Origin of the sequence: Arthrobacter pascens (assembly GCF_017052465.1) — a bacterium.
In the GTDB taxonomy this organism is placed as follows: Bacteria; Actinomycetota; Actinomycetes; order Actinomycetales; family Micrococcaceae; genus Arthrobacter; species Arthrobacter pascens.
In genome coordinates this window covers 1-56,024 of the sequence record NZ_JAFHKT010000114.1, presented here as the reverse complement: position 1 = coordinate 56,024, position 56,024 = coordinate 1, and the positions used below count along the sequence as shown (strand labels likewise).

Genomic DNA, 56,024 nt, shown 5'->3' with positions numbered 1-56,024 from the left:
GCGGGTTCACAGCGGCTCAGTCTTCCGCGGGCACAGTCACAGCGGCGGACGAGCTTCGGCCGTCCGGCAGGCCGTGGAAGTTGGTGCCCACCAGGTTCCAGTGCGCTTGTTTTCCCTGCTGATGGAGTTCGATCAGATCGTTGAGAACCATTTGAAGATTGCCGGCCAGGGCCTGGGACGCTTTCATTACTTCCTCCGCTGCTGTTGACAGGCTCCGGCCGCGTACGGCCGGTCACGCTGATTCCCAGCATACTTATCTTCTGCGGTGCACGCCGTGATGTCTGCGTTCAGTCCGCTATCCCCCGGATGGCCATGCCACGGTGGCCTGCATCTGATCCAGCGGAACACTGCCATAGGCCCGGGAGTCGATGGAGCCGGACCGGTTGTCGCCGAGCACAAAGACGTGGCCGGCAGGGACCATGACGGGACCGAAGTAACTGCCGTCGATGCGGCTGTGGTCGATGCCGGGCTCACTCTGCGGTTTGCCATCCACAATGAGGACTGAGTCTTCGATGGCAACCGACTGGCCCTGGAACGCGATGGCGCGCTTAAGCGTCGGGCGCCCGTCCTCGGGGCTGCTGAATACCACCAGGTCCCCGGCCCTGAGGCCTCCCAGGAGCGGGCCGGGCTTGTACAGCAGGACCATGCTTCCCCGGGGCAACGCTGGTTCCATACTTTCGGAGCTGACCGTCATGGGCTCAAGAACCCACAGGCGGGTGGCGAGAAGGACTGCCGCCAGCACTGCCGCCGTCGCGGTTTTCCTGCTCCGAACGTGCCGGAGGAACGTCCCGGCGGACCTTTCCGGCCGGGCCGCTGCGTGGCGTGCTAGCCGGCCCATGGGGGAAGTTCCGCCTGTGGTGCCGTCTGTGGCGCTGACAGGAGGTGTCGTCGGGAAACGGACATGACTGTGTCTCCTTTCGAGGGGACTGGCACGAGCATGATCGGCCGTTCTTGGAAAAAGCTGGGGTTGTGCGGCACAAGCACGGGCAGCCCCGGCGCCACCCCCAATTGGGCCCCCTCAAATCGATGGCTAAATTCGCGGGCGAGGGCTGGCCGCCCCTTACCGCGGAGGGCCAACCCGGGAATTGCCAGCACTTGGACAGAGACGAGGACCGCCGGGCGCCGTGCCGTATTCCGGCCGCTTCGGGCCCGGCGACCCGCTGATTGGCGCAGATTTCCGGACATTCAGGCATGAAACGGCAGTTCAAGCCCGGAAAACAGGGATACCGGCGTCTCCCGTCCGAGATTAATCCAAGGTCTGTTCGCCACTGTGGCGGTGGCAGGGAATCCGCTTCCTGGCCTGGCCTTGAAGGTACTGGGGGCCACTAATCGAGTGTCCATTTGAGGAGTCACCATGTTTTCCAAGTCTGTAGACCGGCCCAAGATGCCAGACGGAGCGCGCAGCGCACGTCGGGCACACCGCCAGCCGATGACGACAACCGCCCGCCGTCTCGCCGCCGTCGTCTCCGGTGCCCTGCTGGCCGCCTCGCTCGCACCGCTCGCCGCCGTCCCGGGCAGCGCCGCAACTGCCGGCATGGGTCCCGTGGACCAGACCAACGGCTTTCCCACCTGGTATTCGGACGGCACCGTCAAGCTGCAGCTCTGCTACGAAGTAGGGAAGGGCTGCCTTTCCGAGCCGCCCAACCCGGAGGCGCCCGTTTCCTACCCCGACAACTTCCCTGATGAAGCGTTCTGGTTTGCTGCCGCGGCCGATGTCGGCAGCATCGGTTCCTACGAAGCCGCTCTCGAAGCAGCACACGCCAACGAAGAAGTGATCGACGGCGATCAGATGGGCTTCGGCCGGCTTCGGTTCCGTTTTGACAGCCTGCAGGCCGGAGCGTCGTACACCATCACCCACCCGTACGGCGTCCACACCTTCGAAGCAGATTCCGTCGGGGTGATCAACGTGACCCTGGACGAGGGCTGCGCACCGACCGCCACAACTGCCTGCGATTGGGCAGGAGTCGGTGCCGCCTTCCTGGGGGCGTACACCACCGGTTCCACAGCTGCCTTCCTCCAGCAGGTCGGCGCAGAGGCCGGCACCATCGGCAGTATCGACACCGCCCGGCCGGTTACGGGAGCCCCGTCCGGCAACAACTTCGTCCAGGTGGACGGACCGGACGCCGGCGGTCCCGGCATCGACACGGTGACGGCGAACCTGTTCACGGTCCAGGGGCTGATCGCCGAGGGCACTGAGGCTGGTCCCTCCACACCGGACCTGGCCGCAGCCAGCGACAGCGGCCGTTCCTCGGCCGACAACGTCACCAACGTGACCACGCCGACGCTGACCGGCACGCTGCCGGCAGGCACGACCGGACCGGTGGAGGTAAGCGTCAACGGCGGCCCCGCGCAGGCCGCCACAGTGACTGGTACCACATACTCAATTACACTGGCACCGCTGGCCCAGGGCTCCCACAGCGTACAGGCCCGTGCCGGCGCCGAGAGCTCCGGGACGCTCAGGTTCACGGTGGACACCACGGCGCCGGCGGTCTCCGTGACGGCACCGTTCCCGTCCACGCCCAGCCTGGACAACACGCCCAGCCTGACCTTCAGCAGCCCTGATGCGCAGGCACGGTACGAATGCCGGCTGCTGCCCACCAACGGCGATTGGGATCCGACCTGCTCGTCGCCCAAGACCTGGGACGCCCAGACCAACGGCTTCTACACCTTCAGCGTCCGCGCCACTGATGCGGCCGGAAACATCGGCGTCGTTGCCAACCGGAACGTCCGCATCGGTACCGGCACCGGCGTCACGAGCGTCTCGCAGGACTTCAACGGAGACGGACGTGCCGACATGGTGGCCCGCGATTCCAGCGGCGTGCTGTGGACGTACATGGGCAACGGCTCCGGCAGCTTCCCCACCCGGGTCAGGGTCGGTACCGGCTGGAACACGATGAATTCCATCAGCGCCACCGGTGACCTCACCGGGGACGGCCGGGCTGACATCGTGGCCCGCGACTCCAGCGGCGTCCTCTGGACCTACCGCGGCAACGGCTCCGGTACCTTCCCGACGCGGATTCGCGTCGGCGCAGGCTGGAACACCATGAAGACCATCAGCGCGGCCAGCGACATCACCGGCGACGGACGGAATGACCTGCTCGCCATCGACTCCAGCGGCGTCCTGTGGAGCTACAGCGGCAACAACTCCGGCACCTTCCCGTCCCGGATCAGGGCCGGCGCAGGCTGGGGCACCATGGCCATCAGTGCCGCCGGTGACCTCAACCGCGACGGCAACGCCGACCTGGTGGCACGGGATTCCAGCGGAGTTCTGTGGTCCTACATGGGCAACGCCGCCGGCGCCTTCCCCACCCGGGTCAGGGCCGGCGCAGGCTGGAACATCATGAACGCCATCAGCGGCGCCGCAGACCTCAACAGCGACGGACGCGATGACCTCGTGGCCCGCGACACCAGCGGAGTCCTCTGGTCCTACATGGGCGACGGTGCCGGCACCTTCCCCAACCGGGTCCGGGTGGGTGGCGGCTGGAACGTCATGAACGTCCTCGGCTAACCTCCCAACAAAAGCACCGCCCGCGTACCAAGTACGCGGGCGGTGCTTTTGTCTGTTCGCTTATGAGCGGCGTCCGCAGCAACCTGCCGGGACAGGGCAGCTAGCGGACCACGGCCAGCGCGAAGCCGTCCCAGCCCTTGGACCCTACGGTTTGGATGACGGTGGCATCCAAACGGCTGTCCTCCCCCATCAGCTTCAGCGCGTCGATGATCCCCGGCGCATTGACCTCGTCCATGGAGGGATCCAGCACCGCGCCCTCCCACACCACGTTGTCCATCACAATGGTGGTGCCCGGCCGGCCCAGCCGGACCGCCCAGTCCAGGTACCGGGGGTTGTTTTCCTTGTCAGCGTCAATGAAGACGAAATCGAAGGCCTCGACGCCCTCCGTCTCGAGCGCGGCCAGCGTGTCGAGCGCGGCGCCGATCCGGATCTCCACCTTGTGGCCGAGACCGGCAGCGTCCACGTTCGCCCGCGCCACCTCCGCGTGCTTGGCGAGGTATTCACACGTCACCAGCCGCCCGTCCTCGGGAAGCCCCTGGGCCATCCAAATGGTGCTGAATCCCGCGAGCGTGCCGATCTCCAGGACGCGCCGGGCCCCCGAGGCCCCGACGAGCAGCTTGAGCAGCTTTCCGGCGTTCGCCGTGACCTCGATCGGCGGCATCCCGGCGTCGACGGCGGATTGCACCGCGCGCTGCAGCGCGCGGTCGGGATGTACGACGACGTCGGACAGGAACTCTTCTACGGCCACCCACTCGGGCCGCGCCTTGTGCTCAAACATGGCCCCAGTCTCCCAGCCTCGGAACTGGCATGCTAGACCTGCCCTACCCCTCGATGGCGCTTTCCAGCCGTTCCACCTTTGCCGTCAGTTCGCCGGAGTAGCCGGGACGGATATCGGCCTTGATCACGAGTGAAACCCGGCTGCCGTATTTTCCTACTTCCTCGGTGGCGCGTTTGACCACGGCGAAAACCTCGTCCCATTCGCCCTCGATGGTGGTGAACATCGAGTCGGTCTTGTTGGGCAGCCCGGAGTCCCGGACCACCTTGACGGCGGCGGCAACCGCGTCATGCACCGAGCCGTCAGCGTCCCCTTTGGCATAGGCTTCATCGGCAGGAATTCCGGACGGGGCAACTGAAAATGCAAGCAACATAGGATTAGTCTGGCATGCCGGAAAACGGCAGCGGGACGTGCGCTGCGTCATATTTGGAACTACCAATCGGTAACGAAGTAGCCGGGACACCGCGTTGCTAACCTTTAGTTATGAACCTCGCAGTCGAGCGCAAGCCCCTTCGTGCCGATGCTGCCCGCAATGTGGACAAGATCATTAATGCGGCCCGGGAATGCTTCCGGGACCATGGACCGGATGTTCCCCTGCAGACCATCGCCACCACAGCCGGAGTGGGTCCAGCGACGCTCTTCCGCAACTTTTCCGACAAGGAAGAGTTGGTTCTGGCGGCACTGAACCGCCAGCTCCGTCTCACCGTTGATCCCGTCATCGACGTCGCACTGGCGGGCCAGGATGCCGCCGACGGGCTGTTCCGTGTCATCGATGCCGTCATGGCTGCGGCAAGCGAGAACGCCAACCTGCTCGGTGCCGTTGCCGGCCGCCGTGATCTCCTGACCGGCATCACCGGCAGCCTGATTGAATCCGTGGGAATCCTCCTGGGCCGCGGCCAGGGGCAGGGCACGCTCCGCACAGACATCTCGCTGACGGACATGGTCCGTCTCCTCGCCATGCTGATCGGCGTGGTTGACACCATGGAACCGGGCTCCGATGCCTGGCGCCGGCCGGCAGCGCTTGTCGAAGATGCCATTCGCTGGGAACGCCCGGTCCGCCAACTGCCTCCCCAGGTGCCGCTGCCGGGAACCCAGTTCGACTAACTTCGACTAACAAGGGCCTCAACTGTCCGTTCGCGCTAACCCGGCACGCAGGTTGAGCGCGAACGTACACTTGGCCCCCGCCCGGCACCGCCGCCGCCCACTCGCGGCCGATCCGCAGCACGCTTCATCCGGCCAGGGTTATTCCCTTGTCGTGGCAGGCACAGTAAGCTGGGCAGACCAGTGGTTAGGCAGCCAGCCTCGGGTAGAAATACTTTGCACGGAGCACACAATGGCACTCTTCACGTGTAATCGGGTCCGGCCGGTTGGGTCAGCATGAACCGCTCACAGCTCGCCCATTTCATGAACCATTCCGGCGATCCGGAAGAAACCCTGACAGCAGCCTCCACCGAGGAACTGGGCATCATCGTGGACGCGCTGTACCGCAATCTGGACACCCCCAAACCGGTGTTGGGAGCCCAGGACTGGTACGACCTCGCTGTCGAGGAACTGGGCCGGCGGTCGACGCCGGAATCGCCGGGCGCCTACGGGGCTGCCTGACAGGCCTCAACCATCCGGCTTCAAGCGCGGCACGCCGTTGCGTGCCCCGCTATGAATCCTGGCCCTTGGTGTCCGCGGCGTCCCGCGCCTTCTTCGCATGGGAGCTCTTGTCGTGGACAGCAGACTCGTGGCCCGCCCCCTCCGCCGGGTCGGGCTTCTTGTGAGCCGCATGCTCCGCCTCGTGGGCGTGCTCTTTGGCTTCCATCAGATGCTGCTGCAGCTTTTCCTCGGCTTCGCGGCGCCGGCGTGACGTGTCGCGGAGTTCCCTCGTGGCCTGGGATCCGCTCACCTCAATGTACGGGGCTCCCGACTTTTCGTGGACATCCCTGTGGGCCCCTGATTCCTCCGGGGTTGATTTGTCATTCACCATGAGTCCGTCCTCTCTGAATTCAACAACACCGGGCTCCATCTCACGATCTACTCATTCACACCCAGCGTCACACGTCAATGCCGGGCGTCAGCTCCAGCCGGCAAGCCGCAGCAGGGCTGCCGCTCCCGCCCCCGCAATGACAACCACCAGAAAGGGAGCCCGGAACAGCAGTGCGACGGCGGCTGCCGCCAGCGCGCCGATGCGGGCATCCAGGAGCAGGGACTGTCCCTCCGCCACCGCGTTGACGATCGTCAATGAGGCCAGCAGCCCGATCGTCATTGTTCCGGCGATCCGCGACGTCCGCGGGTTTTTCAGCAGGGTGGCCGGTACGAGGTACCCCACGAGCTTCCATGCATAGGCGAACAGGCACGACAGCAGCAACCACATCCAGAGGTTCATCGGGCATCACCCGTCGCGGTCCCCGGTTCTTGGTTGTGCGTCTGTTTGTGCCCGTGGCCGGGCCCGTGGCCGGGCCCGTGGCTGTGGCCGTGGTGGCCCACCGTGTACGGATCGATGTCCGGCTCCAACCCCTCATCCTTGGGCCCGTGGCTGAACCACCCGATGAGGGCGGCCACTGCCGCGGCGGCGAGGATCGGCACACCGGCCGGGACAAACGGCACTGCCAGCACGGTGGCGAGTGCGCACACGATGGCGATGGCCACCGGTTCCCTGCCCTTCAGGCGGGGCCACAGCAGGGCCAGGAAGGCCGCCACTGCAGCGCCGTCGAGCCCCCACTGCTTGGGGTCTCCCAGGGCGCCGCCGGCCAGGGCCCCGACGGCTGTGAAGACGTTCCACAGCACGAAGATGCCGATGCCCGCGGTCCAGAATCCGCGGTGCTGTTCTGCCGGGTCCGTCTGCCCCGTGCTCGTTGCGGTGGATTCGTCAATGGTCAGCTGGGCGGCTGCGTACTTCCGCCATCCCGTAGGACGCAGCAGGACGTTGAGCTGCATGCCATAGATTCCGTTGCGCATTCCCAGCAGGGTGGCGGCTCCCATCGCGGCGAGTCCGGATCCGCCGCCGGCGACCACGCCGATGAACGCGAACTGTGAGCCTCCGCTGAACAGCAGCAGGCTCAGGGCCATGGTCTGCCAGAAGTCGAGGCCGGAGGTCACCGAAAGGGCGCCGAACGAAACGCCGTACAGTCCCGTGGCGACGCTGATGGACAGGCCCACGCGAACCGCCGGGGACCCCAGTAGCCGGGCAGGCCAAGTGATGGGCATGGCACCACTCAATCACAGCGGCGCGCAGGAACTAAGCCGGCTGTAGCTGGGCCAGAACCTGGGCTGGCCTGTTCGTGGTGATCTCGTGGATCCCGAGCCCAATGCACAACGCCACATCCTTCTCGGCATCCACAGTCCACACCCGGAATCTGCGGCCCGAATCCAGCCAGCGCCGGACAGTGCCGGTGTGCTCGCGGACATACCCGATGCCGGGCCCGGCGATGCCGACTTCGCAGTCGTTGATGATCCGTTCGCCTTCCAGCTGGGCGGCCTTCATGACGTTCGCAACGGCGCCGCCCGTCAGCGGACCCAGACCCAGCTCTTCCCGGATTCCAGCGACATTGACGTCGTCCACGAGTTGGCAGATGAATTCAGGGGGCACCGCCTTCCGCAGGTGGCGCACGGCATCCGGGCTGAAACTCATGAAGGTGATGCTGATGTTGTCCAGCCGGGACGTCCGCGAATCCCACCCCTCTGCCCGAAGGACTTCCAGCACCCGATCCTCTAGTTTCAGCTGGTAAGGGCTGGGGTGCTTCAGTTCGATGGCCAGTCCGATGTCCCGCCCGGAATCCCGAAGGAGGTCCAGCAGGTCGGGGAGGGTGAGGAACTGGTCCGAGCGGGGCCCGTATTCCTCCGGGATGCGGACGCCCTTCCACGACGAGAAGTCCAGCAACCGCAGTTGGTTGATGGTCCTTTCGGCCACAGGCCCGGTTCCGTCCGAGGTGCGGTCCAGATTCGCGTCGTGCAGCAAGACGACGTGCTGGTCCCGGCTCAGCTGCACATCGCACTCCACGCCGTCAGCACCTTCGGCAAGGGCCCGAAGATAGGCCGCCCGGGTGTGCTCCGCGAAATCCGCGCTGGCGCCCCGGTGCGCGTAGACCAAGGGACGGGGTCGAAGTGACTCGTCGGTTGTCATGCTGACACGTTAGCCGACTGCTGCCGGTGAAGCGGGGCTAGGCTGGGCACATGCAGGTGAATTCTGAGCCAACCACGCAGACAGCCGCCCCGCCCTCCGGCCCTCCCCGCCAAGCGGGTCCTGCCGTCGGGCCGCACCAGCTCAGCCCCGGAGACGCCGAAAAGGCCGCCGCACTGCGGAAGATGAAGCTCGTGGCGCTCTCCCTGCTGATCGCCCTGGCCGTCGTGTTCGTCATCGCGTTTGCACTGCAGAAGCAGTACCCCTGGCTGGAATATGTCAGGGCCGCGGCAGAGGGCGGCATGGTGGGCGCTCTCGCGGACTGGTTCGCTGTGACGGCCCTGTTCAAGTACCCGATGGGCGTGAAGATCCCGCATACCGCCATCATTCCCCGGCGCAAGGACCAGATCGGGGCATCGCTGGGAGAGTTCGTGGAAACCAACTTCCTCTCCGAACAGGTGGTGCAGGACAAACTCGCCAGCATCAACGTTTCCGGCAGAGTGGGCCAGTGGCTGTCCGGGCCGGGCGGTGCCGAGCGCGTGGCCAAGGAGGGCGCTGCCGTCATCCGTGGCACCTTCAAGGTCCTGAACGACGACGACGTCCAGGCAGTCATCGAGAGCATGGTCCGCAAGCATCTGCTTACCCCGCCATGGGGGCCTCCGGTGGGACGGATGGCCGAACGGATTTTCGCCGACGGCCATCATCACCAACTCGTTGACCTGCTGGTGGACCGGGCGGCGGACTGGGTGGCGGACAACCATGAGACCGTCAGCCGCCTTGTCACCGACCGCTCTCCCCAATGGGTACCCAGCTTCGTGGATGGCCTCGTGGGCGACAAGGTCTACGTGGAGATCCTGAAGTTCACCCGCGCAGTCCAATCGGATCCGCAGCACCAGGTGCGCAAGTCGATCGACAAATACCTGACGGACCTGGCCCAGGACCTGCAGTACGATCCCGCCATGATTGCCCGCGCCGAAAGCATCAAGGCGCAGGTCCTCGGAGATCCGGAAGTCCGCGAACTCGCCTCCCGGACCTGGGCGACCATCAAGGGCGCGCTCCTCGCCGCCGTCGACGATCCCGACAGCGAGCTGACCGTGAAATTCAAGGCCGCCGTGCGCGACTTCGGGGCACGGCTCGTCGGCGACGACGAGCTGGCCGGCAAGGTCAACGCCTGGATCGGCGACGCCGCCGGATACCTCGTCCGGACATACCGCTCCGACATTGCCGGCGTGATCACCGATACCGTGGCCCGCTGGGATGCGGACGAGACGTCCTCGAAGATCGAACTGCAAGTGGGCAAGGATCTGCAGTTCATCAGGATCAACGGCACGGTGGTGGGTTCGCTGGCCGGCCTGGCGATCTTCACGGTGGCACACCTGGCGTTCGGCTAAGGCCCTCCGGGCTGACACCTCAGCGCCGTCCCGGACGGGAGCCGGGACACGACCAATTCCCGCTCGACCAATTCACCCTTGACAGGGCCAGCTGTCAGGCGCATTTTTGTGGCTACAGTACGCCCCGGCCGTTGTGCCGGCGATCGTTCCCCGGCACCGAGCCAGCTCGGCGCCGGCGCCGTGTTCCCACCGTGGAGTTTTGAATGAGGAGCGATGAAGTCCCTACCCTTCACCTCGGCGGCGGGCCGGCACGCCCGCTGTGGCCGGCCCTCCAAAAGGGCTGGCCTCTTGCTATCCTGCCTGCTTTTGGCCACGGCACTGACGGCGCCTGCGACGGCCGCCGAGGACAATTTCCAGCCCGGGGATCCGGGCCTTGGCGATCCGTACTACCCTTCCGACGGCAACGGCGGCTACGACGTCACCCGCTACGTGCTTGACCTCAGCTATGACCCGGCAACCGGCGGGTTAGACGGTTCGGCCACCATCCGTGCCCACGCCACGCAAGACCTCTCGTCGTTCAACCTGGATCTGGACGGGCTGGATGTGCACTCCGTCAAAGTCGACGGCCAGAGCGCGCCATACACACGCAGCGGAAGCGAGCTCACGGTGGCACCCGGGACCGGCATCCGGAACGGGGCGAAATTCGAGGCCGAAATAGCCTACTCCGGGGTGCCGAGGCTTTTGATAGACCAGTTCGGCCCCTCCGGGTTCTTCCATACCGACGACGGCTCACTGGTGATCGGACAACCGCACGTGGCCGCCACCTGGTTCCCGGCCAATGACCACCCGCTGGACAAGGCAGCTTTTACCTTCCGGATCACTGTCCCCGAGGGGCGCGAAGTGGTGGCCAACGGGGTGCTCCGCGACCATGTAACGGCGAACGGCAAGGCCACCTGGACCTGGCAGGCGGACGAACCCATGGCCACGTACCTCGCGACCGCCAGCGTGGGCCAGTTCGAGCTCAATAAGTACACCAAAGACCGCATCAGCTACGTGGATGCCATCGATCCCGACCTGTTCAGCCCTGTCGTGAAGGCAAAAACAGGGAAGAACTTCGCCTGGTCCCACAGCAGCCTGAACTCCTACGCACGCCTCACGAGGACCATCAGCGTCCCGAAGGCCGGGGCAGCCGTCTCCTTCTGGCTCCAACGGGACATCGAAAACGCATACGACTTCACCTTCGTGGAAGCACGCCCGGCCGGCACCGACAACTGGACCACGCTGAAAGACGACACCGGCCACACCAGCAGCGACCCAGGGATCGCCTGCCCCGGCAGGCTGGCATTGCACCCGTTCCTGAAGCACTACCTGACCGACCAGGGCAACGGGACGTGCAAATCGACCGGCACCAGCGGACACTGGTGGGCTGCCACGGGGCCGAGCTCCGGCTGGGAATCATGGGGGGTCAACCTCAGCCGCTTCGCCGGAAAGGACGTGGAGGTTTCCATCACCTACGTGAGCGACGACGTCCTCCCCTTCGACGGCGTATTCGTTGACGACATCGGCGTCTCCACCGGGGAAGGCACCACATCGTTCGAGGATGACGGCAACACCATGGACGGCTGGGCCGCATCAGGGCCGCCCGAAGGGAGCCCGCCGAACGAGGACGGGTGGACCGCAGGCAGGGAAGGGCCTCCATCGCGGGGTGACCGCGCGCAGGCATCGTTCGACAGGCAGCCGGAAATCATCAGCTTCCTGTCCGGCTACTTTGGCCGTTATCCCTTCACGGCGGCCGGCGGCATTGTGGACGACCTGGACCAGCTCGGCTTCGCCCTGGAGAACCAGACCAGGCCGATCTACTCGAAGTACTTCTTTGCCGACCAGCTCAGCGGCGACTCGGTAGTGGTCCATGAACTGGCCCACCAGTGGGTGGGCGACGACCTCGCAGTCGAGACGTGGCGCGACATCTGGCTGAACGAAGGCTTCGCCACGTATGCCGAATGGCTCTGGAGCGGGCACGAGGGCAGGGAAACCCCGCAGCAGATCTTCGACTTCTACGCGGGTGCACTCCCGGCTGAGGCCCCGTTCTGGACGGTCACCATCGGCGACCCCGGGGCGGCCGCCCTGTTTGACTTCGCGGTGTACGCGCGCGGTGCCATGACCCTGCACGCCCTGCGCGCGCTGGTGGGTGACGGGGTCTTCTTCGACATTCTGGAGGAGTGGACTGAGACGAACTCCGGAGGCAACGTTTCCACCGCCGACTTCATCAAGCTTGCCGAGCGGCTCGCCGGCCGGGATCTGGCCGAGTTCTTCACAATTTGGCTTTACACCCCGTCCAAGCCAAGCGGGCTGAGCCCCGTGGACCGCCAGGCCCTCGGGCAGCAGAGCGGTGCACCCGGCACGGCACGCCTGCTGGAGCAGCGGCTGGAATCCGGGATCAAGCCCCGGTAGGCCGCGCTTCAGGGGCGGCCTGTCAGGCGAAGGGCTGAAGCTCCACTCCGGCATCCTGGAGACCCGCGCGCACCGCGGCGGCCATGCCCACGGCTCCGGGGGTGTCGCCGTGGATGCACAGCGAATCCGGGTCAACCCGCACCACCGTGCCGTCCACTGCGACCACCTCGCCTTTCAGTGCCAGGCGGACGGCGCGCTCAACAATGGGGCCGACGTCGTGCAGCACGGCACCGTCCTGCGACCGCGGCAACAGGGTGCCATCCGGGAGGTAGGCGCGGTCAACAAACGCCTCGCGGAAGACGGGGTGGCCCGCGTCGCCGGCGTGCTTCAGCAGTTCCGATCCGGGCAGTCCGAGAACCGGCAGTCCCTCGTCATAGGCATGGATGGCGGCCACGACGGCGGCTGCCTGCTCCGCATCATGGAACGTCCGGTTGTACAGGGCACCGTGGGGTTTGACGTAGTCGACAGACGCGCCCACGGCGTGCGCCACTCCGTCCAGCGCTCCCAGCTGGTAGAGGACATCCCCGAACAGCTCGTCGAAGGACATGTCCAGGGATCGCCGCCCGAAGCCGGCAAGGTCCCGGTATCCAACATGGGCACCCACCGTGACATCGAGTTCGAAGGCTGCCCGGCAACTGTCCAGCATGGTGACAGGATCCCCGGCGTGAAAGCCGCAGGCCACATTCGCGCTGGTGACGAACTGGAACATGGCGGCGTCATCGCCCATGCGCCAGGAGCCGAAGGACTCGCCCAGGTCAGCGTTCAGATCCACCGTTGCCACCTTCATTCGTCGGAGCCGAGAGGCCCTTTCCTTCGGTTGCCGGCGCAGTGGCCCGCAACTCACCCGGAAGGGTGTCCGGCATCGGGCCGAACGCTTCCTTGGCGTTGGCCACGACGGCCCGGCCCATCATGAGGTTGCCTGCTCCGCCCACCACCGCGCCGATTCCGAACGGCAGTGCCCGGCCGAAGAGCGCTGTTCCCTGGCGCTTCAGCAGGCTCCGCAGGAAGACTTTCTGGACGTGCTCGCGAATGGAGCCGAAACCCGATGAGGGCATTTTGCGGGCCAGGACGTTTCCCCAGGCCTGGGTGGCGCCCTTCCCCTTGCCGAGTGCCTGGCCGCTGAGTGACCCGAGCAGCGCAGTCCCTTCCTCACCCAGCATCACGGCCATGACCAGGGTGCTGGCTTTGTCGGGGTCAGTCATCCTGATGCCGTGGAGTTCGGCCAGGGATGTAGCGTAGAGCGCCGTCGCCTCGAGGAAGGCAACCGTGGCTGCCGCCGAAAGGCCGAGCGAGGCGATGGTTCCCACTCCGGGGACCACGGCCGTGGCACCCACCAGGGCGCCGCCGCCTGTGACAGCAGCCAGATAGTCGCGTTCCAGCCTGTCGGCAAGCTTTGCGGCTGAGGCATGCGGATCGCGCCGCTGGAGCCTGCGGATGTTGGCCACCACCAAGGGCCTCTGGATGTCCACAGCCCGCAGCAGCAGATTGTGCACGCCGGGCTTGGGATTGCCGTGGGCATCGAACACGGCATTGTGTGCCGTTTCCTGTGCGATTCTCATCGCCGGGTTGCGTCGCTTGGCCATCTTCACCTCTACCTCGGAGCAGCCGACAGCAGGTTGCTGCCGTCCTGCCTTAACACTAGGCCACGCCCTGGCCCTGCGGACCGAACGCGCGGACTGGCCGCGCGGACCGGCCGCGGCGGGGGGGCACCGGACGCTGTGGGGTCACCGGCTAGACCATCCAGGATTCCGCCACCGCAAGATAGGCGGAGGAGGAGGGGCCGCGCGGTCCCGGATAGACCGTGGGCGCGCCCGGCCATTCAACGCCAAACTCGGACAGGCGGCCTGTGCTGCACGGCAGGTAGACGTTGGTCAGGGAGGCGCTGGCAGGCCCGAGCTGGAAGTCCGGTGCGGCGAACTGCCTCCGGTCCAGTACGCCGGTGACCTCCAGCGCGGCGCGGCGCCCGGTTGCTTTGAATCCCCGCTCAAGGTTTACCTTGACCTCGAAATCGTCCTGCGTGTGGCTGATGCCGTTGAGCGGGAAGCGTGCGGCCTCCGGGAAGTAGCGGGTCAGTTCGTTGGCCAGGGTGGCGGCGAAGAACTCGTTGGAGCCGTAGCTGCGCCAGCCTTGGAGCGTGGCCACCAGCAAGACGGTCCCGGTTCCCCACTTGGACCAGTCGGCGACCCAGAAGGATGCAAAACAGCTGGCCGGTTCGCCGGGAACATGAACCCCGTGGCGGTCCACGGGGTGCAGTGCGAGGCCATAGTTGGCCCCAATCAGCGCCACGCTGCGCCGCCCCGGCGCGGCCGGTGTGTTCCCCATGCTCCGAGCCTATCCCGGCGCACCGGTTACCCCGCGGAGATGTCCGGCCTAAGATTGCAGCGTGCCCCTGCCTCGCGCCCTTCGCCCCTTTGCCCACCGTGAGTACCGCGTGCTGATCGCGGCCCTGGCTGTGTCCATCTTCGGTTCAGGAATGTGGGCCGTGGCCATGGTGTACCAGGTCATCCATCTCGGCGGCGGACCGCTGGAGCTATCGCTGGTGGCCACCGCGGGAAGCGTCGGACTGGTGGCCTTCGTCCTTGCAGGCGGGATCGCCGCGGACCGGTTTCCGCAGCGGCTGTTGATCATCGGCGTGGAGGGCGCCAACCTGGCGGTGATCGCCAGCATCAGCGGGCTTGCCCTGGCGGGATGGCTGCAGCTGTGGCACCTGATGGCCGGAGCATTCGTCCTGGGAGTGGGGGCCGCATTCTTCTTCCCGGCCTACTCCGCCATCCTGCCCCGCATCCTGCCGCCCGGAGACCTGCTGGCGGCAAACGGCATGGAAGGGACGATGCGCCCGATGCTGCAGCAGGCCGCGGGTCCTGCCGTTGCCGGCATCATCGTTGCCGCGCTCTCCCCGTCGCATGCCGTGACGGGCGTGGCCGCCTGCCACCTGCTGGCCTTCATCATCCTGAACTTCCTCGGCCAGCACGCCCTCGAGGCTCCGGGCAACGGCGCCGCCCGGGAGTTCCATGGACACCCTCCTGACGGCCAGGCTGAAAGCCTGTCTGGCCGTGACAACGACGCGGCGCCTGCCGGCGGTGAGCCTGTGCCCGCGGGTGCGGAACCGCACAAGGCGTCCTTCTTCCGGGAACTCCGGGAGGGCATCAGCTACACGCTGCAGACCCCCTGGCTGCTCTGGACACTCCTCTGGGCCTGCATCTCGGTCCTCTTTTTGATCGGTCCCATCGAAGTACTGCTGCCGTTCGTCGTCCGCGACCAGCTGGACGGGGACTCCAGGATGTTCGGTTTCCTGCTGGCCGTCATGGGCGTGGGCAGTGCCGTGGCGTCGCTGGTCACAGCCTCGTTCAGGCTACCGCGGCGCTACCTGACGGTGATGATGATTTCATGGGGTGCGGGCACCCTCCCACTGGCTGCCGTGGGAATCATGGACAGCTTCTCGTTGCTGGCCCTGGCACTCTTCATCTTCGGCGCCACCGGCAGCGTGGGCATGGTGATCTGGGGAACCTTGCTTCAGCGTCGCGTTCCCCCGCATTTGCTGGGCCGCGTCTCGAGCCTCGATTTCTTTGTCTCCCTCGCGTTAATGCCGGTGTCCATGGCACTGGCGGGGCCTGCCGCGGAAGTGTTCCCTATCTGGGCGATCTTCCTCTTCGCGGGGGGCGTCTGCCCGGTGATGGCCATCGTTGCCCTGATTGCCGCCCGGATGCCGGCCGACGAGACAGCCCATCCGCTGGACCGGCACCACGATTTCTCCGCGGACGCCGACGCCAGACGCTGAGGATCTCCGTCCGCAGTCATCCGCGGTATCAGGCGCGGGCCCGCACCACCGGGATGCTTGCCGTGGGAGGGCCGCTCGGGAACACCGACGGCTCGGGCACCTCGACAGGATCGAGTGCCACACGGACGGAATCGCCGCCGACAGCATGCACTCTTCCCCGCACATCGATGTCCAGCGGCTCCCCTTCCAGGACACGCAGGGTGATGCCGGCGGGGTCGAGGTCCACTGAGAGCAGCCGTCCCTGCAGCTTCAGGTGGAAGGAGAGGCTGTCCCATTCCCCGGGAAGCCGCGGGTCGAAGTACGGGACAGGGCCCTGGTCGCGCAGGCCGGCGAAGCCGCAGACCAGGGAGCTCCACACGCCGCCCGTGGAGGCAATGTGCACGCCGTCGATCGTGTTGCCGTGGGAGTCATCGAGGTCGATGAACGCCGCATTGGTGAAGTGCTCGAGGGCTGCCTTCGGGTAGCCGACCTCGGCCGCCATGATGCCCTGCACGCACGCGGAGAGCGTCGAGTCGCCGGTCGTAATGGGGTCGTAGAAATCGAAGGCGCGGCGCTTCTCCTCGGGAGTGAACTCCTGCCACTGCAGGAACATGGCGAGCACCGTGTCCGCCTGCTTCAGGACCTGGTGCCGGTAGATCACCAGCGGGTGGAAGTGCAGGAGCAGCGGGTACTTGGAGCGGGGCGTCGTCCAGTCCCATGCCTCCAGCGTCATGAAGTCGTTGTCCTGCGAGTAGATCTGGAAATGCTCGTCGAAGGGCAACTGGATCCGGGCGGCGGCCGCTTCCCACAGCTGCCGCTCGGCGTCGTCAATCTCTGGGTGGTCCAGCGCGGCCGCGGCCCGCAGGTTAAACCGCGCCATGACGTTGGTGTAGAGGTTGTCGTTCACCACGGCCGTGTACTCGTCCGGGCCGGTCACTCCGTGGATGTGGAACATGCCGTCCTTGCCGAAGAAGCCCAGCGACGCCCACATGCGCGCGGTCTCGATCAGCAAGTCCGCGCCCATGCCGCTGCGGAACTCGGCGTCGCCGCTCGCCCACACGTACCTGTTGGCGGCAAAGGCGATGGCCGCGGCAATGTGGAACTGTGCGGTGCCGGCGGCGTAGTACGCGCTGGCCTCCAGCCCGTTGATGGTGCGCCACGGGAACAGTGCCCCGTCCACGCTGAGCTCCTTGGCCCGGATCTTTGCCTCCGGCAGCATTTCGTGACGGAACTCCAGGACCTGGCGGGCGCCGTCGGGGTTTGAGTACGTCAGGTACGGCAGGAGGTAAACCTCCTGGTCCCAGAAGTAGTGCCCTTCGTAGCCGGAGCCGCTGACGCCCTTGGCGGGGATGCCGGCAACGCCGGCGCGGGCCGTCGCCTGGGCAAGCTGGAAGAGGTTCCAGCGGATGGCCTGCTGTAGCTCGGACTGGCCGCCCACCTTGATGTCCGTGGTTGCCCAGTAGTCGCGGTAGTGGGCCTCACTTTCGGCGAAGACCTCTGCCACCGTCTTCAGGCCGGCTTCGGCGGCGTCGGCCGGTTCTTCCCCGGCTTCGGCATCCGCCGTGCCCGGCAGTCCCTCGCTTGTACCGCCGGCCACTGCGTAACTGACGCTCTTTTCAAGCCGGAAAGGCTCGTCGGCTCCGACAGCGAGCACGTACCGGACGCTGCTTTCGTCCTGGTCCACTTGGGTGTCGAACGGCTGGTGGCCTGCGGAGGTCCAGTGGTCGACGGCGATTCCCACACGCTGCTTCGACTCTGCGGCTTCCCAGGAGAGACGAAGCGAGCCGTCGCCGCCGTCGAGTTTTCCTGGCAGCAGGACGCGGCCGGCGTGGCGGCCGGCCCGGCGCGGATCGTGCGCCGAGTGGTCGTCCACCGGCTGGTCCTGCCGGTTGATCACGGAGGAGGTGACGTCGGCGGAGACGGGGCGGTCCGCCGAGAGCTCCAGGGAGATGCCCAGGCAGCCGCGCGACTCAAAGCCCACGGCACGGCGCTCTACGGTGGTGACGGTGGCGCCGGAACGGCACTGCCACACGACGCGGCATTCGTAGGCTCCCGTGGAGAAATCGATGGACCGGCGGTAATCCAGCACCACGGATTCGGCGAGGCTCAGCGTTTCGCCGTCGACGGTCACCGCGAAGTTGTTCGCATCGGGGATGTAGAGGATCCGCTGGCCAGTGCGGGCGAAACCGAAGGCATTCTCGGCGTGCTTGATGTCCCAGATCTCGTGGAAGCCGTTGATGAAGCTGCCCGGAAGCTCCGCGTCCGCCGCTGCCCAGTGGGCGCCCCGGATGCCCAGGTGTCCGTTGCCAAGGGCAAAGAGCGTTTCCAGTGCGCCGGCATTGCCGGGAGCATGGCTGGTCTCCACGAGCTTCCAGGGATCGTTGGGGAAGCGGTCGCGGTCAGCAGTGATGAGTGCCATGAGTGGCGTTCCTTCGGCGGTTGGAGGTGCGGCCAGGGTTGGGGACCTGGCGGGTTTTGCTGTACAGCGGGGCTGGGGAAGCCGGGCTAGAGGAGTTCGTCGAGGTCATTGACCACGAGTGTGGCGCCGGCAGCCAGCAGTGTCTGGCGGCCTGCGCCGCGGTCCACTCCGATCACTGAGTGGAAGTTTCCCGCGCTGCCTGCCTGCACGCCCGAAACGGCGTCCTCGACGACGACGCACGCCTCGCTGGGCAGTTCCAGCAGACGGGCTGCGTAGTCGTAGGTTGCCGGGCTGGGCTTGCCGGGCAGGCCTTCCGCCGCTGCAACGACGCCGTCCACTACCACCGGGAAGTGGATGTCCAGCCCGGCGGCGCGCAGCACTGAAGGAGCGTTGCGGGATGAGGAGACGACGGCGACCTTGAGTCCCCGGGCAAGAGCCGCTTCGAGGAAGCGCACCGACCCTGCATAGGGGTCGACGCCGGAGCTGACGATGTCGTTGAAGATTTTGTTCTTCCGGTTGCCCAGCCCCTGGACCGTCTCGTTGTCCGGGTTGTCGTCGGTGGGGCCTTCGGGGAGTTCGATGCCGCGTGAGGTCAGGAAGTCCCGGACGCCGTCGAACCTGGGCTTGCCGTCAATGTGGTCGAAGTAGTCGCTCTCCCGGTAGCCGGCCTTCCCGGGCACAGAGGCCAAGTAGCCGTCGAAGAGCTCCTGCCACGCGCGCTCGTGGACAATCGCCGTGGGCGTGAGCACGCCGTCCAGGTCAAAGAGGATGGCAGACGCGCCAGTCCAGCTCTGGGGGCTGTTGCGGTGGCTGGTTTTCAGAAGTTCAGTCATGCCTGGTGCAGTGTCCTTTCGGGGAGCGGACAGCAGTGGTTGGGGACCATGCAGGGAAGGGGGCGCCATCATTGGCGGCAGATCAGGGGTGTGCTTCGGTCAGCACGGGTGAGGTGCGCGGCGCGCGTATGGCACACGTTGAGTGGCTTACGGGCGCAGGCGCTTTAAGAAACGTCTTCTTCCATGATGAGGGCGATGGCGCGTCAGGGCAAACCTGCCATCTCTTCCTGCAGCATGCATGGCGCAGTCCAGCCCTTTCAACGCTTCAGTGGACCGGTGGTCGCGGCCGAAGTCGAGTGTAAGCGCTTGCAGTTTTACCCCGCAACTGTTTTTAACAACCCACAAAAGTTTGAAGGCGATCCGCAGGCTACAGAACGTAGTGGCGAAGGAACGCACTGACGTCGACCATCTCGGCCTTGGACATCGCGTGGCCCATTCCCGGGTAGGTGCGCGCGGTCAGCAGGGTGTGCGCGTCCAGCCAGTCCGCGGTGTACTCGGTGGCTTCCTCGTTGATCACGAGGTCCTCTTTGTCCCTGCCCCAAAAGAAAGGCGGCGGGACCTCGATGGATTCGCTCAGGGCCAGGAGATCGTTGTTCAGGACGAAGCCGGAAAGCCCGACGACGGCCGGAAACTCCCGGGGACGCAGCCGCAGCAGGGTGCTGGCCATGGCCATTCCCTGCGAGTATCCCAGCAGGCTGACACTGCTGTGCCCGCTCTTGACGGAGTCAATCCAGGCAAGGACCGAGTTGGCCGCCGCGATGACATCGGCAAAGTCGTTCGTGAGGAAGTAATCGAGCAGGAACCAGCCGTAGCCGTCCGCGATGGGCATCGGAGCCCGCAGCGCAGCACAGGTGAATTCAGCCGGGAGGTGGTCGAACAGGTTAACCATCCGCGACTCGTCAGTGCCGTAGCCGTGCATCATCACCAGCAAAGGCGTCCCGGCACGCTCACTCGCCGGCTTCGACCACACCACCGTCTCCATCGGACAAGCCTATCCAGTCCCGCACGTCCTTCTCGGGGCCTGACCTGCGCGTTTGATTGAAAGTGCGTGTACTCGGATGTAGCCTGACGATTAACAGCATGCTTAGTAAGTGGCGCAGGGCAGGCCGTACTTACCAAGTTGCGAGAAGCCCGCCAATGCAAGGAGCACGTCATGAGAATCGGTTCCGCTATTTTCCTCATTGCCCTGGGCGCCATCCTGGCCTGGGCCGTCACCCCGGGACTCATTCCCAATGTTGACCAGACTCTGGTCGGCTACATCCTGATGGCTGTCGGCGTCATCGGCCTGATCGCATCCCTCGTAATGGCGAACCCGGGAAGGAGCCGCCGCGTCAGCGAGTCCCGTTCGGTGGTGGACCCCAATACCGGCGAACGGATCACCCGCAACGAAAGCCGCGACGGCGGCCTCTAGCGCCGATCGCACTTCCATCGGGATGGGGCCCGCAGTGAATCTCCAGCTCAAGTACCGGACCGCCGGGCCAGACCTTCGGGTCCGGCCCGGCGTTTTGGTTTCATGTTGGTTTTTCATTGACAAAGCAACATGAACGAAGATAAAGTCAAGTAATTGCAGATCATGTGATGACAGTCACTGAATGACTGTCACTGGCAGACAACCGCTGGATGAGAGTCCCTGGTTGGCAGTCCCTGATCTGGAATGACCGGACGTTTTAGCAGTACTAACGCAGGGCAGTACTTACGCAATGGAGGGTATGTGTTCGCCGAGGAGCGTCAGCAGCAGATCGCAGGGCTCGTTGCAGCCAGCGGCCGTGCCAGCGTGACCGACCTCGCAGAACGCTTCCGGATCACCACCGAAACGGTCCGCCGCGATCTCGCCGCCCTCGAATCCGCCGGCACGGTCCGGCGCGTGCACGGCGGCGCCGTCTCGGCAGACCGCTTCAGCACAACTGAAGAAAGCATCCTGGAACGGACCATCCAGCGCCAGGAACAGAAGCTCCGCATCGCGGAGGCCGCCCTCGCCTTCCTGCCGCAGGGACCCTCAAGCAGCATCGTCCTCGACGCCGGATCCACCACGGAGGTCCTCGCCGATATCCTGGCACGCCGCAATGCCGGTTCGGCCGCTTCCAAGGGAGCCAAGGGAGCGGAAAAAGACCAGGAACTGGTGGTCATTACGCACGCCGTCCCCATCGCCGCCAAACTCGCCAGCACACCCGGCATCGCACTGCAGATCCTCGGCGGCCGGGTCCGGGGGCTGACCAAGGCAGCCGTCGGCCAAGCAACCGTGGACGCGGCACACAAGCTCCGCCCGGACATTGCCTTCGTGGGAACCAACGGCATCCACGCCAGCTTTGGCCTCAGCACCCCCGACCCCGAAGAGGCCGCAGTCAAGGCCGCTTTCGTCCATTCGGCCCGCCGCATTGTGGTGCTGGCCGATTCATCCAAGCTGGACGCGGAAACGCTCGTCCAGTTCGCCTCGTTGAAAGATCTGGACACATTGATCACTGACCGCAAACCCAGCCGAGAACTAGCCGCGGCCCTCGCAGAGGCCGGCGTGGAGGTGGTCATCGCATGATTGTCACCCTCACAGCCAACCCCAGCCTCGACCGCACGGTGGCGCTTCCCGGGCCTCTCGAACGCGGCGAAGTCCAGCGCGCCGTCTCCGTGAGCCAGGAGTCCGGCGGCAAGGGAGTCAACGTCTCCCGCGCCCTCGTGGCGTCGGGACTGGAGACCCTCGCGGTACTTCCGGGGGGCGACTCCGATCCGGTGCTGGCCGGCCTGCGGGATGCCAAGGTGCCGTTCGCGGCCCTGGCCATCCACGAGCCGCTGCGCACCAACGTAGCGCTCACGGAGCCGGGCGGGGTCACCACCAAGATCAACGAGCCCGGCCCGGTGCTGGACGAGGAGGCACAGGAGGCCCTGATCGGGCTGCTGCTGGAGCGCGCCAAGGGTGCCAGCTGGGTTGTCCTCGCGGGATCGCTCCCACCCGGGGTTCCCGCCGATTTTTACGCCACCGTCACCCGGAGGCTGCGTTCCGCGGACACTGGAAACAGCGTTCCGCAGATCGCCGTCGACTCCTCCGGGGCGCCGCTCGCGGCGGCCATCGCCGGCGATGCGACAGGGGCAGTGTCCGGGAAACCGGACCTGCTCAAACCCAATGCCGAGGAACTCGCGGAGCTCGCTGCCGCAGCAGGTTTCGCCTCGGTGAGCACGGCTGAGGAACTCGAAGCGGATCCGGAGGCTGCCGCGGCAGCCGCCGCCGCCGTCGTGCGTTCCGGTGTGGGGGCCGTGTTGGCAACGCTCGGTTCAAAGGGCGCTGTCCTTGTGACGGCCGACGGCGCGTGGCTGGCCACGCATCCGCCGGTCACCGCGGTCAGTACGGTCGGCGCGGGCGATTCGTCGCTGGCCGGCTATCTGCTCGCCGCAGACCAGGGCGCCGCCCCGGCTGACTGCCTCCGTCAAGCTGTGGCGCACGGCGCCGCAGCCGCTTCCCTGCCGGGCTCCACAGTTCCGGCAGTCCACCAAACCACCCCCGATGCCGTAACCATCACGGCCCTCCGGAAGGATTGACAGTGACTCAGCTCATCACCACCGACCTGGTCGAGCTCGACCAGAACCTGGGCAATTCGCCCGAGGACGTGATCCGGCACCTTGCAGGCCGGGTTGCGGCCGTTGGCCGCGCCAGCGAAGTCGAAGGCCTCTTTACCGACGCCTTCGCCCGCGAGCAGAAGACCGCCACGGGCGTGCCCGGCGGCATCGCCATCCCGCACTGCCGCTCGGCAGCGGTGACCGAACCCACGCTGGCCATGGCTCGGCTCTCCCAGCCCGTCGACTTCGGCGCGAAGGACGGCCCCGCCGACCTGATTTTCTTCATCGCCGCACCGTCCGGCGCGGACCAGGAGCACCTCAAGCTCCTGTCCAAGCTCGCCAGGTCCCTGATCAAGAAGGACTTCACCGGCGCACTGCGCTCCGCATCCTCGGAGGCGGAAATCGTCGAACTCGTTGAGGGTGCCCTGGCTGACAAGCCGGCAGCGCATGCTGCCGCCGCCGCAGGCTCCAGTACTGCAAACGCCTCAGCCACTCCGGCACCGCAGGCTGCCGGCACCAAGGGCGGCCCCAAGCGCCTGGTGGCCGTCACCGCGTGCCCCACCGGCATCGCCCACACCTACATGGCGGCCGACTCCCTCGTCGCAGCAGCGCAGGAAGTGGGCGTAGACCTGCAGGTGGAAACCCAGGGTTCCTCGGGCGCCAAGCCCTTGGACCCGGCCGTCATCGCAGCCGCCGACGCCGTGATCTTCGCCGTTGACGTTGACGTGCGCGGCAAGGAGCGGTTTGCCGGCAAGCCCGTCATCAACGCCCCGGTCAAACGTGGCATCGACGAGCCCGCCAAGATGGTGCAGGAAGCACTGGACGCCGCGGACAACCCGAACGCCCGCCGCGTTCCGCACTTCGGCGCCGAAGAGCAGGCAGAGCAGGAAGCCGCCGAAAAGGGCGAGCACATCGGCCAGAAGCTGAAGAGGGCCCTGCTGACCGGCGTCAGCTACATGATTCCGTTCGTTGCCGGCGGTGGCCTGCTGATCGCCCTGGGCTTCCTGCTGGGCGGGTACGACATCACCGGGGTCGCCGACAAGGTTGTTGTTGAGAACAACTTCGGCAACCTTCCCGAAGGTGGCCTCCCCATCTACCTCGGTGCAGTGATGTTCAAGATCGGCGCCCTGTCCATGGGCTTCCTGGTCCCGGCCCTGGCCGGCTACATCGCCTATGCGATTGCGGACCGGCCGGGCATCGCACCGGGCTTCGTCTCCGGTGCCGTGGCCGGCTTCATGGGAGCGGGCTTCCTCGGCGGCATCGTCGGCGGCCTGCTCGCCGGCTACATCGCGCATCTGATCGGGACCTGGGCTGTACCGCGCTGGCTGCGCGGACTGATGCCGGTCGTCATCATTCCGCTGCTGGCATCCATCGTCGCTTCGGGCCTGATGTTCATGGTTCTCGGCGGCCCGATCGCAGGCCTCACCGCTGCCCTGAACGGCTGGCTCTCCGGCATGACCGGCGCCTCGGCCGTGGTCCTCGGGATCATCCTTGGCCTCATGATGTGCTTCGACCTTGGCGGACCGGTTAATAAGGTCGCCTACGCCTTCGCTGTGGCCGGCCTGAGCGCCGGCAGCGCCACCAACCAGGCCCCGTGGCAGATCATGGCAACTGTCATGGCTGCCGGCATGGTGCCGCCGCTCGCCATGGCCCTCGCCACCGTCCTGGACAAGAAGCTCTTCAGCCTGGCTGAGCGCGAGAACGGCAAGGCAGCCTGGCTGCTCGGTGCCTCCTTCATCTCCGAGGGAGCCATTCCGTTCGCCGCAGCCGATCCGCTGCGCGTCATCCCCGCCAGCATGGTGGGCGGCGCGGTCACCGGTGCGCTCACCATGGCCTTCGGCGTCACGTCGCAGGCACCGCACGGCGGAATCTTCGTGTTCTTCGCCATCGGCAACGTGCTGATGTTCATCATCTCCATCCTGGCCGGAACGGTAGTCACCGCCCTCGTGGTGCTCGCCCTCAAGCGCTGGGCGGCCCGCAAGACCGTTGATACGGTGGAGACTGTCCCAGTTTCTGTCTGACCCGCTGGCCTCCAGCACCCCAAACCCCGCACTGCAATTGCAAGGAGCAGAAATGTCCGAACGTACCGCAACCGTCGCCAGCCGAGTGGGCCTGCACGCACGCCCGGCCGCGATCTTCGCCGAGGCCGCCGGCGAGTTTGACCTCGACATCACCATCGCCCGCGAAGGTGAGCCGGCAGACGAAGCCATGGACGCCGCCAGCATCCTGTCCCTGATGAGCCTCGGCGCATCGCACGGCGACGTTGTGGTGCTCCGGGCAGACGGCGACGGTGCGGATGCCGCCCTCGACCGTCTGGTCCAGATCCTTGAGACGGACCACGACGCCGAATAGGGCGCTGGCAGCCTCATAGCGGCCGGCCCCTGCACAGCTTCCCGATAGAGCGGAGACTGGGCAGGGGCCGGCCGCTGCCGTTTCCGGACTTGTTCCGGCCCGGAACACCCCACTGAACACAGCTTGAACACCGCTTGAACATCGCTTGCTAAGCAAACTTACTAGTTTCTTGTTTTTGCTCCTCGGCCCCACTAGCTTTGAACTGTGGCCCCGCCGTTCCATACCGCACAGCCGTTCCAAAACACCGGAGACCCCGGGCTGAAGGAGGAAGACAGAGTGGCAACCCTGCACGAAAGCATTGAGGTCCAGGTTCCGGTCAGCACGGCCTACAACCAGTGGACGCAGTTCGAATCCTTTCCCCAATTCATGAAGGGGGTGGAATCCGTCGAGCAGATCGATGAGACGTCGCTGCATTTCCGCACCAAGGTGGCCGGCATCAAGCGGGAGTATGACGCGCAGATCCTGGAGCAGACGCCGGACACGTGCATAGCGTGGGTCAGCAAGGACAAGCCCCGCAACGCCGGGCGGGTCACCTTCGAAGGCCTCGGAGCGGATCTCTGCCGGGTCAACGTGGAGCTCGAATGGGAGCCGGAGGGCCTCCTGGAGAGGACAGCTGCCGCCGCACACGTCGATGAAACCCAGGTCGAGTCCGACCTGCTGCGCTTCAAGGAGTTCATCGAGTCCCGCGGCATCGAAACCGGCGCCTGGCGGGCGTCCGTTGACCGCGGGGAGGTAGACGCCCCGTAGGGCAATACCGGCAAGAGAGATACAGTCCTGGAGGGAACGATGCCCGAGAATAAGAATCCCAGCCTGAAGGATCCCAAACTCTACGAAGAGCTTCGTGATGAGGGCGCCTCAAAGCAGAAGGCGGCCCGCATCTCGAACGCGGCCGCACAGAAGGGCAGGTCCGCAGTCGGCCGCAAGGGCGGCAAAGCCGGTGACTACGACGACTGGACGGTGGACCAGTTGAAGGCCAAAGCCAAGGAGATCGGCCTCAAGGGCTACTCAGGCAAAAAGAAGAGCGAACTCATTTCTGCGCTCAGAAACTCCTGAGCGGCCGCTCATGAGACCGGAGGGCGGGGTGCCCGGGTTCTCAGGCGCCCTTCCTTGCCCTAGTGGTGGTGGTCTTCGACGCGGTGGCCTTGGCGGCCGTGCTCTTGGTGGCCGTGGTCTTGGCGGCCGGCTTGGGAGTGGACCGTGCCCCGCTCTTGACGGGGGTCTTGGCCTCAGAGGAGGACGCCTCGTCCTGTCCACTTTTCGCGGTTCGGGCCTTGGTGCCTCCGGTCTTCGCAGTTCCGGCCTTGGAGCTGTCCGTCTTGGCTGCTGCGCTCCTGCCGGACCTGGCCCGGCCGGACGCCGGCTTGGCCTTCCCCGCCTCCTCGGCGTCGTCGCCCTCGGATTCAGAGTCGCCCCCGGATTCAGATGCGTCAGAGTCGCCGGCTGCCCGCCCGCCGGCTCCGCGTTTCCGGTCCAGGCTTCGCTTGAGCGCCTCCATCAGGTCGATCACTTCGCCGGTGCCCGATGCAGCGGCCTCGGCACCGAAGGTCTCTTCCGTGTCCAGGGCATCGCCCTTCTCCAGCTTGGCCTCGATCAGCTGGCGCAACTGGGTCTGGTAGTCGTCCGTGAACTGCTCCGGCTCGAAATCGGAAGCCATGGACTCCACCAGCGCTGCGGACATCTCGCGTTCCTGGGCGGAGATCCGGATGGACGTATCCAGGGCAGGGAATTCCGCCTCACGCACCTCGTCCGCCCACAGCAGCGCCTGCAGCATCAGGACGTCGTCCCGGATCCGCAGGGCACCCAGGCGGGTCTTGTCCCGCAGCGCAAACTGCACGATCGCCACCCGGTCGGTGTCCTCGAGCGCCCGGCGCAGCAGCATATAGGCCTTGGGCGACTTGGAGTCAGGCTCCAGATAGTAGCTTTTCTCGAACATGATGGGATCGAGCTGCTCGGACGGCACGAACTGAACCACTTCAATCTCGTGGCTGTTTTCTGCCGGAATGGACTTGAGCTCCTCGCGGGAAAGGATCACCGTCCGGCCGTCGTCCTCATAGGCTTTCTCGATGTCCGCATAATCCACCACCTTGCTGCACACCTCGCAGCGTCGCTGGTAGCGGATCCGGCCGCCATCGGAGTTATGCACCTGATGGAGGCTGATGTCGTGGTCCTCGGTGGCGCTGTATACCTTGACGGGGACGTTGACCAGCCCGAATGCAATGGCACCTTTCCAGATGGCTCTCATGAGACAAGTGAACATCACCCTGCCCCGGAGGTGAAGCCCCTTGGCCGGAGGTAAGGAACGTGTCCGGGTCGCCGGCCGTGAGCTGACACTGACAAACCTGGACAAGGTGCTCTATCCCGCCACGGGCACCACCAAGGCTGACGTGCTGGCCTACTACGCTGCGGTGGCGCCGGTCCTCATCCCGGCCGCCGCCGACCGGCCGGCGACCCGCAAGCGGTGGGTCCACGGCGTCGGGACTGTGGACGAGCCCGGGCAGATGTTCTTCCAAAAGAACCTTGACCACTCCACCCCCGGCTGGGTTCCCCGCGCCGCCATCACGCACAAGACCAGCACCAACTACTATCCGCTGGTGAACGACGCCGCGACGCTGACCTGGCTGGCGCAGATTGCCTCGCTGGAGATCCACGTCCCGCAATGGCGCGTGGACTCCCATGGCAACGCCCTGTCCCCGGACCGGCTCGTGCTTGACCTGGATCCTGGAGAAGGGGCAGGGCTGCAGGAATGCGCTGAAGTGGCCAGGCTGGCCCGTGCCATCCTGAAGGACGTGGGGCTCGACCCGGTGCCGGTGACCAGCGGCAGCAAAGGCATCCACCTGTACGCCGGACTGGACGGCACGCAGTCCTCCGACCAGGTTTCCGACTTCGCGCACGAGCTGGCCCGGGCCCTTGAGGCCGACCATCCGGACCTGGCCGTCAGCGACATGAAGAAGTCGCTGAGGACGGGCAAGGTCCTCGTCGACTGGAGCCAGAACAATGCCGCCAAGACCACAATCGTTCCCTATTCGCTGCGTGGCCGGCTGAGGCCCACCGTGGCGGCCCCGCGAACGTGGCGGGAGCTGACGTCCTCCTCCCTCCGGCACCTGGCTTATGAGGAAGTCATGCGCAGGGTCGAGAGCGGCAAAGACCCGTTCGCCGTCGTCGACGAGATCAGCGGACGGGCCCACGCTGCGGACTCCGGCGCGCACCGCCGCCGCGGCGGCCACGAGGACCCCCGGCTGCATAAATACCGGTCGCTCCGGGACCAGGACGAGACGCCGGAGCCGTTCACCGCTGAAGAACACCTCAGCGCCGAAACCAACGATGCACAGGAAATCTTCGTGATCCAGGAGCACCACGCCAGCAGGCTCCACTACGATTTCCGGCTTGAGCACGACGGCGTGCTGGTCTCATGGGCGCTGCCGAAGGGCGTACCGGAGACAGGGTCCAAGAACCACCTGGCCGTCCAGACCGAGGACCATCCGATGGACTACGCCGATTTCGAAGGCACCATCCCCAAGGGCCAATACGGCGCCGGCACCGTCAGCATCTGGGACAAAGGCGTCTACGAGCTGGAAAAGTGGGTCAACGGCAAGGAAGTGATCGCCACGCTTACAGGCCAGGAGGGCGGCGGCCTCGGCGGCACCAGGAAATTCGCCCTGATCCACACCGGGGAGGGCGAGGGCGGGCAGGGACAATGGCTCATCCACCTAATGGACAAGGCGCATGGCATAAGGGGCAGGCGCGGCACTCCCCCAACGCCCAAAGCGGCGGCGTCGCCGGCCGCGTCCCCGCCCAGGGATACCGGCACAGGCACCGCCGCAGGCCGGAACACCATGGTCGAGGACCCCACCCCGATGTTGGCGACCGCCGGGACACCGGCGGATCTCCACGGCAGCGACTGGTTTTTCGAACTCAAATGGGACGGGATCCGCGCCCTGGTGGTTGCGGACGGGGAGAAGGTCCGGCTCCTCAGCCGCAACGGCAACGACATGTCCGCCAGCTACCCCGAACTGACCGACCGTGGCTGCTGGCCGCCGCAGGACTTCATCGCGGACGGCGAGATCATCGCCGTCGGGCCCCGCGGCAGGCCCGACTTCGGACTCCTCCAGGGCCGGATGAAACTGACCAGGCCGGGCGATGTAAAGAAGGCCCGCGCAGCCATTCCCGTGCGGCTGATGCTGTTTGACCTGCTGGCCGAGGCCGGCGAAGACCTGCGCCGGCGCCCTGCCCAGGAACGCAGGCAACGGCTCGTTGACTTCTACCGCCCGTCGGATTGCCCGGTGCAGCTGTCGGAAACACTGGACGAGCGGGTGGAACACATCCTGGAAAGCGCGCGGGAACTAGGCCTGGAAGGCGTGATGGCGAAACGCGTCGACAGCCGGTACGTCAGCGGACAACGGAGCCGGTCGTGGATCAAGCTCAAGATCGAACAGACCCAGGAAGTAGTGGTGGGCGGCTGGCGGCCCGGAAAGGGCGAGCGGTCCGACACCGTGGGGGCGCTGCTGCTGGGACTGCCGGAGGGCAAGAAGCTTCGGTATGTTGGCCGCGTGGGCAGCGGCTTCAGCATGCAGGAGCTCCGGGAACTGCGCCAGACCATGGACCGGCTGGCCCGGAAGAGCTCGCCCTTCAATGACGTGCCGGCCCTCGACGCCGCCGGCGCCCGCTGGATCGCGCCGGATCTCGTGGGCGAAGTGACGTTCGGGGAATGGACCGGCAGCGGAAAGCTCAGGCATCCCGTGTGGCGCGGCTGGCGCCTGGACAAGAATCCGGAGGACGTCGTCGCCGAATGACCAAAGCTGCCTGAGACGCGCAAAGCTTCCCGCGACACTCAAACGGCCTGGCGACACGCGAATTCGCGCGTCGCCAGGCCGTTTGCGTATCTTCAGACCATTTGCGAGTCCTCAGCAGCTCAGGACGAGTGCGGCATCTGGGGACGGCTGGTCCGGTGGACAGCGGTCACAGCGGCCTCCTGGCCCACGCGGCCGCGGTTCGAACCGCGGTCCTTGGGATGGCGGTGCTTGCCGTTGCCGTCCGGCCACTGATGCCCGCCGCCCATCGCCGATGTCACGGCAATGGTTTCCGGCGTGGGCAGCGGCGGCCTGTCCATTGACTCTGCCAGGTGTGATGCCACCTCTGGTTTGATGGAGCGTCCTTTGTTCGTGTCAGCCATTTGTTCTTCCTTTCCCCGATGAAACGAAGCCATTGCAGGACTGCCTTCGGGCTGCCGGCGGCCGGAGTCTGAAGTTCCGGCGAGACCGGGAACACCGCGGAGGCAGGGCCTCAACAGGCGTGGACTTTTGTGGTGTAGATGGCGGGGCGGCAGTCCGCGGAGCAATCCGACGGCGGCCGGCCGGCCACCTACTCAAAGATCAGTGTTCCCATGGCTCCACGATATGCAGAAACCTGCCGGGCGGGAACCCCCGCAAGGCCCTCAGTCCCGGGTCCCGCTGTTAAAGGAGCCTTCCCAGACGGCGCGGGATCCGGCTTCCCCGATCTCCACCACCCTGATGACCGTTCCGCCGCACAGGACAAGAACCAGCACGACGGCGATTGCCGCGGCAATGCGGATACCCGCGGTTCCGAGTTTCCTCCGCACTCCGTCCGCCTGAGTGGTCCCGTACCGGAACCACAGCCATTGAGCGATGGCCACGATAAACACGCCGGTGACCCAGGGCAGAAGTGTGCCCCCGAGGTTGGAGTGGGTTGTGATGGCAGGGGTCGTGTCCACCCGCTGCATCAGCCATTCCCCGGACTGCTGGGTGATGGGGACCGTGATGAGCGCCACCAGGGCAATGAGCGGGGTCACGATTCCAAGCCGCCTGCGGGCTGCCGGCCACACGATGCTCAGCACCGTGCACACGGCTGCCACAGGCACGACGACCACAGTGCCGTGCACCACCAGTACATGCAGTGGCAGACCGCTGATTACATAGTCCATGCCCAACACCCCTGACTGGAGTCGTCAATCCTGTTCCCACGGCCCCGGATCCCGGACCGGGTTACCCGATCAGACGAGCACCGTGGGTAATCGGTTCAATCCGCGCTCATTTCCGGCCCCAATACGGCCGCCCGCCGCGTCCGAAGGACCCCCTCTACCCATGATTTCGGTCCCAAAACTGGCCCTGAAACGAAAATTTTTGATAACGATGCCGGTGCGGGCGCCTATTCCGCGGAATCACGGGGTGAAACCGGGCAAAACAAATCTGGGATCTGACCCGCATTCCGGGCTGAAACACCGGATCATACGGCACGAAGCCCTCGTCCGCCACGAAAATCGCGTAAAATTGAAGGCCTGCCCGGAGCGGGGCAGCTACAAGTCGCAAGCAAATGACCTCCACAGGAGTCGCCCAAATGCCCATAGACCGAAGCACGACCGACTCTTCAGCAGGCGTTATGAACGCCGGCGGAACCAACCAAGTGGCACCCCAGGGTGTGAAGAAACCAAAGCTACTCTTACGTCGCCGGCTCAAGGAGTCCGACGTCAACGTCGTAGACCAGCCCATGCTGAAGAAGGCGCTCGGCGGCACCATCGTCGGCAACACCATGGAGTGGTACGACGTCGGCGTGTTCGGCTATCTGATCACCACCATGGGACCCGTGTTCCTGCCTGAGGCTGACGCCAAGGTTCAGACGCTGTTCCTGCTGGGCACGTTTGCTGCTACCTTCATCGCCCGCCCGCTGGGCGGCGTGATCTTTGGCTGGCTTGGTGACAAGATCGGACGCCAGAAGGTCCTTGCGGCCACGCTGATGCTGATGGCCGCGAGCACGTTCGCCATTGGCCTGCTTCCGGGTTATGCCCAGATCGGCATCTGGGCGGCTGGCCTGCTGGTGCTGCTCAAGATTATCCAGGGCTTCTCCACGGGCGGCGAATACGCCGGCGCCACCACCTTCGTGAGCGAGTACGCCCCGGACAAGCGGCGCGGCTTCTTCGCCAGCTTCCTGGACCTGGGCAGCTACCTCGGGTTTGCACTCGGCGCGGCCCTGGTTTCCGTGCTCCAGCTGACGCTGGGCCAGTCCGCCATGGAGGAATGGGGATGGCGCTTGCCGTTCCTCATTGCCGGCCCGCTCGGCCTCATCGCCGTGTACTTCCGTAACAAGATCGAGGAATCCCCGCAGTTCCAGGCAACGCTGGATGCCCAGGAGGAGCAGGCCAAGGACGGTTCAGCCGGAGACGCTGCCGCCGTCAAGGGCCCGGTCGGAATCATCAAGGCCTACTGGCGCTCACTCATCGTGGCCATGATTCTGGTAGCCGCTGCCAACACGGCCGGTTACGCCCTGACCTCCTACATGCCGACCTACCTCACCGAGTCCAAGGGCTACGATCCGGTCCACGGCACTCTGCTGACCATTCCCGTCCTCATTGTCATGAGCCTGTGCATCCCCCTGACCGGCAAGCTGTCCGACCGCATCGGCCGCCGCCCCGTGCTGTGGATCGGCGCGGTGAGCACCATCGTGCTGGCTGCCCCGGCGTTCATGCTGATCGGCATCGGCAGCACCTGGTCCACGCTGGCGGGCCTGGCCCTCGTGGCCTTCCCGGTGACGTTCTACGTCGCCAACCTGGCCTCGGCGCTGCCCGCCCAGTTCCCCACGGCCAGCCGCTACGGCGCAATGGGAATCGCTTACAACTTCTCCGTAGCGATCTTCGGCGGCACCACCCCGTTCATCGTCGCCGCACTGATCTCGGCGACGGACAACGACATGATGCCGGCGTACTACCTGATGGCCACCTCGGCCATTGGTGCCATCGCCATCTACTTCCTGAAGGAATCCGCCCAGCGTCCGCTGCCGGGCTCCATGCCGAGCGTGGACACGCAGGCCGAAGCCCGCGAACTGGTGGCTGGCCAGGACGACAACCCGCTGCTTGACCTCGACGACCTGCCGTTCGACGCCGTGGACGCCGAGAAGAAGATCCTGGCGGACCAGGCGGACCAGGACAAGGACAAGGACAAGGACAAGGTTCCCGCCAACGCCTGATCGTCCAACCGCCCCGCGTCCGTGGTGAAGGCCTGTCCGGTGTGCTGTCCTTGGGGGAAGCACACTGGGCAGGCCCTTGCCATGCCCAGGGATAACAGAAATCCCGGGTCCGGTCCCCGCGGTGCTAGTTTCTATAGGAATGTCCCTTTGCAGAGTGCCGCCCCGCGGGACGGCCAGCCTGACCGGTTTGGAGGAGTTGCCGTGCGGCCCGTCCTGAGCCACTTCCGGCAGCTCCACAGCCTGGGACCAGCGAACAATGACCAGGTTTCCGCGTTGCGGGTGGCCATCAGCGTGGCGGTTCCGTCACTGCTCCTTTTACTCGGCGGCCGGCCGGACCTGATCACCTACGCCGTCTTTGGCGCCCTGACCGGCATGTACGGGCGGAATGAGCCCCACCAGCTCCGGCTCCGGCACCAGCTGCAGGCGGCACTTGTGCTGCTGTCCGGCGTGGCGGTCGGCGTCTTCCTGTCTGTTAACCACCTGCATTCCTGGTGGCTGGTGGGGGTGGAAGCGATCCTTGCAGGTGTTGGGTCCGTGTACTCGGACAGGGTGAGGCTCAAACCCAACGGCCCCTTTTTCGGCATCCTTGCCCTGGGCGCCTGCGCGTCAGTGCCCACGGCTGTTCCCTGGTACGTTGCCCTGCTCATCGCGGCCGCATCGGCCGGCTTCTCGCTTTTCGTGGGTTTCGGCGGCTGGATCCGCGGCCGGGCATGGGACCCCGGTGCAACGCGGAATGCCGTCAGGCTGCAGGGGCGCTTCCGGCAGCGGGCCGTCGTGCACGCCGCGCGCTACACGGCCGCGGTGGGCGCCGCGGGTGCTGTAGGTGTCCTCACCGGCAGCGGCCACCCGCATTGGGCAATGGCGGCCGCCGCTGTTCCGCTCGCCGGCGCGGACCTGCCCAGCAGCGTCCACCGCGGTATCCACCGCATCATCGGAACGCTGTTGGGGCTGGTGATTGTCGCCGTCGTGCTTCTGCCGGGCCCCTGGGCCCTGCTCCCCCACTTCCCGGGGGCCGAAGCGGCCGTCCTCGCCGTCCTGGTCATTGTCTTCCAGTTCACCACTGAGCTGTTCATGGCGCGGCACTACGGGCTGGCGATGGTCTCCTTCACGCCGGTCATACTCCTGATGACGCAGCTGGCTGCTCCGGCCGACCCGTACGTGCTCATTACCGAACGCGGAGTCGAAACTGCCGTGGGGGCAGTGACCGGCATCCTGGTGGTGGTGTTTATCCGTTCGCGCCGGAGCCCTCCACCGGCTCCTTCGGCTTCCTCGGCGGGCCTGCAGTGATCCGGTCCGGCAGGATCCGCGCGGCGGCGGCCAGCACTTTGTAGCGCTTCGTGGGAACGGACACGGCCTTGCCCCGGGCGTTGTCGGCCAGGCCTTCCCGGACCACCCTTCCTGCGCGCAGCCACGTCCAGCCGGGGGCGACGGACTTGTCCATTCCCATCCTGTCGTGGAACTCAGTGTGGACGAAGCCCGGGCAGACCGCCGTGACCTTCACTCCCCGCGGTGAGTAAGCAAGGTTGGCCCAGCGGCTGAAACTGAGCAGCCACGCCTTCGCCGCCGAATAGGAACCGCGGGGAAGGAACGCCGCCACGCTGGCCACGTTGATGATCCGCCCCGAACCACGCGCGAGCATCCCCTGCAAGGCAGCATGGCTGAGCTCCATGGCTGTTTGGACATGCAGTTTCAGATGGCTCTTCTCATCCTCGATGCTGTTCCGGTCGAAGTCCTCGAGCAGTCCCATTCCTGCGTTGTTAACCAGCACCTCCACGGGACGCGCGGCATCGGAAAGCCGGGCGACGACGGCGGCCACTCCGGCGTCGTCCGTCAGGTCGGCGGGCAGCACCTCAGCCGTGGTGCCGTACCGCCGTTCGAGGTCCGCCGCGGTCGCCTTGAGGCGCTGTTCGTCGCGGGCCACGAGGACCACGTCGTGGCCCTGTTCCGCGAGCTGGCGCGCGAATTCCGCGCCGAGCCCCGCAGTGGCACCGGTGATGAGGGCTGTCGTCATGACGCTAGCTTAGCGCCGCCCTTCCCGGGACGCGCCGGGCCGGGAAGGGCGTGCCACCAGCGGGGACATGCAGGTCAGGGCCGGTACATCGGGTTCGGCATGGTTCCTGCCTTCGGAACAGGCGGCCGCGTATCGAGGTCGGTGTAGCCCAGGCGCAGGCGATAGCCGTTGAGCGGGTAGCGTCCGAACTCCCGGCCCAGGAAGCCGGTAGCTTCCAGCCGGGCTGCCTGCCCCGGGTGGGAGTCGGCGTACTCCGTGATGACCTCACGGGTCAGGTTCCACAAGTCCGCCGACGTCACCGGCAGGCCGCGGGCATCCAGCAACTCACCGAGCGGACCCCAGACCCCCAGGAACAGCGCGTCAACAATGTACTGCCGGAGCACGTGCCACGGTTTGCGGGGCAGCACACGGACGTGGCCGTCAGGTTCCCAGGAACGCGCCGGAACAGGGTCAGTGCTCACGCACACGTCGTCCACGAGGTCCTTGATGACGAGCCGGCTCGGCATCCCCTCGGCATCGCAAATGAGCATGAGGTTCTCGCCGTGCGGGTTCACGCTCACCCCGTAGGTGCGCAGCAGGTGCAGCAGCGGCCGGACGGTAACCGACACCAGGGCCCCGAGCCAGTCCGCCAGCTCCCGGCCGGAGAGTTCGGCCAGGGCCTCGATTGCCGTGGCGCCGGTCGGGTCCTCGTGCAGCACCATTGCCAGGGGCCATACCGTCTCGCCCTCGGCCAGGGAGGGGTCCACGGGCTCACGCCAGATGCAGCCCAGTGTCTCGTCCCATTGGTAAGGCACGCCGGGGTAGTCCGCGAGGTGGGGATGCCGCACCGTTACGGAGGCCACTTCACCCAGCAGCACGGTGTGGCGGCCCAGGAACGGATCGGCGTCCCAGATGGACCGCATCCAATGCGTTGTCATCGGAGCAGCCAACGAGCAATGCCTCGGAATGCCGCGGTACACCGAGGTATTCAGGACTTTCAGCGGCAACTTGATCTGCAGTTTGGATGGCTCGTCAACGTTCACCAGGGTGCGGATCGACTGCGTGGGCAGGTATTGGTCCTCCTGTTCCCCCAGGACAACGATCTGCCCGGACAGCAGGCTGCCGGACCACAGTTGCCGGACCACGTGATCCACCTGCCAGGGGTGCGCAGGGAGCAGCACGTAGCCGGACGGGTCGCCCCCGGCTTCGCGCAGGACGGCCGTGAAGCGTTCCTGCGTTGCGAGATCCAGTTCGCGGTCGATCAGGTCATGCTCGGACATGGACGGAACGGACCGGAACTCGGCCAGCCTGCGCGACACGGCAAGCCACACCGGACGCAGCGGCCTGCCGGCCTCCGGGGCGTACTGCGCGCAGTCGGACGCCGAGAAGCCGAGCCTTCCCTTGTTGGCCACCAGCAGGGGGTGGCCGGTCAGCTGTCCTTCCATCTGTGCATGGGGCAGGCGAACCAGCTCCTTGGCCGGGATCCCCTGCGCTGCCAGCTGCGCATCGGCGGCGAGCGTTGCGGACAGCTCGGCGATGTAGTTGGCCACGGTGGTCCCGGTCAGTCCGAGCGTGCTGGCTGCATCCACGACGAACCGCCCCGGATCATCCGCCGGTTCGCTCTCGTCATCGCCCAGCACGCCACGGCTGACTCTGCGGACGGATTCCGGATCGACGACGTAAGAGCCGAAGCCGGTCCGCCTGGCCTGGAACAGGTAGGACGAACTTTCGAGGTGGAGTTGAAGAGACTCCGTGGACCCCGCGCCCGTTAATTCAGCGCTCGCTGCTTCAGCGCTGAGCAACTCCTCGGAGAGCAGAGCACCGATGAGCTTTGCCAGAAGCCTTGCGGATGGCAGATGGGTCATAGCTGGGCTCCTTCACGGCAGGCTTCCTTCGCGTCCTGGGAGGACTCCGTATCCCGCGGAGGCGGAGCGGGCTCGGCCGCCATGAGCAGGGCGGTCTTGTCAGGCAACTGCACGGTGCCAACGGACTGGAAGCCGGCATCGCCGAAGGCGCGGTGGGACCGTTTGTTCAGGAAGTCCGGCTCCGCCACGAGACGCCCGCAGCCAGCCAGGACCTCCGGGGCGCTTTCCAGTACGCCGCGGATCACACGTGCGCCCAGGCCGCGGCCCCTCGACAGTTCCCCGAGGGCGAGGTGCATCCCAAGGTCGGTCTGGGTGTGTTCGATATGCCGGCCCAGGTCATCGGCTGCCACCCGGTAGACCTCGACATAGCCCGTCACGCGCTCTCCTGCAACAAGCGTCAGCGCCAGGCTGTCGGGGTCCCGGAGCAGTCCGGCAACGTACTCCGCCCATCTGTCCGCTGCCCAGGCCTGGTGCCACCACTGCTCGACGTCGGGCTCGGCCATGAGGGTTGCCAGGCCTTCCGCATCAGCCGGCGTGGCCAGCCGAAGGGCGTGGTCCTCCAGCAACAGGTTCCGGTTCCACTTCAAGCCGTTCATGCGCGGACCACCAGGGGGTTGGGAACGTCCAGGTACACGGACTGGGCGTCCAGGGGCGCCACCACCTCGTCGATTCCGGCCAGCCGGGTCGCCAGATGCGCCTTGCACGGCAGGGTCGGGGTGTTCAGCCAGCGCTTCACCAGCCGCACCCCGGCCGGGCCCTCCTCGGCCAGGGCCGGGAGTGCCGCCTGCAGCCGCTCGCGCACCACCGCGAGCAGAAGTTCCTCATCCGCCATTCCTTCGGCCGCCATCGATCCGACAAGGGAGAGCACCTGGTTGTGCAGGAGGTAGTAGGTCAGCCGGTCGTCGACGATGCCGTCCTCGACGACGGCCAGGGTGCTGCTCTTTTCCCCGGTGCAGGCCAGCACGTCGGCCAGTCGGGAGGCGGCCAGGTAGTAGCCCTGGTTGTCGCGGTAGGCACCACCGGTGATCGCGCCGTCAGCGTCCAGGCACACCAGGGTGTTCTGCTGGTGGCCTTCAAGTCCGATGCCGGTGGTGGCGTACAGGCCGAGCATCGGCACGAGGACGCGGTCGACATAAGTGCCAAGCCACGCCACAGGGTCGGTGCACCACCGTGCCAGGAGACTTGGGCCCCACGCATCCGGACCGGAGGGAGCCGAGGGCGCAATGAGGCCTGCCAGGCACACCATCCGGTCGACGCCGTCCGGGACCTCCCGGAGCGAGACGTCGAGCCCGGTCAGGGTTCCGCCCGTGGCATCCGAGGGGTCAATGACGGCCGCCCAGGCCGGATCCCTGACGATGGTAAAGCCCGGATCGCTGTGCGTGATGTATCCGGCACCAATCAGCCGGTCTACTTCGACGCCCCGCTTGAGTTCAGTGGCGGTCGCATCCCTGACTGAGTTGGTGATTTTCAGTCCCGTGGACAGCTTCAGCATCACTGCGTGGTCCGGGTGGAAGAGCGTTCGCAGGCTTGAGGTGGCCCACCATTCATCGCCCAGGGGACCCAGCGGCCGGAGCAGCCCGGCGGCCATCAGCTCCCGGACGGCCCCGCGCTGCTGCACGGCCGCCGCCTGCCAGGGGTGTGCCGGGATCAGTACGTGACCGGGTGCAGGGCTGTACCCGGCAATCCCGGCGAGCAGTTCGTGCACGTCCTTGCCCCCGAGGGAAGGGGCATCGGCGGCTTGGTCCTGTGCAACCACCGAGCGGTGCGCCTCGAACCAGTGCAGCTGGAAGCGTCCGCCGAGCTCTGGAGAGTATGCCTCGAGTTCGTCTGCGCCGAGCTCGTCCCTGCTCTTTGGGGCGGGGTGCTGCAGGTGGCCCAGGAGGAGTGACCGTTCACCGTCCAGGAACAACGGACTGTCCAGCGAAGCACTCCTTTCCCTGGCAGCGAAGGTGCTGACGTTGCGGATCGATTCCCGCGTCCGGCGCAGCAGGAGGGAGCGTTCCTGCTCATCTGCCCCTGTTGTCAGGAGGGACAGCAGTTCTTCGGCGCCCACGTCATGCCGCGTCCCGTCCGGGTGCACCGCCGCCACGTCGCTGAAGCTGTGCAAGCCCGTCCGGGAGAAGTGGGTGCAGCGGGCGCTCACGTTCAGCGGAGTGCCGGGGACCGCCGTGAAGATGCCGTCGCCGTCGACCGCCACCCCGCGTTCCCGCACCCAGCAGCGAAGGACCGCGTCAACGTGCGCCGAGTCCGCCAGGAGCTGCAGATCGATGGTTTCTGCCCCGCTCATGATGCTTCCCCGATCTGGGCGGTTGCGGGAACGTGGGACTTGGGCATGGGAAACTCCATCTGCTCGGGTAGGTGTTGAATAGGGTCGGATTGGGAAAAGGCCTGCGGCACCCCGAACTGCTGGAAGGCGATGCTGCCCTCCACGGGATAGACCTCGCGGCCGCAGATCTCGCGCAGGATGCATGAGTTGCGGTAGGCAGCCATGCCGAGGTCCGGCGTGACGAAGCCGTGGGTGTGGAGTTCGGCGTTCTGGACGAAGATCTCACCGGGTTCGACGCCGGTGCTGTAGTTGCGCTCGACGGCGAACCTGCCGCTGCTGTCGCGTGCGATGCGGTCCTGCACGCCGGCCAGGAACCGCGGTTCACGGTAGCTGTAGCCGGTGGCAAGGACTACCGCCTCGGTGTCCAGCGTGTAGTCGGCGCCCTGTTCCTCGTGCCGCAGCTGCAGCGTGTGCGAGCCCAAGGCCGCGTCCCATGACGCGCCGGTCAGCGCAGAGTGGGTCAGCAGCTGCGTATCCACGATGCCGGAGAGGCTCTTGGTGTACAGGAGATCGTAGATGGCATCGATGAGCTCGGAATTGATGCCCTTGTAGAGGTTCTTTTGGCTCTTGATGAGGCCGTCGCGCTGGTCCTGCGGGAGGCCGTGGAAGTAGTCCACGTACTCCGGGGACGTCATTTCCAGGGTGAGTTTGGTGTACTCCAGCGGGAAGAACCGGCCCGAGCGGGTGACCCAGTTCAGCTGGTACCCGTGGACATCAATCTCCTGCAGCAGTTCGCAGTAGATTTCCGCCGCGCTCTGGCCGCTGCCCACGATGGTGATGCTGCCCTGCTTCTGCAGTTCGCTCTTCCTCGACAGGTAATCGGCGTTGTGGAGGACAAGTCCCCCTCTGCCGTTGGCCGCCGCGTCGACTATTGCATCGCAGGCCGCCGGCACATACGGGGACGTTCCGGTGCCCAGCACCAGCCGCCGAGCGCGAAGCACCGCCGGACCGGCCGGACCGTCCACCGAAAGCGTGTACACGCCGTCGTCGTAGGTCACGTCCCGGACATCCGTGCCGAACCGCACCGAGTCGAGCTGGCCTGCCACCCACTGGCAGTACTGGTTGTACTCGGCGCGCAGCGGGTAGAAGTTTTCCCGGATGTAGAAGCGGTATAGCCTGCCGGTCTGCTTGAGGAAGTTCAGGAACGAATAGGGCGAGGTGGGATCGGCGAGCGTCACGAGGTCGGCCATGAACGGCACCTGCAGGTGGGCGGGCTCCAGCATCATGCCGGGATGCCAGTCGAACGATTCGCGGCGCTCCAGGAACACCGCGTCGAGTCCCTCAACCGGGGCGCTCAGTGCTGCGAGTCCCAGGTTGAAGGGCCCGACGCCGATTCCGGCGATGTCGTAAATGCGGGCCGCACTGGAAGCGTCAAAGGCAGGGGTGCTCATGCTGCCGCCTCCTTCCGGTTCAGCAGCGCGGCACCGGTTCCGCGGAGCAGGCTGACAATTTCACTGATGTCCTCGAGCGTGGCCTCGGCGTTGAGTAGCGTGAACTTCAGGAAGTGCCGTCCGGCCACCTTGGTGCCGGCCACCACTGCCTCGCCAGAATCGAAGATGGCGGCCCGGATGGCCTGGTTCAGGGCGTCCGCGCCGTCCTCGGAAAGGCGCGTTCCGTCCTCGAGCAGCGGCCTGTACCGGAAGACGAGCGTGCTGAGCTGGGGCGGTGCGGCGAGTTCGAAGTCCGGGTCTGCCGCCAGCACGGCGCCCACCCTTTTGGCGAGGTCGATCGCCTCATCGAACAGCGCTCCGACTGCGTCAGCCCCCATGATCCGCAGTGTCAGCCAGAGCTTGAGGGCGTCGAAGCGCCGGGTGGTCTGGATGCTTTTGTCCACCTGGTTGGGAATGTCGGCGAGGGCAGCGGCTTCCGGGTTCAGGTAGTCGGCGTAGTAGGTCACGTGGCCCAGCATGGCGCCATCCCGGACCACCAGGGCGCTTGAGCTGACCGGCTGGAAGAACGTCTTGTGGAAGTCGACAGTGACCGAATCCGCCAGGTCAATGCCCGTCAGAAGGTGCCGGTAACGCCCCGACACCATGAGCCCTCCGCCGTACGCGGCATCAACGTGGAACCAGGCTCCGTGGGCACGGGCCAACGCGGCGGTTTCGGAAAGTGGGTCCACCGCGCCGAAGTCGGTGGTGCCTGCGGTGGCCACGACCGCCATCGGTACCAGGCCGCTGTCATGGGCGTCCGCCAGAGCCTCGGCGAGGGCGGCGGGGTCCATGCGGTGGTCGGATTCGCAGCGCACCGGAACCACGGCGTCGTAGCCCAGCCCGAGCATGGAGGCAGACTTGCGGATGCTGAAGTGGCTGTCCTCCGAGGTGAAGATGCGCAGCCTGTCGAGCAGGGCCGGGAGCCTGAGCCCTGCGGCCTCGGGATCCTGCCGCAGGGCCGCCACGGCGTGGTTCCGCGCAATCAGGAGGGCCTGGAAGTTGGACTGGCTTCCGCCGGACGTGAACACACCGTCCGCGGCGGCTCCGAGGTGCAGGCGGTCCGCGGTCCATTCGATGAGGCGGCGCTCGATCATGGTGCCCCCGGCGCTCTGGTCCCACGTGTCCAGGGACGAGTTCACGGCCGAAAGGACCGCCTCCCCCACGAGCGCCGGAATGACGACCGGGCAGTTCAGGTGGGCGGCGTATTTGGGATCGTGAAAGTAGACGGCGTCGCGGAGGTAGACCTCTTCGAGCTCCTCCAGCGCCGCTGCTGTATCCGGCAGCGGCCGGTCCAGGTCGACCTCCCGTACGCGGCGCTCCATGTCCGCGGGTCCGACGCCGGTGAACGGCAGAGTGGTCCGCTCGAGTTTGGTGGCCACGGCGTTGACCCCTTGAAGCACCTGTGCCACGTATCGCGGGGCATTGCGGGCGTTGAAGAGGTGGTTGCTGGCGGACAAGGCAAGTTCCACGCGGGACCCAAAATCGGGGTAGGCGTGGGCCCCGGGTGCCTTGTCCGCGCCGGTTTCGTCAGCAATTCCTTCGTCGGCGTATATCTCGTTCGGTGACATCTCATGAACTGGGGGCAGCAACGTCACGGCGGTGGTCCTATCCTCGGGCTTGGAAAACACTGTTGAGCAAGGCAAGCCTTACTTAGGGCATCCTTTTAGTCAAACTTTCATGATGTAATTCCCGAAAACCGCGAATCGGCGCGGATTTTCCGGGTAACCCGGGCGTAATTGACTTTCCCGACGGCTCGGCGACGGCGCATAATGCCCGTTTTGGAGGCCCCGGCATGGGAAGTTGGCCTGCCAGCGGCAGAGCAGGAGGGTGGCCGGATCCCGGTGCCATGGCCGCCGGAAGTCCTCCGGAGTAGAGTTCCAACCAAGGTTTCAACAGGCCTGTGCACCGGAGTGCAAACCCGGGCACGGCGGGAAGCAGTGGACATGTCCGACGCCGGCTCTGACCCAATCAACTTCACGGAGATTGACGCGCGGGGACACCCCGCCCGCTACGGCCGCGAGCATGCCGACGGCGGATCCGGCACCTACGGCCCCGCAAGGCGGCAATGGGGCACGACAGAGGGCGGGGCGGCCGGACAGGGCAGGCTGTCCATCAACCCGTTCATCGTGGCGCTCTGGGCGGTTGCCGCAGGCCTCATCATGGCGGCCTTCGCGGCATTCACGATTGCCCAGGAATTGCTTAGCGTGCCCGGGTCACCGGAATCCACGCCGGTGGGTTACATGTGGATGACCTTCGCGCCCTTCCTGCTGTTTGCCGGGCTGCTGGGCGTCATGGGCCTGCTGTTCTGGCACGCTTCCCAGTGGCGCCGCAACAGGGACATGCAGCCCCCGCCGTCGTAGGCCACAAGGCGCGCGGCGGAGCGGACGGGCTACCCGGCCTGGGCGGTACAGCTAGCCGGCCGGGACCTCACGGCCCGCTGAACCGCCAGGGCCATGGTCTTTGGGTTCCGCGGCATCGGGCTTGGCCCCGGTCAAGCGCCGCAGCCTGAGTTCATCCGTGACCTGGGTGTACCACGAGTGGGTGCCGAAGGCGGGGCTGGGGCAGTCCAGCTGACGGTAGAGGGCGTCGGCCAACTCCGCGAGCGCGGACTCCGACATGGCTGCGACTGCCTCGGCCGGGTCGACGGACTCGTCGAGGTAGCGGGCAAGATCGTCCCCGTTCATCTTGCGAGCCGTTGGGCGCGGAACGGCACTTGAGGCAGCACGGGAAAGTTCGCCTGGGTCAGGCAGCCACCTATTTCGAGGGTGGCACGTCCGGGATCAAGGTCCGCTCGGACGGGGACGCGCAGCAGTTTGTGGTTCAAAGAATTCTCCAGGAGAAAGTCTGCAAGCCAACTGCATAGCCCAGACCGATCGTACGGAAATGTCCCGGGGCTCACAAGTCTGCAAGCCGGGCACCATAGCGGCGGCCGAGCTATTCGCCTCCCGCGCGGCCCAGGCTGCGCGCGCCGGGGCGGTTAAGTGCCGAGGAGCGTGGGCGCTGCCTCCTCCGGCCAGTCAATGCACTGTGTGTAGACCTCATGCTGGCGAAGGTACCGCGCGGTGAACGGGCAGTGCGGAATGATCCTCTTCCCCGCGGCCACGACGTCGTCCAGCGCGAAGTGCACGAGGACGTTGGCGAGCCCCTGGCCCTGAAACTCCTCAGCCGTTTCCGTGTGGATGAAGTCGACATGCCCGGGCTTGTCCATGAACCGGATATGCACCGCAAGCTTTCCCCCAACGTGCAGCTCGTAGCGGTGGAGTTTATCGTTCCGGAAGGTGCTGACATCCGGGGTGAATTGATCCTCGGTGGATACCGTGTTCTCCGTCATGGTTCGACATTGGCACTTAATGATCTGGCTGGCAATGCTTCCGTTGCACGGGCAGGCACCCGACCCAGCAGCAGGACGGCCAGCGCGAAGCAGGCGGCGCCTCCGCCCAGTAGGGCCAGCGTCAGGCCATTGAACGCGGCGTCCGCCACGGGGATAAAGACGACGACGGCGGCAGTGAGTACCGCGGCAGGAGGCCGCCCGCGCGAGTGGGCGGCCGCCGTCGGACGTTCCTCCAGCCGCCCGAACAGGGCAACGACCGGCAGCAGCAGCGCGATGACGCCAAGGAGCACCAGCGGCCGCGACCACCACCATGCGGCCGTGGCGGACGCAGGCTTGGGAAAGTCAGTGAGCAAGAGCAGCCCGGCCATGGCGGCGAGCAGGGGCAGGTGCCAGAGATAGACCGTCATGGCGCGTCGGCCGACGACGGCCACCGCGGTCCGGAACCAGGGAACGGCGGCGATCCGGTCCAGCCCCGGCCGGAAGAGCTGCAGAGTGGCAGCTTGGGAAACGCCAAGCAACAGCAGGCAGAAATTGGGCGGATTCAGGTTCACCAGCATGTTGTCCCGGTACAGGCCAAGGCCCGTGACGATCAGCAGCAGCAGGTTACTGGCAGCAATCAGCCCGACGAGCCACGATTTGCTGCGGCGGGCAAGGAATCCGTCCGCCATGAAAAAGCCGAGCTGCTGCACGGCGCACCACAGGAAGAGCATGTTGACGTAGGCGAGGAGCGGCATGGCGCCGCGGAAACAATCCACCGTGATGACCAGCGCCGCGAGTGCGCCCAATGTCAGCCACGGCGCGCGACGATGGAGTCCGGCCAGGAGCGGGACGTTCAGCTGCGCGGCGAGGTATGCGGCCAGGAACCAAAGCGGCATTCCGGCCCCGCTGGCCGTCAGCTCCACCACTTGGGGATCTACGCCAAGGAGCAGCGCGGCCCACAGGGCCGCGAACATCACTGCCAGCAGCGCCGCTGCCGGCCTGACGAGACGCAAGAGCCGCGTCTGGGCGAATTCGTAGCCGGTGCCTCCGCGGGCCTGCATCCGGCGCCACGACTGCAGCCCGGTGATGCCGCCGGTCACGAAGAACAGCGGCATCACCATGAAGATCCAGATAATCAGCTCAAACCAGTCTTGTTCGGCCAGGGTATTTTCGGTGGTGACCGTGCCGTCGGCGTGCAGCACGGGGCTGGCCATCATGCAGTGCCCCACCACCACCAGCGCCAGGCAGACAAACCGGGCCAGGTCGATGGCCAGGTCACGCTCCGGTGCGGCCGTGCCGTCGACGGGCCCTGGCCGCTGCGATGAACCCTCCATGGCGCCCCTCACCGAACGCGGAACTGGCTAACGTCCTTGTCAGGTCCATTGTCCGCCGGAGCGGGGCGGGGTGCCAGCAGCCGCAGCACCGTGCCATGCCATAGCCGTTGGAGAACCTTCTGGGCGTCAGCGGGTCAGCATGGCCAGCGCCGACGTGGCGAAATCCTTGGCGGACTCGTTCCAGCGGACCAGGAGGCCCTGAAGGTTCTCGCCGTCGGCACGGTGCGCGGCGGTCTGCGCCTCCAGCGTGGCCAGGACACCGGTGCGCAGCTCGGTATTGAAGTTGACCTTCCCGACGTTCATGGCCGCGGCCTTCGCGAGTTCCTCAGCCGGAATGCCGGATGCCCCGTGAAGGACCAGCGGAATGTGGGTACGCACGGCGATGTCCTGCAGCACGTCCCAGCGCAGTTCAGGCTTGCCCTTGTATTTGCCATGGACGTTACCCACGGCAACGGCCAGCAGCTGGGCGCCCGTCCGGGCCACGAAGTCCTCCACCTGCGCGGAATCGGTGAGGCCGGCCGAGTCATTTCCGGCAGCGGCGCCGTCCGCACCGGCTCCGAAGGCGCGGTCTTCGTCGCCGGCGAGCCCGCCTAGTTCCGCTTCAATGACGACGCCGGCGCTCCCCCGGGCGTCGAGGGCGGCCCGCACCTCGCGGACCAGGGCGATGTTGTCCTCGTACGGCAGCGACGAACCGTCGGCCAGGACGGAGTCGGCACCGGCTGCGACGGCGGCGGTGATGACCTCAAGGTCCGAGGCATGGTCCAGTTGCACAGCCACCGGCACGGCTGCGGCATCCGCCAGTCCCCGAAGCGCGGTGATGAGCCTGAGGCCATTGGTGGTGGCGGCTGTCTTGGGCGCCACCAGCAGGATGACGCCGCGGCTGGCCTCTTCCGCCGCACTAACGACCGCCAGGGCCGTAGTGAAGTCGTAGCAGGTGAAGGCAGGGACCGCGGAACTCTGTCGGAGGGCGGATCCGACAAGTTCATCGAGCTGTGCGCGCATCAGAGCGCCGCCCGTTCCAGCGGGATATTTGCGGTCAGGTCGGCGTTCAAGGTTGGTTTCTCCTTCAGTGCAACTGCTGCTGGCCCGCGGCGGCGGGCATTTCGATGGTCGGCTGGCCGACGACGCCGGAGGGGGGACCGCCGTCGTCGGAGTTCCGGATGCAACGCCGAGGGTTAGTCGGCCGTGCGCTTGGTGGGGGCCACGACCTTGATCACGGCGGAGTCGTCGGCCGCGGCGAGGCCGTGCGCCTGGCCGAGCAGGTAGAGCTGCTCGGCAGCGGCGGCAACCGGGGTGGCCAGGCCGGCAGCACGGCTGGCCTTGCCTACGATTCCCATGTCCTTGACGAAGATGTCCAGGCGGCTCAGGACCTCGGCGCCTTCCTCGGTGTAGGCCTCGAGGATGCGCGGGCCGCGGTTGGAGAGCATGAAGGATCCGGCGGCACCGGCCTCGAGGGCGGCGAGGGTCTTGGCCTGGTCGAGGCCAAGGGCATCGGCGAGTGCCATGGCCTCGGCGGCGGCGGCGATGTGGATGCCGCACAGCAGCTGGTTCACGGTCTTCAGGGCCTGGCCATCGCCGGGCTTGTCCCCCACAATGGTCAGGGTGGAGGCGAGCAGTTCCAGGACCGGCCGGGCGGACGCGAGCGCCGTGGGTTCGGCGCCAACCACGATCAGCAGATCGCCTTCGCCGGCGCGCTTGGGGCCACCGGAAAGCGGTGCGTCAATGAGGGCAACGCCGTATTCAGCCAGCCGCGCGACGGTGTCAGGAATGGCTTCCGTTCCCACCGTGCTGGTGAGGATGACGACGGCACCCGGCTTCAGGACACTGGCCACGCCATTCTCGCCAAAGAGGACGTCATTGAGCTGTTCGCTGTTGCGGACGGCAAGCAGCAGGGCGTCCGTGTCCTCTGCGGCCGCGCGGGCCGAGGCAAAAGTGCGGACGCCGGCGTCCTCAGCGAGCCGGAGGCGCGGCTCAGCAATGTCGAAGCCGTGGACGGTCAGCTGGGTGGCAAGGCGCGTGGCCATGGGCAGTCCCATGGCGCCGAGGCCAAGGACGGTGACTGTGTAGTTCGAGGGCATGGTGTTCTCCATTGAAGTGTCTGGGGCTGTGCGGCCGGTTGATCCGGGCCGATGATTGGTCTGGGGCCAACCAGCGGCGATCAGAAAGTGTTGCTGAGCTTGCGGGTCACCTGGGCCAGGGAGTCGTCGTCGCCCACGTTGCCGGCGAACACGATGTACGGGATGCCCTTGGCGGGGCCGTCAACCGGCTCCCACAGGCTGACAATGCCTGGCAGCATGGGGCCGCGGACGATCGCGTGCCGGATTTCCAGGCCATGGGCTGCCACGTCCGAGGAGGTGATGCCGCCCTTGGCGATGACGAACCGCGGCGGGAATGTCTTGAGCGTCCGGTTTACCACTGCCACGACGGCGGCGGACACGGTGCGCGCGATCCGCAGGCTCTCGGCCGGATCGTCCGTCTTGATCAGCAGGCGGCTGGTGTGCACGATGACGTCACCGCCGTGAAGGGCCTCGACGACCGTATCCACCGTCTGGTCCAGGTACGCGTCCGCTTCCGCGCCCAGCAGCTTTTCGACGTCGATCTCCACGATGCGGGCCGCGCTGTGCTGATCCGTCAGCACCTTCAGCTGGCGCGTGGTGACACCCACGTGAGAGCCGACGACGATAAGGCCGCCGGCCTCCGACGGAACGTTCCCGGCATAGGCCTCCTCGCCGGTCAGCTCGGCCCGGATGTCCTGCCCGATGCGGGCACGGACGAATGGCGGCCCAACGCGGTAAAGGAGCTTCTTTCCGCGGCGTTCCGCTTCCTCCAGGCCGAGGGCAAGGGCGCGCAGGTCATTCTCCGTGACGATATCCGCAACGATGGGAGTGGAGGCTGCGGCGGGTTCGATCGCGTCGGCGATGGCCTTCGCGGAAACATCAGCATCGCCCGTGGCGGCACCGGCCCGGATGATGTTCAGGTCCAGCACGATGACGGAGTCCGCGGAGAAGCGGCCCTGCGACTTCTCCTCGACGTATTTGGCCATTTCGGAGTTAACGAAGCCGAAGGTCGCATCTTTTGCGAATTCCGTCTCCGCCACAGGAGTGAGCTGGCCGGCCTCGTTTCCCGTGCCGCGCATGTAGTGCACGCCGCCGATGGTGACGCGTCCGGCGTCGGGAAAGGCCGGGACAATGACGACGCCGTCCGTCGCCTCGCCGCTCTCGGCGGCCACGGTGGCGGCAATGACATCGGGCTCGAGCGGGAAGTGCCCGCGAAGCGTCGAATCGCTGCGGCTGACGAAGCTGAGGTGGATTTCCCCTTCACCGTTCCGGGCGGCTGCCAGGGCATTGCGGACGATTTCCTCGTTGCGGGCGGCAGCTTCGGCCGGATCCAGGCTCCGCGTGTTGGTCAGCACGTAAACAGCGGCCTTACCCTGATGAAGGGCCCAGGTGAAGTCCTCAACTGCCCACCGGGTGAGAACAGGCAGATCGGAGACTGACTGCGTTCCGGTGGGATCGTCGTCGAGGACCACCAGCACGCGCGGGGCCGTCGCGGCGGAAGCCGCGACCGCACTGGCCACCTGCTGCGCCGGGATCTCGAGCTCCGCCGGGTAGGCGGCCAGGGTGTCTGCTTCAAGGGGCACTGTGCACTCCGTTGTGTCGAAACTATGTTGCGGATATTTCTGTTGCGATTACTGCTGTCAGATGTCAGACATCTGTCGTTTGAATGCTAGTGTGGCATATAGCACAGCGGGTGCGCAAGTAGACTTGTCAGACATATATGTGAGAGCGCTGATTGGGGAAAATGGCACGGAAATCTCTGGTGGGCGTCGTGGCCGACGAACTCCTTGACCGCATTATTGCCGGCGAATTTCCGCCGGGCGCCAGCGTGCCCGGCGAGCTGGAACTCAGCGCACGGCACGAGGTCAGCCGGATGACAGTCCGCGAGGCGATGAAGACGCTCGAAGCGCAGCGCATCCTTAGCGTGGAGCGCGGCCGCGGCACCTTCGTCAACCCCCTGAACCGCTGGTCGTCGCTGGAGGCGGTGCTCCGGGCAGCGTCGGAGGGACAGAACGGTCCGGCAGCGGCCATCCAGCTCATTGAACTGCGCAGGATGCTGGAAACGGGCGCCTGTGAACTTGCGGCGCAGCGCATCACCGATGCCGAGCTCGAGGCACTCCGCTCCCGCGTGGAGGACATGCGGGAAGCCCATCAGGCCGATGACGTGCCCCGCTTCGTTGCCGCAGACCTCGCGTTCCACGACCAAATCCTGCAGGCTTCGGAGAACGTCTTCGTGGCCGTCCTCTTCGAACCGCTGCACCGCGTACTGGAGAAACGCCGCACCGAAACCTCGAAGGTTCCGCAGATCCAGGAGCATGCCATCGGCCATCACCAGAACATCTTCGACGCCCTGGCCGCGCGGGACCCCCAGCGTGCCCGGGCTGCGATGGACGCCCACATGCAGCAAACCCTGGACGACCTCAGAAGCTACGTCCTGGAAGCCTTATCCCCGAAAACCTAGTCCCGGGACTCTCCTTCCGATACTCTGCAGGAACGGCCAGCGGCCGGGTATCGATGCCGATCACGAGGAGCGAAGTTGTCTAATCACACCTACAGCATTTCTGAAATTGTCGGAACCTCGACCGAAGGCGTGGACGCTGCCGTCCGCAACGGAATAGCCGAAGCCGCGAAGACGCTGCGGAACCTCGACTGGTTTGAGGTCAAGGAGATTCGCGGCCACCTCGACAACGGCCAGGTTGCCGACTGGCAGGTCACCATCAAGCTCGGCTTCCGGCTGGAGCGCTGACGGCGCCCCAGCCGTAGTTCAAGCCCACAGTTCAATCCCGTAGTTCAATCCCAGGTCCCGGCGGGGCCTGCTGCCGCCCCGCAACGGGCCTCATGATTCCTGGTCAGCCGCCCGGCGCCGCCAAACGGTGGGTGCTCCCCCATATGCGGGGAGCACCTGGCCCTCAAAGAAGGTGTGCACATCCTGGGGTGACTGGTCCGGGGCCCACAGCCCTGAGGCCGGGCAGTGGGTTCCGGTTGAAGCGGACGGCGCCTGGCGTGCCCTGAGCAATGCGATGCGTTTCATCGTTGAATGTCATCCTTGGTGGTCGAAGAAGGTCTCCTCCAAGGCTAGGAAGGCAACGGCCGGGACCCAATGGGCGGATGGCCAGAATCCCGCCCCCTGTCTGGGCAGCAGCACAGCCGCCCCCGTTTTCAGACCAGGATCACAAGGAGCTCCGCCATGTCACAGGTGCCGCAACTCACGCTCAACAACGGGATCACCATCCCCCAGCTCGGGTTCGGCGTCTTCCAGGTGCCGCCGGAAGACACCCAACGGATCGTCGAAGAGGCCCTGGAGGCCGGCTATCGCCACATCGACACCGCTGCGGCGTACCGCAACGAGGCCGGGGTAGGAGCCGCCATCGCCGCCTCCGGCCTCCCCCGCGAAGACCTGTTCATCACCACCAAACTGCGGAACGGCGAACAGGGCAACGCGCTCGAGGCGTTCCAGAACAGCCGGAAAGCCTTGGGACTGGACTACGTGGACCTCTACCTGATCCATTGGCCCGTGCCTTCGCAGGGACTCTACACAGATGCATGGAAGGCGCTGGAAAAGGTCTACGGCAGCAACGAGGTCCGCGCCATGGGCGTATCCAACTTCCTCGAAGACCATCTGGACGTCCTGCTGGCGGAGGCCGGCGTCGTTCCCGCCGTGAACCAGATCGAACTGCATCCCACGTTCCAGCAGGCGGGAGTGGCCGAAAAGTGCCGCTCGCTCGGCATCGCCGTCGAGGCCTACAGCCCACTGGGCCAGGGCGCGGACCTCGATGCCGGCGCCGTCACGGCGCTGGCCCGGGAACGGGATGCCACTCCAGCGCAGATCATCCTGGCCTGGCACCTCGCGGCCGGCACGATCGTGATTCCGAAGTCCTCTTCGCCGGCGCGGATGCGGGAAAACCTCGCGGCCGCGTCAATCAGTCTGGGCGCCGCGGATGTTCAGTCAATCGATGCCCTGGAATCGGGTAACCGCGTAGGCGGGGATCCCGCCACCGCTGAACACAGCCAGCTCTAGGACTCCGGCTCCGGCTTCCGGCTGCTGAATCGAGGAAGGTTCCATGCAGTACACCCATCTGGGCCGCTCCGGCCTGAACGTCTCCCGGCTTTGCCTCGGCACCATGAACTTCGGCCCGCACACCGACGAGTCCTCAGCACACTCGATCATGGATTCCGCACAGGACCACGGCATCAACTTCTTCGACACCGCCAACGTTTACGGCGGTGCAGGGCACCGCGGCTGGACCGAGGAAATCATCGGCCGCTGGTTCGCCACAGGCGGCGAGCGCCGCGAACGCACCGTCCTGGCCACCAAGGTCTACGGCACCATGACCGACCGCCCCAACGAGTCCAGACTCTCGGCACTGAACATCCGCAGGGCCCTCGATGCCAGCCTGAAGAGACTCCAGACCGACTACATCGACGTCTACCAGTTTCACCACGTGGACCGGAACACCCCCTGGGACGAAATCTGGCAGGCCGTTGAGGTGGCCGTACAGCAGGGCAAGATCCTGTATTCCGGCAGCAGCAACTTCGCCGGCTGGCACATTGCCCAGGCACAGGAATCCGCCGTGCGGCGCAACTACACCGGACTGGTCAGCGAGCAGTCCCTCTACAATCTGCTGACCCGGAACGTGGAGCTGGAAGTCATTCCGGCTGCAGAGCACTACGGGCTCGGCATCATTCCCTGGTCTCCCCTGCACGGCGGCCTTCTGGGCGGGGTACTCAAGAAGGAGCGCGACGGCGTCCGGCGGCTTGCGGGGCGGGCGCTGGAAACCCTGACGAAGCACCGCGACCAGGTGGAGGCCTACGAGGATTTCGCAGAGGAACTCGGCCACGAGCCAGGTGAGGTCGCACTCGCATGGCTCCTGCACCAGCCGGCTGTGACCGCCCCGATCGTTGGCCCCCGCACGCAGGAACAGCTCGACGCCGCCATCCGGTCCCTGGGCGTGGCACTCGGGGAGGATGCGCTTAAGCGCCTCGACAGCATCTTCCCCGGATACCTCACGGCACCCGAGGACTATGCATGGTGACGGATACCGCTAGCTAGGGAGCTTCCGGGCGCTGCGGGTCCTCCAAGGCGGGTTCATCAGGCTGGCCGTCAGGTCCGGTGGGTGGCCCCGGGGAGCCCTGCGGAGGAACTGCAGGTTCCTCCTGCGGCGGGTCCTGTTCGGGGTCGAAGGGAAACCCCTGCGGAGTCTTCTGTTGCTGATCCTCCGGGGAGTCCTGCCTGGATTCGTCGGGCGTTTCACTCATGTTCAGGATCCTTTGCTTGTTGGGAATGCCCGCCTCCCGGCAGGGCCGCGGTGCCTGTCCCCCTGCCGGGTCACACCCAAGGGATACCAGCGCCGTGCCATGGAGTCCAGAGGGCCGTGCCTGCTGTGCCGTATAAGGTTCCGCTCCAGCTCCACAATGTCCCGGCTGAATGATGCCGACAGCGAAACCAACGCGAGGGCCAGTGCGGCCATGCCGATTCCGTGCGGCGTGCCGGGCGCCAGCGCAAGCAGAAAGGCAAAGGGCTGGTAAGCGCCAATGGCCTTGCGCAGTCTGCTCGCGGTCAGAGTTCCCCTCAGGGCGGGCCGGATCCAGCCAGCCACCGCGAACAGGTACCACATCAGCCCAATGGCAAGAACCCACGGGCCATGGCTTCCTACCGCTGCGCAGGATAAGACGAGAACCAGGGCTGCATCGGTTTGTACATCCAGCCGTGCCCCGGCAGGAGAAGCGCAGCCGAAATACCGGGCCACCGCTCCATCTACCGCATCGAGCAAGAACGCCACGGTGCCGACGGCGATGAACAGCATGCCGGGCACACTGGCGCCGAGAAATGCGGGCACAGCCATGGCCGCGCAGCACGCCACGAGGACGGCGCGGACCAGGGTCACGCGATCTGCCGGGGTGATCAGCGGCGGCCTGCGCCGGAGAATGGTGAAGACCGCGCTCCCCATGACTGCGGCGCCGGCACCCAGCCCTGCGTAGAGGAGAAGTCCGGATTCGGCATGGGAGACGGCAAAGAGCCAGGTTCCGGCCACAAGAAAGCCAGCCATCGCCGTTGCCGCATCCATCAGCGCGCGGCGCCTGCTTGGGAGCCTCATCTGCCACCTCGCGCTCATCCTAACAAGCGGAGACTGAGGGCAACACGCCCTGTGCAAACGGCGGCTGATAGGAAAGACTTTTGGCATGGCACTCTCACCGCTTATCGAGCTCAACGATGGCCACCGCATACCGCAGATCGGGCTTGGCACCTGGCCGCTGGATGATCGCGAGGTGGCGGACGCCGTCGTCCAAGCGGTTGAAGCCGGGTACCGGCATATCGACACCGCCGTTAAATACGGCAATGAAGCGGGAGTGGGCGACGGAATCCGCAGGAGCGGCCTGAGCCGCGAAGAGGTCTTCGTGACCACCAAACTCGATGGTGACTTCCAGGGCGATGACAGGGCGGTGGCCGGCCTCGAAGGCTCGCTGAAACGCTTGAAGATGGATTACGTGGATCTGCTGCTGATCCATTGGCCCCTCCCGCGGCGAGGGGAGTTCGTCTCCACGTGGAAGACGTTTGAACGGCTGCAGGCCGACGGCAAGGCCCGTTCGATCGGCGTGTCGAACTTTACGCCCTCCCACCTGGAACAGCTCATGTGGGCCACGGACGTGGTTCCCGCCGTCAACCAGATCCAGCTCAACCCCTCGGTCACGCGATCCGCGGATTGCGCCTATCACGAGCACCACGGGATCGTCACCGAATCGTACAGTCCGCTCGGCGCACATTCGGGCCTGCTGTCTGCTCCCGTACTGGGCCGGATCGCGAGTAAACACGGCAAAACAGAGAGTCAGGTGGTGCTGCGCTGGCATGTTCAACAAGGCCTGGTGGCCATCCCAAAGTCGGCAAATCCGCAACGGATGAAGGAGAACATCGACGTCTTTGGGTTCACCTTGGACGAGGAAGACCTGGCAGCCATCGACACGCTTGATGAAGGGCCGGAGTCCGGCGTGAATTCCGACGTACAGGGCCATTGAGAACCGCGGAAACGAACCGGACCAAGGAGGTTTCTTCAGGAACCAACTGGCAGAAAAATAGTAAGCATGTTTAGTATTAGGGAGAAGGACGAAGCGTACCCGGCAACCCGGGTGCCTCCTTTATGAAGAAGAAGGAACGATAAAAATGGGTTTTTTCGCATTTCTGATTCTGGGCCTCATTGCCGGAGCCATTGCTAAGGCGATCCTCCCCGGCCGACAGGGCGGCGGCATTTTCATCACGCTGCTGCTTGGCGTTGTCGGAGCAATTCTCGGTGGCTGGATCGGCAGCGCACTCTTCGGGGTGGGAATCAACGAATTCTTCTCACTGTCCACTTGGCTGCTGGCCATTGGCGGGGCGATCGTCGTCCTGCTCGTCTATGGCATGATCACCCGGCGCAGCGTCCGCTAGCCGGAGCGCGGCTGGAAACCGGCCCCGGGACTTTTGCCCGGGGCCGTTTTCATAGCTGATGCCTTTGCCAGCTGAATTTTCCACATCGTACTTATCCCTCTCAAGAGCAGGAGTTCATCATGAAATCCAAACTTCTCTTCGGCGCCGGAATTGCTGCGGGCTACGTTCTCGGATCGAGGTCCGGCCGGGCAGCGTACGACAAACTCAAGGCCCGTGCCACCAGCATCTGGGACAGCAAGCCCGTCCAGGACAAAGTCTCCGCGGCCACCGAAGTGGTCAAGGAAAAGGCGCCTGAGGTGAGCGATCAGCTCTCAGAGGCAGCACGTCGGGCCGGGACCGTGCTCAGCTCGGCAATGCACCGCGATTCCTCGAAGTCAGGCACCACCGCCTCGGGCGTCACGGGCTCGAGTGCCAGCACAGCGTCCGACGGCGGCACTTCAGACAGCGCGCACGTTCCGGCCCACAGCACTCATCCGGAAACCGTAAACCTCGGCACTTCGGACGTGGAGTCCGATCCTGCACTGAATGATGCCACTGGCCAGGACTGGTCCGGCGAAGGTGGCGCAACGGAGGCCGGCGCCGCGACCAACGTGGACGCCAAGAGGCCCTAGCGCGATCCCGGCATCCCGGCATTCCAGCCATTCGGTTGCCCACGCGGTTCCCGAAGTTGGCACCGAAGTTGGGGCCGATAAATTGTCGGACCCCTCTGGCACAGTATTCCTATGGAAGCCATTGGGGGTCGCAGAACTGGTACGGCGGGGTGGACAGGAATGCCCGCCCCGCGTACCGGCCTGATTTACAGCGTCCCGCGATCAGGAGCTCCAACTCCTGACCAAAATTCCAGCACCGCCGTTGCGGACACTCCTTCGTCCGACGGCGGTGCTTTCGTTAATCTGCGGCGCTGCCTGGCGCTGTTGGAAGCGGCGGTGGACTCCGCGCCCGGGGAGCTGGCGCTGGCCGGTTTCCGGGAGGCTGCGGACTTCGCTGACGTGGCCGAGGAGATTTCGCGCCGGGTCGAGCATCTGCAGCTGCTCTCCGCCGCGGCCGTCGACCGGACCCGCATCGCCGCGATCAACGCCGCCGGCCCTGCGAGCAAGGCCACGGGCTGGACCACCGGCTGGGGCACCGAACCGGCGGCGCCCGAACCCTCGGCGCCCGGACCAGCGGTTTCCGCGGGCCCGGTTTTCGATCCGGCCGATGACGGGTGCCGGAACACCGCGGAGTTCCTCAAGACGCGGCTAAGG

55 protein-coding genes and 2 pseudogenes (1 of these 57 running past the window's edge) are annotated in these 56,024 nt (G+C 66.0%); 25 read left to right on the top strand and 32 right to left on the bottom strand.

Annotated elements, in window-relative coordinates:
* From JYA52_RS05185 to lepB, 3 genes and pseudogenes are all read right to left on the bottom strand, one after another.
* Positions 1-10: the start of an acyl-CoA dehydrogenase family protein gene (locus JYA52_RS05185; protein ID WP_205652136.1), read on the bottom strand. The gene continues 1,145 nt to the left of window position 1, outside the view; the window shows 10 of its 1,155 coding nt (coding positions 1-10); its start codon is at positions 8-10; the stop codon falls past the left edge of the window.
* Between the two features lie 30 nt (positions 11-40).
* A pseudogene (locus tag JYA52_RS05180) lies at positions 41-187 on the bottom strand (DNA starvation/stationary phase protection protein); the annotation flags it as partial.
* Between the two features lie 108 nt (positions 188-295).
* Positions 296-838 (bottom strand): signal peptidase I, encoded by a 543-nt coding sequence (gene lepB, locus JYA52_RS05175; protein ID WP_205652135.1) that lies wholly within the window; start codon positions 836-838, stop codon positions 296-298.
* A gap of 516 nt (positions 839-1,354) precedes the next feature.
* Between lepB and JYA52_RS05170 the strand changes: the two genes are divergently transcribed.
* Positions 1,355-3,508: a VCBS repeat-containing protein gene (locus tag JYA52_RS05170; RefSeq protein WP_205652134.1), complete on the top strand. Its 2,154-nt coding sequence runs from the start codon at positions 1,355-1,357 to the stop codon at positions 3,506-3,508.
* Between the two features lie 100 nt (positions 3,509-3,608).
* Here JYA52_RS05170 and JYA52_RS05165 read toward each other — a convergent pair whose 3' ends face one another.
* Complete coding sequence (locus JYA52_RS05165; RefSeq protein ID WP_205652133.1) at positions 3,609-4,286, bottom strand: O-methyltransferase; 678 nt, start codon at positions 4,284-4,286, stop codon at positions 3,609-3,611.
* Positions 4,287-4,329: 43 nt separating this feature from the next.
* The gene (locus JYA52_RS05160) at positions 4,330-4,656 is read right to left on the bottom strand and encodes a thiamine-binding protein (RefSeq protein WP_205652132.1); all 327 of its coding nucleotides are present in this window, start codon (positions 4,654-4,656) and stop codon (positions 4,330-4,332) included.
* A 110-nt stretch (positions 4,657-4,766) separates the two neighbouring features.
* On the opposite strand from JYA52_RS05160, the gene JYA52_RS05155 reads away from it, so the two are divergent.
* Together JYA52_RS05155 and JYA52_RS05150 are read left to right on the top strand one after the other, a co-directional pair.
* Positions 4,767-5,387 (top strand): TetR/AcrR family transcriptional regulator, encoded by a 621-nt coding sequence (locus JYA52_RS05155; protein ID WP_205652131.1) that lies wholly within the window; start codon positions 4,767-4,769, stop codon positions 5,385-5,387.
* A 273-nt stretch (positions 5,388-5,660) separates the two neighbouring features.
* Complete coding sequence (locus JYA52_RS05150) at positions 5,661-5,885, top strand: hypothetical protein (RefSeq protein ID WP_205652130.1); 225 nt, start codon at positions 5,661-5,663, stop codon at positions 5,883-5,885.
* A 49-nt stretch (positions 5,886-5,934) separates the two neighbouring features.
* Here JYA52_RS05150 and JYA52_RS05145 read toward each other — a convergent pair whose 3' ends face one another.
* The 4 genes from JYA52_RS05145 to JYA52_RS05130 form a co-directional block, all read right to left on the bottom strand.
* Entirely contained in the window at positions 5,935-6,255 is a 321-nt protein-coding gene (locus JYA52_RS05145; protein WP_205652171.1) for a hypothetical protein, read from the bottom strand.
* Between the two features lie 87 nt (positions 6,256-6,342).
* Positions 6,343-6,654: an AzlD domain-containing protein gene (locus JYA52_RS05140; protein WP_205652129.1), complete on the bottom strand. Its 312-nt coding sequence runs from the start codon at positions 6,652-6,654 to the stop codon at positions 6,343-6,345.
* Positions 6,651-7,475: an AzlC family ABC transporter permease gene (locus JYA52_RS05135; RefSeq protein ID WP_240459971.1), complete on the bottom strand. Its 825-nt coding sequence runs from the start codon at positions 7,473-7,475 to the stop codon at positions 6,651-6,653. Before JYA52_RS05135 ends, JYA52_RS05140 begins: the two co-directional genes overlap by 4 nt.
* A gap of 31 nt (positions 7,476-7,506) precedes the next feature.
* The gene (locus JYA52_RS05130; RefSeq protein ID WP_205652128.1) at positions 7,507-8,391 is read right to left on the bottom strand and encodes a glycerophosphodiester phosphodiesterase; all 885 of its coding nucleotides are present in this window, start codon (positions 8,389-8,391) and stop codon (positions 7,507-7,509) included.
* A 50-nt stretch (positions 8,392-8,441) separates the two neighbouring features.
* Here JYA52_RS05130 and JYA52_RS05125 point away from each other — a divergent pair, with 50 nt between their 5' ends.
* Both JYA52_RS05125 and JYA52_RS05120 read left to right on the top strand, forming a co-directional pair.
* Positions 8,442-9,779, top strand: a complete 1,338-nt coding sequence (locus tag JYA52_RS05125) for a DUF445 domain-containing protein (protein WP_205652127.1) — start codon at positions 8,442-8,444, stop codon at positions 9,777-9,779.
* A 306-nt stretch (positions 9,780-10,085) separates the two neighbouring features.
* Positions 10,086-12,170 (top strand): M1 family metallopeptidase, encoded by a 2,085-nt coding sequence (locus JYA52_RS05120; RefSeq protein WP_205652126.1) that lies wholly within the window; start codon positions 10,086-10,088, stop codon positions 12,168-12,170.
* 22 nt (positions 12,171-12,192) lie between these two features.
* On the opposite strand, the gene JYA52_RS05115 is transcribed toward JYA52_RS05120, so the two are convergent.
* From JYA52_RS05115 to JYA52_RS05105, 3 genes are all read right to left on the bottom strand, one after another.
* On the bottom strand, positions 12,193-12,942 hold the full coding sequence (locus JYA52_RS05115; protein WP_205652125.1) for a LamB/YcsF family protein: 750 nt from the start codon (positions 12,940-12,942) through the stop codon (positions 12,193-12,195).
* Positions 12,926-13,753: a hypothetical protein gene (locus tag JYA52_RS05110; RefSeq protein ID WP_205652124.1), complete on the bottom strand. Its 828-nt coding sequence runs from the start codon at positions 13,751-13,753 to the stop codon at positions 12,926-12,928. The genes JYA52_RS05115 and JYA52_RS05110 overlap by 17 nt, the downstream gene beginning before the upstream one ends.
* 148 nt (positions 13,754-13,901) lie before the next feature.
* Positions 13,902-14,492, bottom strand: coding sequence for a hypothetical protein (locus JYA52_RS05105; protein ID WP_205652123.1), 591 nt, complete (start codon positions 14,490-14,492; stop codon positions 13,902-13,904).
* A 61-nt stretch (positions 14,493-14,553) separates the two neighbouring features.
* Between JYA52_RS05105 and JYA52_RS05100 the strand changes: the two genes are divergently transcribed.
* Positions 14,554-15,948 (top strand): MFS transporter, encoded by a 1,395-nt coding sequence (locus tag JYA52_RS05100; RefSeq protein ID WP_205652122.1) that lies wholly within the window; start codon positions 14,554-14,556, stop codon positions 15,946-15,948.
* 28 nt (positions 15,949-15,976) lie between these two features.
* Here JYA52_RS05100 and JYA52_RS05095 read toward each other — a convergent pair whose 3' ends face one another.
* The 3 genes from JYA52_RS05095 to JYA52_RS05085 form a co-directional block, all read right to left on the bottom strand.
* Positions 15,977-18,346 carry a glycoside hydrolase family 65 protein gene (locus JYA52_RS05095; RefSeq protein ID WP_205652121.1) on the bottom strand — a complete coding sequence of 790 codons (2,370 nt, stop codon included), beginning with the start codon at positions 18,344-18,346 and terminating at the stop codon, positions 15,977-15,979.
* Between the two features lie 86 nt (positions 18,347-18,432).
* Positions 18,433-19,179 carry an HAD family hydrolase gene (locus JYA52_RS05090; RefSeq protein WP_205652120.1) on the bottom strand — a complete coding sequence of 249 codons (747 nt, stop codon included), beginning with the start codon at positions 19,177-19,179 and terminating at the stop codon, positions 18,433-18,435.
* Positions 19,180-19,546: 367 nt separating this feature from the next.
* Complete coding sequence (locus tag JYA52_RS05085; protein WP_205652119.1) at positions 19,547-20,161, bottom strand: alpha/beta hydrolase; 615 nt, start codon at positions 20,159-20,161, stop codon at positions 19,547-19,549.
* 171 nt (positions 20,162-20,332) lie between these two features.
* On the opposite strand from JYA52_RS05085, the gene JYA52_RS05080 reads away from it, so the two are divergent.
* The 7 genes from JYA52_RS05080 (at position 20,333) to JYA52_RS05050 (ending at position 26,127) form a co-directional block, all read left to right on the top strand.
* Entirely contained in the window at positions 20,333-20,590 is a 258-nt protein-coding gene (locus tag JYA52_RS05080) for a DUF6458 family protein (protein WP_205652118.1), read from the top strand.
* A gap of 300 nt (positions 20,591-20,890) precedes the next feature.
* A complete protein-coding gene (locus tag JYA52_RS05075; protein ID WP_205652117.1) occupies positions 20,891-21,709 on the top strand; it encodes a DeoR/GlpR family DNA-binding transcription regulator in 819 nt (272 codons plus the stop codon).
* Positions 21,706-22,704: a 1-phosphofructokinase family hexose kinase gene (locus tag JYA52_RS05070; protein ID WP_205652116.1), complete on the top strand. Its 999-nt coding sequence runs from the start codon at positions 21,706-21,708 to the stop codon at positions 22,702-22,704. The genes JYA52_RS05075 and JYA52_RS05070 overlap by 4 nt, the downstream gene beginning before the upstream one ends.
* A gap of 2 nt (positions 22,705-22,706) precedes the next feature.
* Entirely contained in the window at positions 22,707-24,743 is a 2,037-nt protein-coding gene (locus JYA52_RS05065) for a PTS fructose transporter subunit IIABC (protein WP_205652115.1), read from the top strand.
* 52 nt (positions 24,744-24,795) lie between these two features.
* Positions 24,796-25,074 carry an HPr family phosphocarrier protein gene (locus JYA52_RS05060; protein ID WP_205652114.1) on the top strand — a complete coding sequence of 93 codons (279 nt, stop codon included), beginning with the start codon at positions 24,796-24,798 and terminating at the stop codon, positions 25,072-25,074.
* Between the two features lie 276 nt (positions 25,075-25,350).
* The gene (locus JYA52_RS05055) at positions 25,351-25,821 is read left to right on the top strand and encodes an SRPBCC family protein (protein WP_205652113.1); all 471 of its coding nucleotides are present in this window, start codon (positions 25,351-25,353) and stop codon (positions 25,819-25,821) included.
* A 39-nt stretch (positions 25,822-25,860) separates the two neighbouring features.
* A complete protein-coding gene (locus JYA52_RS05050; protein ID WP_205652112.1) occupies positions 25,861-26,127 on the top strand; it encodes a DUF7218 family protein in 267 nt (88 codons plus the stop codon).
* A 40-nt stretch (positions 26,128-26,167) separates the two neighbouring features.
* Here the strand turns inward: JYA52_RS05050 and ku are convergent, their stop codons facing one another.
* A complete protein-coding gene (gene ku / locus JYA52_RS05045; protein WP_205652111.1) occupies positions 26,168-27,316 on the bottom strand; it encodes a non-homologous end joining protein Ku in 1,149 nt (382 codons plus the stop codon).
* A gap of 40 nt (positions 27,317-27,356) precedes the next feature.
* Between ku and JYA52_RS05040 the strand changes: the two genes are divergently transcribed.
* Positions 27,357-29,864 (top strand): ATP-dependent DNA ligase, encoded by a 2,508-nt coding sequence (locus JYA52_RS05040; RefSeq protein ID WP_205652110.1) that lies wholly within the window; start codon positions 27,357-27,359, stop codon positions 29,862-29,864.
* A 119-nt stretch (positions 29,865-29,983) separates the two neighbouring features.
* Here the strand turns inward: JYA52_RS05040 and JYA52_RS05035 are convergent, their stop codons facing one another.
* Positions 29,984-30,244, bottom strand: a complete 261-nt coding sequence (locus tag JYA52_RS05035; RefSeq protein WP_205652109.1) for a hypothetical protein — start codon at positions 30,242-30,244, stop codon at positions 29,984-29,986.
* A 261-nt stretch (positions 30,245-30,505) separates the two neighbouring features.
* Positions 30,506-31,012: a DUF2231 domain-containing protein gene (locus JYA52_RS05030; protein WP_205652108.1), complete on the bottom strand. Its 507-nt coding sequence runs from the start codon at positions 31,010-31,012 to the stop codon at positions 30,506-30,508.
* Positions 31,013-31,425: 413 nt separating this feature from the next.
* Between JYA52_RS05030 and JYA52_RS05025 the strand changes: the two genes are divergently transcribed.
* Together JYA52_RS05025 and JYA52_RS05020 are read left to right on the top strand one after the other, a co-directional pair.
* Positions 31,426-33,048 (top strand): MFS transporter, encoded by a 1,623-nt coding sequence (locus JYA52_RS05025; protein WP_205652107.1) that lies wholly within the window; start codon positions 31,426-31,428, stop codon positions 33,046-33,048.
* Between the two features lie 201 nt (positions 33,049-33,249).
* Positions 33,250-34,335, top strand: coding sequence for an FUSC family protein (locus JYA52_RS05020; protein WP_307869318.1), 1,086 nt, complete (start codon positions 33,250-33,252; stop codon positions 34,333-34,335).
* On the opposite strand, the gene JYA52_RS05015 is transcribed toward JYA52_RS05020, so the two are convergent.
* From JYA52_RS05015 to JYA52_RS04990, 6 genes are all read right to left on the bottom strand, one after another.
* The gene (locus tag JYA52_RS05015) at positions 34,274-35,059 is read right to left on the bottom strand and encodes an SDR family NAD(P)-dependent oxidoreductase (RefSeq protein WP_205652105.1); all 786 of its coding nucleotides are present in this window, start codon (positions 35,057-35,059) and stop codon (positions 34,274-34,276) included. The genes JYA52_RS05020 and JYA52_RS05015 overlap by 62 nt on opposite strands.
* A gap of 74 nt (positions 35,060-35,133) precedes the next feature.
* Positions 35,134-36,903 (bottom strand): IucA/IucC family protein, encoded by a 1,770-nt coding sequence (locus JYA52_RS05010; RefSeq protein ID WP_205652104.1) that lies wholly within the window; start codon positions 36,901-36,903, stop codon positions 35,134-35,136.
* Positions 36,900-37,499 carry a GNAT family N-acetyltransferase gene (locus JYA52_RS05005; RefSeq protein ID WP_205652103.1) on the bottom strand — a complete coding sequence of 200 codons (600 nt, stop codon included), beginning with the start codon at positions 37,497-37,499 and terminating at the stop codon, positions 36,900-36,902. Before JYA52_RS05005 ends, JYA52_RS05010 begins: the two co-directional genes overlap by 4 nt.
* Entirely contained in the window at positions 37,496-39,190 is a 1,695-nt protein-coding gene (locus tag JYA52_RS05000) for an IucA/IucC family protein (RefSeq protein ID WP_205652102.1), read from the bottom strand. Before JYA52_RS05000 ends, JYA52_RS05005 begins: the two co-directional genes overlap by 4 nt.
* The gene (locus tag JYA52_RS04995; protein WP_240459969.1) at positions 39,187-40,620 is read right to left on the bottom strand and encodes a lysine N(6)-hydroxylase/L-ornithine N(5)-oxygenase family protein; all 1,434 of its coding nucleotides are present in this window, start codon (positions 40,618-40,620) and stop codon (positions 39,187-39,189) included. The genes JYA52_RS05000 and JYA52_RS04995 overlap by 4 nt, the downstream gene beginning before the upstream one ends.
* Positions 40,617-42,254, bottom strand: coding sequence for a pyridoxal phosphate-dependent decarboxylase family protein (locus tag JYA52_RS04990; protein ID WP_307869317.1), 1,638 nt, complete (start codon positions 42,252-42,254; stop codon positions 40,617-40,619). Before JYA52_RS04990 ends, JYA52_RS04995 begins: the two co-directional genes overlap by 4 nt.
* Before the next feature lie 348 nt (positions 42,255-42,602).
* Between JYA52_RS04990 and JYA52_RS04985 the strand changes: the two genes are divergently transcribed.
* Positions 42,603-43,019 (top strand): hypothetical protein, encoded by a 417-nt coding sequence (locus JYA52_RS04985; RefSeq protein ID WP_205652101.1) that lies wholly within the window; start codon positions 42,603-42,605, stop codon positions 43,017-43,019.
* Between the two features lie 51 nt (positions 43,020-43,070).
* Here JYA52_RS04985 and JYA52_RS04980 read toward each other — a convergent pair whose 3' ends face one another.
* The 6 genes from JYA52_RS04980 to JYA52_RS04955 form a co-directional block, all read right to left on the bottom strand.
* Complete coding sequence (locus tag JYA52_RS04980; RefSeq protein WP_205652100.1) at positions 43,071-43,343, bottom strand: hypothetical protein; 273 nt, start codon at positions 43,341-43,343, stop codon at positions 43,071-43,073.
* A 293-nt stretch (positions 43,344-43,636) separates the two neighbouring features.
* The gene (locus JYA52_RS04975) at positions 43,637-43,990 is read right to left on the bottom strand and encodes a GNAT family N-acetyltransferase (protein WP_205652099.1); all 354 of its coding nucleotides are present in this window, start codon (positions 43,988-43,990) and stop codon (positions 43,637-43,639) included.
* Complete coding sequence (locus JYA52_RS04970; protein ID WP_205652098.1) at positions 43,987-45,303, bottom strand: acyltransferase family protein; 1,317 nt, start codon at positions 45,301-45,303, stop codon at positions 43,987-43,989. Before JYA52_RS04970 ends, JYA52_RS04975 begins: the two co-directional genes overlap by 4 nt.
* A 126-nt stretch (positions 45,304-45,429) precedes the next feature.
* A complete protein-coding gene (locus JYA52_RS04965) occupies positions 45,430-46,305 on the bottom strand; it encodes a class II fructose-bisphosphate aldolase (protein ID WP_205652097.1) in 876 nt (291 codons plus the stop codon).
* A 173-nt stretch (positions 46,306-46,478) separates the two neighbouring features.
* On the bottom strand, positions 46,479-47,381 hold the full coding sequence (locus tag JYA52_RS04960; protein WP_205652096.1) for an NAD(P)-dependent oxidoreductase: 903 nt from the start codon (positions 47,379-47,381) through the stop codon (positions 46,479-46,481).
* Between the two features lie 80 nt (positions 47,382-47,461).
* Positions 47,462-48,943 carry a four-carbon acid sugar kinase family protein gene (locus JYA52_RS04955; RefSeq protein WP_205652095.1) on the bottom strand — a complete coding sequence of 494 codons (1,482 nt, stop codon included), beginning with the start codon at positions 48,941-48,943 and terminating at the stop codon, positions 47,462-47,464.
* A gap of 161 nt (positions 48,944-49,104) precedes the next feature.
* Here JYA52_RS04955 and JYA52_RS04950 point away from each other — a divergent pair, with 161 nt between their 5' ends.
* The 4 genes from JYA52_RS04950 to JYA52_RS04935 all read left to right on the top strand — a co-directional run bounded on the left by JYA52_RS04950 (position 49,105) and on the right by JYA52_RS04935 (position 52,393).
* On the top strand, positions 49,105-49,821 hold the full coding sequence (locus JYA52_RS04950) for a FadR/GntR family transcriptional regulator (RefSeq protein WP_205652094.1): 717 nt from the start codon (positions 49,105-49,107) through the stop codon (positions 49,819-49,821).
* Between the two features lie 75 nt (positions 49,822-49,896).
* Positions 49,897-50,106: a dodecin gene (locus JYA52_RS04945; protein ID WP_078029066.1), complete on the top strand. Its 210-nt coding sequence runs from the start codon at positions 49,897-49,899 to the stop codon at positions 50,104-50,106.
* Positions 50,107-50,547: 441 nt separating this feature from the next.
* Complete coding sequence (locus tag JYA52_RS04940; protein ID WP_205652093.1) at positions 50,548-51,378, top strand: aldo/keto reductase; 831 nt, start codon at positions 50,548-50,550, stop codon at positions 51,376-51,378.
* Positions 51,379-51,421: 43 nt separating this feature from the next.
* Positions 51,422-52,393, top strand: coding sequence for an aldo/keto reductase (locus JYA52_RS04935; RefSeq protein ID WP_205652092.1), 972 nt, complete (start codon positions 51,422-51,424; stop codon positions 52,391-52,393).
* A 13-nt stretch (positions 52,394-52,406) separates the two neighbouring features.
* On the opposite strand, the gene JYA52_RS04930 is transcribed toward JYA52_RS04935, so the two are convergent.
* Together JYA52_RS04930 and JYA52_RS04925 are read right to left on the bottom strand one after the other, a co-directional pair.
* Positions 52,407-52,616: a hypothetical protein gene (locus JYA52_RS04930; RefSeq protein WP_205652091.1), complete on the bottom strand. Its 210-nt coding sequence runs from the start codon at positions 52,614-52,616 to the stop codon at positions 52,407-52,409.
* A gap of 2 nt (positions 52,617-52,618) precedes the next feature.
* Positions 52,619-53,455: a CDP-alcohol phosphatidyltransferase family protein gene (locus JYA52_RS04925; protein ID WP_205652090.1), complete on the bottom strand. Its 837-nt coding sequence runs from the start codon at positions 53,453-53,455 to the stop codon at positions 52,619-52,621.
* An 85-nt stretch (positions 53,456-53,540) separates the two neighbouring features.
* Here JYA52_RS04925 and JYA52_RS04920 point away from each other — a divergent pair, with 85 nt between their 5' ends.
* The 4 genes and pseudogenes from JYA52_RS04920 to JYA52_RS04905 all read left to right on the top strand — a co-directional run.
* Positions 53,541-54,371, top strand: a complete 831-nt coding sequence (locus JYA52_RS04920) for an aldo/keto reductase (protein WP_205652089.1) — start codon at positions 53,541-53,543, stop codon at positions 54,369-54,371.
* Positions 54,372-54,516: 145 nt separating this feature from the next.
* Positions 54,517-54,780, top strand: coding sequence for a GlsB/YeaQ/YmgE family stress response membrane protein (locus JYA52_RS04915; protein ID WP_205652088.1), 264 nt, complete (start codon positions 54,517-54,519; stop codon positions 54,778-54,780).
* A 119-nt stretch (positions 54,781-54,899) separates the two neighbouring features.
* Positions 54,900-55,391 (top strand): hypothetical protein, encoded by a 492-nt coding sequence (locus JYA52_RS04910; protein ID WP_205652087.1) that lies wholly within the window; start codon positions 54,900-54,902, stop codon positions 55,389-55,391.
* Between the two features lie 315 nt (positions 55,392-55,706).
* Positions 55,707-56,024: pseudogene (locus tag JYA52_RS04905) on the top strand (HNH endonuclease signature motif containing protein); the annotation flags it as partial.

Coding starts and splice junctions, on each gene's coding strand:
- lepB (WP_205652135.1), bottom strand. CDS start 838: ATGGGCCGGCTAGCACGCCACGCAGCGGCCCGGCCGGAAAGGTCCGCC.
- JYA52_RS05170 (WP_205652134.1), top strand. CDS start 1,355: ATGTTTTCCAAGTCTGTAGACCGGCCCAAGATGCCAGACGGAGCGCGC.
- JYA52_RS05165 (WP_205652133.1), bottom strand. CDS start 4,286: ATGTTTGAGCACAAGGCGCGGCCCGAGTGGGTGGCCGTAGAAGAGTTC.
- JYA52_RS05160 (WP_205652132.1), bottom strand. CDS start 4,656: ATGTTGCTTGCATTTTCAGTTGCCCCGTCCGGAATTCCTGCCGATGAA.
- JYA52_RS05155 (WP_205652131.1), top strand. CDS start 4,767: ATGAACCTCGCAGTCGAGCGCAAGCCCCTTCGTGCCGATGCTGCCCGC.
- JYA52_RS05150 (WP_205652130.1), top strand. CDS start 5,661: ATGAACCGCTCACAGCTCGCCCATTTCATGAACCATTCCGGCGATCCG.
- JYA52_RS05145 (WP_205652171.1), bottom strand. CDS start 6,255: ATGGTGAATGACAAATCAACCCCGGAGGAATCAGGGGCCCACAGGGAT.
- JYA52_RS05140 (WP_205652129.1), bottom strand. CDS start 6,654: ATGAACCTCTGGATGTGGTTGCTGCTGTCGTGCCTGTTCGCCTATGCA.
- JYA52_RS05135 (WP_240459971.1), bottom strand. CDS start 7,475: ATGCCCATCACTTGGCCTGCCCGGCTACTGGGGTCCCCGGCGGTTCGC.
- JYA52_RS05130 (WP_205652128.1), bottom strand. CDS start 8,391: ATGACAACCGACGAGTCACTTCGACCCCGTCCCTTGGTCTACGCGCAC.
- JYA52_RS05125 (WP_205652127.1), top strand. CDS start 8,442: ATGCAGGTGAATTCTGAGCCAACCACGCAGACAGCCGCCCCGCCCTCC.
- JYA52_RS05110 (WP_205652124.1), bottom strand. CDS start 13,753: ATGGCCAAGCGACGCAACCCGGCGATGAGAATCGCACAGGAAACGGCA.
- JYA52_RS05105 (WP_205652123.1), bottom strand. CDS start 14,492: ATGGGGAACACACCGGCCGCGCCGGGGCGGCGCAGCGTGGCGCTGATT.
- JYA52_RS05095 (WP_205652121.1), bottom strand. CDS start 18,346: ATGGCACTCATCACTGCTGACCGCGACCGCTTCCCCAACGATCCCTGG.
- JYA52_RS05090 (WP_205652120.1), bottom strand. CDS start 19,179: ATGACTGAACTTCTGAAAACCAGCCACCGCAACAGCCCCCAGAGCTGG.
- JYA52_RS05085 (WP_205652119.1), bottom strand. CDS start 20,161: ATGGAGACGGTGGTGTGGTCGAAGCCGGCGAGTGAGCGTGCCGGGACG.
- JYA52_RS05080 (WP_205652118.1), top strand. CDS start 20,333: ATGAGAATCGGTTCCGCTATTTTCCTCATTGCCCTGGGCGCCATCCTG.
- JYA52_RS05070 (WP_205652116.1), top strand. CDS start 21,706: ATGATTGTCACCCTCACAGCCAACCCCAGCCTCGACCGCACGGTGGCG.
- JYA52_RS05060 (WP_205652114.1), top strand. CDS start 24,796: ATGTCCGAACGTACCGCAACCGTCGCCAGCCGAGTGGGCCTGCACGCA.
- JYA52_RS05050 (WP_205652112.1), top strand. CDS start 25,861: ATGCCCGAGAATAAGAATCCCAGCCTGAAGGATCCCAAACTCTACGAA.
- ku (WP_205652111.1), bottom strand. CDS start 27,316: ATGAGAGCCATCTGGAAAGGTGCCATTGCATTCGGGCTGGTCAACGTC.
- JYA52_RS05035 (WP_205652109.1), bottom strand. CDS start 30,244: ATGGCTGACACGAACAAAGGACGCTCCATCAAACCAGAGGTGGCATCA.
- JYA52_RS05030 (WP_205652108.1), bottom strand. CDS start 31,012: ATGGACTATGTAATCAGCGGTCTGCCACTGCATGTACTGGTGGTGCAC.
- JYA52_RS05025 (WP_205652107.1), top strand. CDS start 31,426: ATGCCCATAGACCGAAGCACGACCGACTCTTCAGCAGGCGTTATGAAC.
- JYA52_RS05015 (WP_205652105.1), bottom strand. CDS start 35,059: ATGACGACAGCCCTCATCACCGGTGCCACTGCGGGGCTCGGCGCGGAA.
- JYA52_RS05010 (WP_205652104.1), bottom strand. CDS start 36,903: ATGACCCATCTGCCATCCGCAAGGCTTCTGGCAAAGCTCATCGGTGCT.
- JYA52_RS05005 (WP_205652103.1), bottom strand. CDS start 37,499: ATGAACGGCTTGAAGTGGAACCGGAACCTGTTGCTGGAGGACCACGCC.
- JYA52_RS05000 (WP_205652102.1), bottom strand. CDS start 39,190: ATGAGCGGGGCAGAAACCATCGATCTGCAGCTCCTGGCGGACTCGGCG.
- JYA52_RS04995 (WP_240459969.1), bottom strand. CDS start 40,620: ATGAGCACCCCTGCCTTTGACGCTTCCAGTGCGGCCCGCATTTACGAC.
- JYA52_RS04985 (WP_205652101.1), top strand. CDS start 42,603: ATGTCCGACGCCGGCTCTGACCCAATCAACTTCACGGAGATTGACGCG.
- JYA52_RS04980 (WP_205652100.1), bottom strand. CDS start 43,343: ATGAACGGGGACGATCTTGCCCGCTACCTCGACGAGTCCGTCGACCCG.
- JYA52_RS04975 (WP_205652099.1), bottom strand. CDS start 43,990: ATGACGGAGAACACGGTATCCACCGAGGATCAATTCACCCCGGATGTC.
- JYA52_RS04970 (WP_205652098.1), bottom strand. CDS start 45,303: ATGGAGGGTTCATCGCAGCGGCCAGGGCCCGTCGACGGCACGGCCGCA.
- JYA52_RS04965 (WP_205652097.1), bottom strand. CDS start 46,305: ATGCGCGCACAGCTCGATGAACTTGTCGGATCCGCCCTCCGACAGAGT.
- JYA52_RS04960 (WP_205652096.1), bottom strand. CDS start 47,381: ATGCCCTCGAACTACACAGTCACCGTCCTTGGCCTCGGCGCCATGGGA.
- JYA52_RS04950 (WP_205652094.1), top strand. CDS start 49,105: ATGGCACGGAAATCTCTGGTGGGCGTCGTGGCCGACGAACTCCTTGAC.
- JYA52_RS04940 (WP_205652093.1), top strand. CDS start 50,548: ATGTCACAGGTGCCGCAACTCACGCTCAACAACGGGATCACCATCCCC.
- JYA52_RS04935 (WP_205652092.1), top strand. CDS start 51,422: ATGCAGTACACCCATCTGGGCCGCTCCGGCCTGAACGTCTCCCGGCTT.
- JYA52_RS04930 (WP_205652091.1), bottom strand. CDS start 52,616: ATGAGTGAAACGCCCGACGAATCCAGGCAGGACTCCCCGGAGGATCAG.
- JYA52_RS04925 (WP_205652090.1), bottom strand. CDS start 53,455: ATGAGGCTCCCAAGCAGGCGCCGCGCGCTGATGGATGCGGCAACGGCG.
- JYA52_RS04920 (WP_205652089.1), top strand. CDS start 53,541: ATGGCACTCTCACCGCTTATCGAGCTCAACGATGGCCACCGCATACCG.
- JYA52_RS04915 (WP_205652088.1), top strand. CDS start 54,517: ATGGGTTTTTTCGCATTTCTGATTCTGGGCCTCATTGCCGGAGCCATT.
- JYA52_RS04910 (WP_205652087.1), top strand. CDS start 54,900: ATGAAATCCAAACTTCTCTTCGGCGCCGGAATTGCTGCGGGCTACGTT.